Consider the following 56,209-nt stretch of genomic DNA (forward strand, 5'->3'; position numbering starts at 1 on the left):
GCGCCGCCGTCGTGCGTCCCGCTGCGGACGGCGGGTCAGGAGGCGCGGGCGAGCTGGCGAATGGGGATCCAGCGGGAGGCGAGCCGGCGGTAGGCCGCTGCGGCGCCGGTCATGTCGCCCTCGGCGAGGCATTCGATGCCGAGGAGCACGTCGGTCGGGGACTCGTCGGGGTAGACCCGGTCCGCCACGGCGCCGTAGTCGAGCTCGACTGCCGAGTCCGGGTGGAACTCCTCGAGCCATTCCGTGAGGGACGTGAGCTCGTCGAGGAGGTTCATCTCGGGGGCGGCGAGGGCGAGGTTAGCCACCGCGAAGCGTGCCCGGTGCAGCGCCTTGGCCCACGTCGTAGTGATCCGGACGGTCTGGACGTGGTCGTCCTCCTCGACCACCTCGGTGGCGTCCTGTTCGTGGAACAGCACGAACCAGCTGAACGGTATCCCCCACAGCGATTCGCGAGTGTTGATCCGGGGCGTGCCGGGCTCGGAGGCGATCCGGTCGACGCGCTCCTGGTGCTTGGCGCGGGCCGGGGCCGGCAGCAGCACCGTGGCGAGCGGGGTCGGGGCCGTCGTGAGCACCGATTCAGCCGCGAGACCCGCCCGCAGGACAAGCTGCGAGGGGCAGTAGAGGGTCCGCCCGTCGATCGTGACCGTCCGCGTGAACTCCGCGTCGTCGTCCGGGAAGGGATCCCCCGAGGAGGAGATGATGCGTCCCAGCGCCGCCTCTGACTCGGCGGTCTCGAGGCCCCGGCGCCCTGGCTCGCGCCCTGCGAGACTGTGCTCCATGCGGGCGCGCTCCTCAGGGCTGAAGGCCTCGAGTGGCTCGTAGACCCGCAGGTGTGAGGACAGGGGACCGTGGTACGGGCTCATGTCCTGCCGCCCGCCCGGAACCGGGTCCCGGGACGCCGCCAGATCACGGACCCTCCGCCAGCTCCACGACGACGGGCGCGTGGTCGGAGGCGCCCTTGCCCTTCCGCTCCTCGCGGTCGATGTGCGCGTTGACCACTCGGGCGGCGAGCGCGGGGGAGGCCAGCACGAAGTCGATGCGCATGCCTTCCTTCCGCGGGAAGCGGAGCTGGGTGTAGTCCCAGTAGGTGTAGACGCCGGGGCCCGGGGTGTGGCGCCGCACCACGTCCTCGTAGCCGCTGGCCTCGAAGGCGCGGAATGCGTCCCGCTCGGGCTCGCTCACGTGCGTGTAGCCCTCGGTGCGGAAGAGCTCGATGTCCCACACGTCCTCGTCCCGGGGCGCGATGTTCCAGTCGCCCACGAGGGCGATCTGGGCGTCCGGGTCCTGCGCGACCCATTCGGCGGCGTGGCCGTTCAGGACCTTGAGCCACTCGAGCTTGTAGGGCATGTGCTCGTCATCGAGGGCGCGGCCGTTGGGGACGTAGAGGCTCCAGACCCGGACGCCGGCGCAGGTAGCTGCCATGGCGCGCGCCTCCTGCACGCCGTCCTTGCCGCCCTTGCCGAAGACGGGCTGGTCGGGGAAGGTCCGCTCGACGTCGGTCAGGCCCACGCGGGACGCGATCGCGACACCGTTCCACTGGTTGACGCCGAAGTGTGCCACCTCGTAGCCGTTGCGCTCGAAGAGCTCCCAGGGGAAGTTCTCGTCCTTGCACTTCGTCTCCTGGATCGCCAGCACGTCCACGTCGCTGCGCAGGAGCCAGTTCTCGACACGGTCGGCTCGGGCGCGGAGGGAGTTGACGTTCCAGGTAGCGATCTTCACGCCGCCCACGCTATCAATCACCGCAGCGAGTCGGCACCGTGCGGTGCCGACTCGCTGCGATGTGAGGGTGGAGGATCGCTACTTCGTCCAGGCTGTCGCGCCCTCGCGCCACCACGTGTCGAAGCGGGTCACGGGGGTGGCGCGCTTGTGCCGGGTCAGGAGGTAGCGCTTCTCGATGGACTCGGCGGCGGAGTCGGACACCTCGCGCCCCTCGAGGTAGTCGTCGATCTCCTCATACGTGATGCCGAGCTCGTGCTCGTCATGCCGGCCAGGCTGCAGGTCGAGCAGGTCCGCCGTCGGAATCTTCTCCGACACACGCTCAGGGGCTCCGAGGTGCCGGAGGAGGGCTCGGTTCTGGCGCTTGTTGAGGCCGAACAGCGGCAGGATGTCCGCGCCGCCGTCGCCATACTTGGTGAAGAAGCCGGTGACCGACTCCGCGCCGTGGTCCGTGCCGATCACGAGGAGATTCCGCTCGCCGGCGATCATGTACTGGGCGATCATCCGGGCCCGCGCCTTGGTGTTGCCGCGCACGAAGTCGGTCAGCTCGTCGTCCGACGTCCGCTCGAACTCCTGCTCGAACCCTTCCACCGCAGGCTTCACGTTGAACGTCCACTCGGTCTTGGCCTTGATGAAGTCGAGGGCTGCCTGGGCGTCCTCCTCGTCGTGCTGGACGCCGTGGGGCAGCCGGACGGCGACGAAGTCCGCGTCGACGCCCTCGTCCGCGAGCGAGTCGACCGCGAGCTGGGCCAGTCGCCCGGCGAGGGAGGAGTCGAGGCCTCCGCTGATGCCGAGGACGAAGCCCTTGGTGCCCGTGGCCTTGAGGTAGTCCTTGAGGAATCCGACGCGGGCCGCCACTTCCGCGGCCGGGTCGATCTCGGGCTTGACGCCCATCTCCTCGATGATCTTCGCCTGGAGTTCGCGCATGGGCCTAGCGTAGACCAGCCTCGGTGCCGGGACACGCGGGCACGTGGGGTCAGGTGGCCTCCCACATGTGGGCCATCTCCACGAGGGACTGCTCCACGATCTTCTCCATGCCCGCGCGCGCCGCCGGCCCGTCCCCGCGCTGGATCGCCGCCGCGACGTCCATGTGCCACTCGAGCGCGGCGTGGTCCGGCAGCTGTGGCATGAGCCCGTACTGGACGCGTCCTTCAAGGACCTCCTGGGTGAGGAGGTGCAGCTTGCCGATCATCCGGTTCCCGCTCGCGGCGAGCACCATGTGGTGGAACGTGACGTCGAGGTCCAGGAACGCCTGCTGCCGCCCGGTCTTCCCCGCCGCCCACATCGAGGCCGCGAGCCGGACGATCTCCTCGCGCTCGGCGTCGCTGGCGCGCTCGGCGGCCAGCAGCGCGGCGAACGGCTCGACCGCGTTGCGCAGCTCCGTGAGCTCGCGCAGCTGGGTCAGCCGGGCCGGGGAGGCGAGCTTCCATCGGATCACCTGCGGGTTGAAGGCGTCCCACGACTCCTCGGGCAGCACGACCGTGCCGACGCGGCGCCTTGCCTCCACGAGCCCCAGCGACGAGAGCACGCGGAGCACCTCCCGCACGAGGGTCCGCGAGATGCCGAACTGCGCCTCGAGCTCGTCGGAGTTCAGGACGGACGACGGCGGGAGCTCGCCGGAGCAGATTCCCGCGCCGAGCGCGTCGAGGATCTGGGTGTGGCGCCGCGATGCGGTGGCGGCCACAGCGACGAGGGGCCCCGACGGCGGCGGCGAGCTGTCGCCGTCGTCCGTGGAGGCTGTCTGCAGCTCCGTCGCGTGCACCATGGAGAAATCATACTGTGACGTGGGCAACTCTTGAATACGTACTACTTATAACTTAGTGTCGCTGCTGAGATCCGACGTAAAGGGGCGTCGGACGCGGGTCGCCACGGCGATCCGAGAGATTGGAGTTCAACGGTGAAGGTTCAGTCATTCATCAGGGCGGCGGCCGTTGCCGCCATCGCGAGTCTGGGGCTCGCGGCCTGCGGTTCAGGGAGCAGCGGAGGCAACGAGAGCAGCGACGCTGCCGGACCCCTGCGCGTCACGCTGGCCAACCACGTGTGGACCGAGCAGATCAAGGCGGCCATCCCGGAGTTCGAGAAGGAGACCGGGGTCAAGGTCGAGCTCACCCAGCTCGGCGAGGACCAGCTCTCGGACCAGTACAACGTCAAGCTCAACGCGGGCAGCGAGGACATCGACGTGATGATGTACCGCCCCCTGCAGGAGGGCAAGCTCTTCGCGAAGAACAAGTACCTCGCCGACCTCTCGGACAACGTCAAGAAGGACTCGTCCTGGGACTGGAACGACTTCCAGCAGAACACCGTCGCGGCGACGACCTCTGACGGCAAGGTGGTCGGCGTGCCGATCATCACCGAGCGCGAGGTGCTCTACTACCGCAAGGACCTCCTCCAGGCCGCCGGCATCAGCGTGCCCAAGACCATGGACGAGCTCAAGGACGCCGCGGCCAAGATCAAGGCCTCCAACCCGGACACGGCCGGCTTCGTGGCCCGTACGGGCAAGTCGACCGCGGTGACCCAGTTCTCGAGCTTCCTGTACAGCTTCGGCGGCGACTTCATGAAGGACGGCAAGGCTTCGATCAACACGGACGAGGCCAAGAAGGCCTACGCCTTCTACGGTGGCCTCATCAAGGACTCCGGCCCGGCCAACGTCTCCACCGACATGAGCTGGCCCGAGGCGATGGCCATCTTCACCCAGGGCAAGGCCGCGTTCTACACCGAGGCCGACTCGCTCTACAAGAACGCCACCGACCCCGCCAAGTCCAAGGTCGCAGACAAGGTCGGCTTCGCGCCGCTGCCCGCGGGCCCCGCCGGCTCCAAGCCGTACAACATCCCGTCCTGGGCGCTCGGCATCAACGATGCCTCCAAGCACAAGAACAACGCGTGGAAGTTCGTGCAGTGGGCGACCTCGAAGGAGCGCACGCTCGCGACCCAGAAGGCCGGCGTGCCCGGCGCCCGCACGTCCGTCTGGTCGAGCTCGGACGGGATCTCGACCTACCCGAAGGACCTCGCGGACGCGATCACCGTCAGCGCCAAGAACGGCGTCGGCCACGACCGGCCCGAGGTCGTGACGGTGAGCAAGGCCCGCGAGATCGTCGGCGCGCCCATCGTCGCCGCCATCACCGGCGCGGACTCGGCGAAGGCCGCCGACCAGGCCCAGTCCGACTTCTCGAAGTTCCTCGAGTCGGACAAGTAGCCGCACCGATCCGCCGGCAACAGGCCGGGGTGCGCGACCGCCGTCGTGCGTCCCGGCCTGACCGGCCCGATCCCTGGCAAGGTAACCCATGGCTTCCACGACCATCGACCCGGACCTCACCAACGCCCCGCCGCTGCGGCCCCGCCCCACCTCGGCCTTCTCCACGTGGGCCAACCGCCACCGCAAGTGGCTCTTCGCGGCACCCGCCATGGCCTTCGTGGCCATCCTCATCGTCGTCCCTCTCGTCTGGACCGCGTACCTGTCTCTGACGGACGCTCGCGGGTCCGTGCGGGCGGCGGCCGATTTCGTCGGCCTGAAGAACTACCTCACCGTCCTAACTGACACCGCCCGCTTCTGGCCGGCCGTGGGCCGCACAGTGCTGTTCACCGGGGTCGTTCTCGTGTTCGAGGTGGTCCTCGGCATGTGCATCGCACTCCTGCTGTGGCGTCCCTTCCGGGGCGAGCGCTGGGTCCGCGTCGCCGTCCTGCTCCCGCTCGTGGCGACTCCGGTGGCCGTCGGCATGATGTGGCGGCTCATCTTCGACCCGAACATCGGCTTCGCCAACCAGGCGCTCGGCTGGTTCGGCATCCCACCCCAGCCGTGGCTCGCGGGCCAGGAGTCGGCGCTGTGGACCACGATGTTCATCGACGTGTGGCAGTGGACGCCGATGGTCGCGCTCATCCTCCTCGCGGGCCTCACGTCCCTCTCCGACGAGCCGCAGGAGGCCGCGAAGATCGACGGCGCGAGCACGTGGCAGCGGTTCTGGTTCGTCACCCTGCCGCTCATGATGCCCACCGTGGTCGTGGCGATCCTCCTGCGCGGCATCGACGCGCTCAAGACCTTCGACATCCTCTACGCGACCAAGGGCAAGGGCGGCGGCTCGTTCAACGAGGTCGAGACGCTCAACGTCTACGCCTACGGCCTCTCGTTCGACTACAACCAGTACGGCGTCTCCTCCACCGTGCTGATCCTGTTCTTCCTCCTCATCATCGGCGTCATGTGGGCCCTCACCGGCCGCAAGAAGAAGGAGTCCTGAGATGGCACGCACGACGGCGCTCCCCGCCTCGGGCGCGACGCCTGCCCGCCGCCGCAAGCCGGCCTCGACCCGCGTGTACCCGACGTTCAGGGTCGTGGCCCTCATCGCGACGGTGGTCGCGCTCATCCTGCCCCTCGTGTGGATGGTCCTGGCGTCGCTGAAGACCAACGTGGACATCTATGACCCGTCCAAGTCGATCCTGTTCGAGCCCACGTTCGAGAACTACGTCAATGTCCTCACGCGCAACAACTACTTCGTCTTCGTCGCGAACAGCTTCTGGGTCGCGTTCGTCTCCACGGTCCTCTCGCTCGTCCTCGGCGTGCCCGCGGCCTACTCGATGAGCCGCTTCACGATGCACCGCTCCGCACTCGTGGTGCTCATGGCCCGCGTCATCCCGGGCGTGTCGCTCCTCGTGCCCTGGTATTACGTGTTCTCCAACCTGCGCATGGTCGGCGGGTTCGAGGTCCTCATCCTCAGCCACATGTTCGTGGCCCTGCCGCTCATCGTGTACATCATGATGGGCTACTTCGACTCGATGCCCCTCGAATTGGAGGAGTCGGCCCAGGTGGACGGGCTCACGCCCATCGGCGCCTTCCGGAGGATCACCCTGCCGCTCTCCGTGGCGGGCATGGCGACCGCGGGGATCCTCGCCTTCATCTTCTCGTGGAACAACTTCATGTTCGCCCTCGTGCTCTCGGGCGCGAAGACCAAGACCCTGCCCGTGGCGATCTTCGACTTCGTCTCGTACGCGAGCATCGACTGGGGCGGTCTCATGGCGGCCGCCACCGTCGTGACGCTGCCGATCATGGTGATCGCGCTCTTCGCCCAGCGCTACATCGTCTCGGGCCTCACCGCCGGCGCGACGAAGGGCTGAGGAGGAACATGAAGATCACACGCATCGAGACCTTCCTCGTCCCGCCCCGCTGGCTCTTCGTCCGGCTCGAGACGGACACCGGGATCGTGGGGTGGGGCGAGGCGACCTGCGAGGGCCGCTCCGAGACGGTCCGCACCGCCGTCGACCAGCTCTCCGAGCTCCTCCTCGGCGAGGACCCGCTGCGCATCGAGGACCACTGGCAGGTGCTCACCAAGGGCTCCTTCTACCGTGGAGGCCCCATCCTCGCCAGCGCCGTCGCGGGACTTGACCAGGCCCTGTGGGACATCGCGGGCAAGCACTTCGACGCGCCGGTCCACCAGCTCCTCGGGGGTCCCGTCCGGGACCGCATCCGGGTCTACGGCTGGGTGGGCGGCGACGAGCCGGACGAGGTCGCGGACCAGATCGCGGCGCAGCTCGAGGTGGGCCTCACCGCTGTCAAGATGAACGCGTCCGGGAAGATGTCGCCGCACGGGAGCGTCTCCGAGCTCGACGGGGTGGTGCGGCGGGTCGCCGCGGCCCGCGAGGTGCTCGGCCCGGACCGCGATGTCGCGGTCGACTTCCATGGGCGCTTCACCCTCGCGACCGCGCGCCGGGTCGCCTCGCTCCTGGACGAGCTCCACCCGTTCTTCCTCGAAGAACCCGTGGTCCCGGAGAACTCGCACCTCATCGGCAGGCTCACCGAGTCGACCACGATCCCTGTGGCGACGGGGGAGCGGCTGTACTCGCGGCAGGAGTTCCTCCCCGTGCTGCAGGCGGGGATCGCGGTCGCGCAGCCGGACCTGAGCCACGCGGGCGGCATCACCGAGGTGCGCAAGATCGCGGCGCTCGCGGAGACGTTCGACGTCCAGCTCGCCCCGCACTGCCCGCTCGGGCCCCTCGCGCTCGCGGCCTGCCTCCAGGTCGGCTTCTCGACGCCGAACTACCTGATCCAGGAGCAGAGCATCGGCATCCACTACAACCAGGGCGCCGAGGTCCTGGACTATGTGCTGGACAAGACGCCGCTGCGCTTCGTGGACGGATCCATCGAGCGGCTCACGGGCCCTGGCCTGGGCCTCGAGATCGACGAGGCCGCCGTGCGCGACGCGGACCGCCGCGGCCACGCCTGGCGCGGGCCGGTGTGGCGGCACCCGGACGGGGCCTTCGCCGAATGGTGACCTGCCGCCCCCTGGCCTCCCACGAAAGGCGCCCATGACCACCCTGGACGTCCCCACGCTCCTGGATGCTGTCCGCGCGAGCCGGGTCGTCGCCGTCGTGCGCGGGGACTCCGCCGAGCACGCCGCCGACGCCGCCCGCATCCTCTTCCGGGAGGGCATCCGGCTCGTGGAGATCGCCATGACGACGCCGGAGACGCCGTCGGCGATCGCCGCCGTCGCGCCCAGCGTTCCCAAAGGCTCCTATCTCGGCGCCGGGACCGTCATGACCCCGCAGGACGTGGACGTGGTCGCTGCCGCCGGCGCGTCGTTCATCGTCACGCCGAGCGTCTCGGCGTCCGTCGCCCACGCGGTGGACCGGGGCATCCCGGTGCTCGCCGGAGCGTTCACGGCTACGGAGGCCTACGAGGCGTGGCGCCAGGGCGCGGCTGCGGTCAAGCTGTTCCCGGCCTCCGCGGTGGGACCGGGGTACCTCAAGGCACTCGCTGACCCGTTCCCGCAGATCCCCTTCCTGGCGGTCGGCGGCATGGGGCTGGCTGAGCTCCCGCAGTACGTCGCCGCCGGGGCGCTCGGCATCGGCGCGGGCGGACCCCTTGTGGGCGACGGCGCCAAGGGCGGCGACCCGGGGGCGCTCGCCGAGCGGGCCCGGGCCTTCGTGGCTGCCGCAGCGGAACTCGAGGGGGCCTGACACGGCACCGTACGGCAAACGGTTGCCTCCGCGTGCTCCGCGTCACTAGCGTGGTGCCATGCCCACTGACGCGCCTCCCCCGTCCCCGTCCGATTCCCTCCGCTCGGCAGTCGTCGGGTGCGGGGACATCTCAGCCCAGCACATCGCAGCGATCGCCGCGCTGGCCGAGGGCGGCCACGCGAGGCTCGCTGCCGTCGTCGACCGCGACCCGGGGCGCCGCCGGGCGGCGGCCAAGGCCCATGGCGTGCCGGCGTTCGCGGGTCTCGGTGAGCTGCTCGCGGAGGGGGCGGCCGACGTCGTGCACCTCTGCACCCCCCATGGCGACCACGCAGCGCTCGCCGAACAGGCACTCGCCGCCGGCGTGCACGTCCTGACAGAGAAGCCTGTCGCGCACACGCTCGGGGATGCCGAGGCGCTCATCTCGGCGTCAGACCGCGCGTGGGCGGCCGCGGGCACGCAGCTCGGGGTGTGCTTCCAGAACCGCTACAACGCCCCGGTGCTGGCCCTGCGCAGGCTTCTGCATGACGGGAACCTCGGCCGCATCCTCGGGGCCCAGGCGACGGTCATGTGGCACCGCCCGCCGTCCTACTACGAGGCCCGCCCCTGGCGCGGCACCTGGTCCGGCAGCGGCGGCGGCCTCCTCATGAACCAGGCCATCCACACCCTCGACCTCCTCCAGTGGCTCGTGGGGCCGGCGCAGGTGGTGGACGGGCGCGCCTCGACGCGCGCGCTGCAGGGGGTGATCGAGGTCGAGGACACGGCAGACATCCTCCTCGAGCATGCCGCGCACGACGGCGCCGCCGTCCGCAGCGTCTTCTTCGCCACCAACGCGAACGCCGTCAACGCGCCCGTCACCCTGGACATCCAGACCGAGCGGGCGGAGCTGTCCCTCCGAGGCGCCCTCACCGTGCGGCAGGCGGACGGGCGAGTGGAGGTGGTCGAGGAGACCGGCGTGCTCCCTGGGGAGCGGAGCTACTGGGGAGCCTCGCACCAGCTCCTCATCGCCGACTTCTACCGGGCTGTGGCGGCGGGCGAGCGCTTCTGGATCGGCGCCGAGGCGGCGACTGCCTCCCTGCGGCTCATCAAGGACGTGTACGCGCGCTCGTATCCCCCCGGCGAGTGGGTCTGAATCCGGCAACTGTTGGCAAACGTTTACCGTGCGTTGCTGCCCGCGCCTAGAGTGGATGCACGTGTGACCGTCGCCACTGTGGCGGCAGGTGAGAGCGATTGAGGAGAACCATGGCCACGATCGGCGTGCAGGCAATGATGCTCAAGGAGAGCTTCGCGGACATCGGCCCCTTCGAGACCCTCCGCAAGGTCGCGGACATCGGATACCGCGCCGTGGAGGTGTCCCAGATCCCGATGGACCGGGAGAACGTCGCCGAGCTCGAACGCTCGCGCGGGGAGCTCGGCATCGAGTTCGCGGCGCTCTCCGCCCAGCTCGACGGCGAGGCGGGAGCGACGCCGTACCCCCTCGCCTCCGATGTCGAACGCGCGGCGGAGGACTGCAGGCGGCTCGGGACGGACATGCTGCGGATCGGCATGCTCCCCATGTCCGAGCTGCGCAGCGAGGCGCGCGTTGTCGACTACGCCAAGCGCGTGGAGAAGGCCGCTCAGGCGCTCGCGGACCACGGTGTCACCCTGTACTACCACAACCACCATGTCGACTTTGCCAGGATGGGCGGCCGCTACGTCATGGACATCCTGGCCGAGGAGGCCCCCAGCATCGGGCTCGAGGTGGACGTCCACTGGGTCCAGCGCGGCGGCCTCGACCCCGTCCGCACGCTGCAGAAGTACGCTGGCCGCACGGCGATGGTGCACCTGAAGGACTACCGGATCGGCGCCCTGTCCAAGGAGGGCATCGCCGCCTACGAATCCGGCGATTCCGCCGCCTTCCAGAGCCACTTCAAGGATGTCGTCCAGTTCGCCGAGGTGGGCGAGGGGAACCTCGACTTCGCCGCGATCGTGCCCGCCGCCATCGACGCCGGCGCCCGCTACCTCCTGGTCGAGCAGGACCTGCTCTACGGGCGCACGGTCTTCGAGGCCCTGACCACCTCCCACGACAACCTGGTCGCCCTCGGCTTCGGCGACCTCTTCTGATCCGTACCGACAAGGAGACACGCAGCATGAGCAGGAAAGTCCGCCTCGGGATCATCGGGTTCGGCAACCAGGGCAGCCAGTACGCGGGGCTCGTCGCCGACGGGCGCGTGGGCAACATCGAGGTCACGGCCATCGCCGACATCGACCCCGCCCGGCGCGAGCTCGCCGCCCAGCAGCATCAGGGCGTCACGCTGTTCGAGGACCATCTGTCGATGCTCGACTCCGGCGAGGTCGATGCCGTCGTCACGACCGTGCCCCATTACCTCCACCCGTTCATGGGCATCCAGGCGCTCGAGCGGGGCCTCCACGTGCTCGTGGAGAAGCCCGCGGGCGTCTACACGAAGCAGGTCCGCGAGCTCAACGAGTTCGCCGCGTCGAAGCCCGAGCTGACGTTCGCGATCATGTTCAACCAGCGCACCAACCCGCTGTACCGCCGGCTCAAGGAGATCGTGGATTCCGGCGAGATCGGCGCGATCCGCCGCACGAACTGGATCATCACCACCTGGTACCGGCCCCAGGCGTACTACGACCAGAGCGCCTGGCGCGCCACGTGGGGCGGCGAGGGCGGAGGCGTGCTGGTCAACCAGGCCCCGCACCAGCTTGACCTGTGGCAGTGGATCTGCGGCGTGCCGCAGAAGGTCTTCGCGAAGGCAGCCTTCGGCTTCCGCCGGGCGATCGACGTCGAGGACGAGGTCGTCGCCGTCGTCGACTACGGCGGGGGCGCGACCGGGACCTTCACCACCGCGACCCACGAACTCGTCGGCACCGACCGGTTCGAGATCTCCGGGGACAAGGGCAAGATCGTCGTCGACGGCTCCACGACCGCCGTCGTCACCCGTTTCCGCCACTCCGAGCAGGAGGTGAGCGCGGGCATCCCGCCCGAGGAGATCTGGAAGATGACCAGCGACCAGTTCGACCCGGACGAGTACTACACGCAGGAGACGCTCGAGTTCGACACCGCGTGGGGCGGCCAGCACGCGGCCGTCCTGGAGAACTTCGCCGCGAACATCCTTGACGGCACCCCGCTCATCGCGCCGGGAAGCGACGGCATCCTCGGCGTCCGGCTGGCCAACGCGATCCACCTCTCGGCGTGGACCGGCAGGGAGGTCCCCATGGACTTCGACGAGGACGAGTTCCTGGCCGAGCTGAACAAGAAGATCGCCGAAGAAGGCAAGTTCCCCCAGCAGCACTGACCGCCAGGCCGGCCTGACCGCCGGCCAGCCGGGACGGCCCGGCCCGACCGGCCCCGCGAATCCCTCAGGCCTTCGCGGGGCCGGTCGATGCCCGGATCTGCAGGTGCGTGGGCATGACGGCGAGCTTGCGCGGCATGCCGCCGCGGAGCGGGTCGAGCTGGGCGAGGAGCATCGACACCGCAGTGCGGCCCGCCTGTTCGATCGGCGACGCGATCGTCGTCAGGGGAGGGTTGCAGAAGTCCGCGCCGAAGATGTCGTCGCAGCCCACGATGCTCACGTCCTCGGGAACGCGCACGCCGCGCTCACGGAAGCGCTGGAGCATGCCGATCGCGATGAGGTCGTTGAAGGCGATGAGCGCGGTCGCACCCGTGCGCAGCGCGGCGTCGGCAGCAGCCGCGCCGGACGACGTCTTGGGGGAGTAGGGGCCGATCCGCGTCACTTCCATGCCGCGCCGCGAGGCCGCCTCCTCGATGGCCTTCCACCGCCGGTGGGTCGACCAGGAACTGGTAGGGCCGCCCACGTAGGTCACCTTGCTGTGGCCCAGTGAGGCGAGGTGCTCTAGGGCCTGCACCATGGCGCCCGGTGTGTCGATGAGCACGGTGGGCGCGTCCGCCGTCGCCCGGTTGATCGTGACGAGCGGCTGCTGGCGGGCGGCTTCGGCGAGCTGCGCATCCGTGAGGCGCGACGCCGCGAGGATGATCCCGTCCGCCGTTCGGCGGAGCCTGCGCAGCGCCTCGAGCTCGACGTCGGTCGCCTCCTCGGTGTCGACGAGCAGCTGGGTGTACCCCGACGCTTTGAGCTGGTTCTGCGTGCCCCGGATGATGTCGAAGTAGAACGGGTTGGTCACGTCGGGGACCAGCACCGCGATGGCGCCGGTCCTCCCCGAGCTGAGCCCGCGGGCCTGGGAGCTTGGGACGTAGTGGAGCTCGGCCGCGATCTTCTCGATCCGCTCCCGCGTGCGGGCGTTGACCCGCTGGGGGTTCGACAGCGCCCGCGAGACGGTCGACGTCGCGACGCCGGCGCGCTCAGCGATGTCGCGGATCGTGGGCAGGCGCTCCGGGTCGGAGGACGCGGGCGGAGCGGACGAGGCGGTCATGGCATCCATTGTGACCGGTGCTGGCAAATTTTGGCAATCGCTTGCCGTTGCGGATTTTCCGTTCCTAGACTCAAGGGCATGTGGCGATGGGCCGTGAGCAGGATCACAGTCGCCAACGGCTCGCACCGTACTCAAGGAGGAGACACATGCGAATCCGAACCACAGCCAAGGTGGCCTCGCTGGCCACGCTCGCAGCCCTCGCACTGGCTGCGTGCGGGGCGGGGTCGTCGTCGTCGGGGGACAGCGGGAGTCCCGCCGCTGTCGACGGGAAGGGCAAGACCCTCAGCGTCCTCGTCAACACCAACACGCTCTACCCGGATCAGCAGAAGCAGTGGTTCTCGGACATGGCCACGAAGTTCAAGGCCAAGACTGGCGCGGACCTGAAGTACGAGACCTTCACCTCCGCCAACGAGGAACTCCAGCGCATCCAGACGTCGGTCGTGTCCGGCCAAGGCCCGGACGTCTACTCCCTCGGGACCACCTTCACCCCGACCGCCGTCGCCACGGGCGCCTTCGTGCAGCTCGGCGACGACGAATGGAAGAAGATCGGCGGCAAGGACCGCTTCAACAAGGCCACCCTCGGGATCTCGGGGCCGAGCGACAAGAAGCTCTTCGGCGTCCCGTTCGTCTCACGCCCGTTCGTCATGGCCTACAACAAGGACATCCTCGCGGCAGCCGGCATCGACAAGCCTGCGACCACGTGGGACGGGCTCCTCGAGCAGGCCAAGAAGGCCACTGACGCCTCGAAGGGCCAGTACGGTCTCGCCGTCGCCTACAAGGACAACTTCGACCCGTGGAAGTTCGTGTGGGCGATGTCGGTCCAGGCGGGCAACAAGATCGTCGACGGCGACAAGGCCAAGCTCGATGACCCGGCCATGAAGAAGGCCTATGAGACCTACTTCGGCTGGGTGACGAAGGACAAGGTCGTCAACCCCGCGGCCGTGGGCTGGAGCAACAGCCAGGCGCTCGCGGAGTTCGCCGCCGGCAAGGCCGCCTTCTTCCCGATGACCACGTCCAACTCCATCCCGACGCTCGACAAGTCCCCGCTCAAGGACAAGTACGAGTACGCGATCATGCCGGTCGCGGCCCCCGGGGACTCCTCGCCGAAGGACGGCGGCACCCCCGCCGCGTCGATCCTCTCGGGCGACAACATGGTGGTCGCGGACTACTCGAAGAACAAGGACCTCGCCTACGCCTACATGGAGATGGTGACCTCGAAGGACGAGCAGCTGAACTACCAGAAGACGTTCGGCGATCTCCCCGCCAACGCCGAGGGCCTTAAGTCGCTCTCGAGCGCCCCGCACATGGCCGCCATCACCGAAGCCGCTGAGAAGTCATTCGCCACCCCGTTCACCGGCGCGTGGGGCGACATCCAGCTGGCCCTCCTGAACGTCACCGTCCAGAGCGTCCCTGACCTCGCGGCCGGCAACGTGCCCGAGGCCACGCTGAACCAGCGCCTCAAGGACGCCCAGGACAAGGCGCAGTCGTCCCTCGACCGCGCCGGGAAGCAGTGAGCGGGTGACCGCCATGTCCACCGAATCCATCAAGCGCCCCCTGCCCGCCGCGCACGCGACGGGCAGGGGCCCCGCCCCAGATCCCGCAGCCCGCAAGGGCCTGTCGCGCCGCAATCGCCCCCTCTGGATGCTCATCCCGGGCGGGGTGCTCATGGCCATCGTCATCATCGTCCCGATGGTCCTCGGCGTGTGGATGTCCCTCCTGGACCTCGACCAGTATTCGCTGCGCAAGTGGCTCTCGGCGCCGTTCATCGGCATCGAGAACTACATCGAGGCCATCACGCAGTCGGGCCTGCTGCGCTCGGTCTGGCTCAGCCTCTCGTACTCCCTCATCGCGATGGTCATAACGGTCCCGCTCGGCGTCGCGGCCGCCGTCGCCACCCAGAATTCCTTCCGCGGACGCGCCGTCATCCGCTCGATCTTCCTGGTCCCCTACGTCCTGCCGACGTTCGTGGTGGCCACGGTGTGGCGGACGATGTTCCAGCCGGGCAGCGTGGTGGACAACGCGCTCCACGGCGTGGGCATCGAGGCGGGCCTGTGGCTCAATGGGCCCAACACCTACTGGGCCCTCGTCTTCGTCCAGATCTGGGCGTCCTGGCCGTTCATCTACCTCCTGGCCCTCGCCGGACTGCAGTCCGTGGACCACGAGGTGCACGAGGCGGCGGCCCTCGATGGCGCGCTGTGGTGGAAGAAGCTCCGCTACGTGGTCTTCCCCTACCTCAAGGGCCCCCTCTCGCTCGCGTTCCTCATCGGGATGCTGCACCACATCAACAACTTCACCCTCCCGTTCGTGCTCTTCGGCATCCCCGCCCCCCACGACATCGAGGTCCTGCCGATCCTGACCTACGTGACGAGCTTCCAGAGCTTCCGCTTTGGGCTCTCAGCCGCGATGGCGGTCGTCTCGCTGGTCCTCATCGCCATCCCCCTGTTCATCTACCTGCGCGCCGTCCGGCTCGACGACGGCGAGAGCGGAGGCCGCAAGTGAGCGCCACCCTCGACGTCCCCGCCATCGGGGCGCCCCACACAGTTGACCGGCCCGGTTCGCGCCAGCAGAGCGAGGTCACGCGTCTGCTGCCCACGTGGCTGCTCGCGTTCGTGGTCGCCGCCCTGTGCGCGTTCATCCTCGTCCCGATGCTCTACGTGTTCCTCGCCTCGCTCAACAACGACCTCAGCGTGGCGCGCGGGGACTTCTGGCCCGAGACGTTCAGCCTGGAGAACTACGCGAAGATCTGGACGAGCGTCGGCCTCGCGAACGGGCTGATGAACTCGGTGATCGTCGCGGGCCTCACGGCCGTCGTCTCGGCGATGCTCGCCGTCGCCACCGCGTACGTACTGGTCCGGTACGAGTTCCGGGGGCGGCTCACGATGCTCCGCGGCCTCCTGGGCCTCCAGAGCATCCCGGGCACGCTCCTCGTGCTCCCGGTGTTCGTCCTGTACGCCTCCGCGGCGACGGCGCTCGGGATCCAGATCATCGGAACCTACTGGGGCCTCTTCCTCACGTACCTCACGTTCGCGCTGCCGTTCTCCACGTGGGTCATGGTCACCTACCTGCGCGGGCTCCCGCGCGAGCTCGAAGAGGCGGCGAGGATCGACGGCGCGAGCAACATGGGCATCCTGACGAAGATCATCCTTCCGCTGAGCTGGCCCGGCATCATCGTCTCCGCCATCTTCGCGTTCCTGCTCGGGTGGAACGACGTGCTCTTCGCCTCGGTCATGACCCGGCCCGAGACCCAGACCGCGGCAGTGGCGCTGCAGATCTTCGCCACGAGCACCGAGAGCGGTGCCGTCCCGTACTACGGCCAGATGATGGCGAGCGCCCTCGTGTGCGCCGCGCCCGTCGTGCTCCTGTACCTGTTCTTCCAGCGCTATCTAGTCGGCGGGCTGACCGCCGGGGGAGTGAAGTGACCGTGACCGAACCATCCGCCACCGCACCGACCGGCACCGTCCGCTGGGACCTCTCCGGCTTCGGCGACGAGATCGACGCCGACCCCCGCGTCCAGGCGGCCGTCATGCGGGCCCTCGGCGCGAGCCACATCGAGGTCCGCAGCGCGTGGGGCACCAACATCGTGGACCTGTCCGAGGAGCAGCTCGCCGAGCTGAAGTCCGTCCTCGACGAGGCGGGTCTGAAGGTCTCCGCGATCGCCTCCCCGATCGGCAAGGTCGACGTCGCGCTCCCGGTCGACCACGAGGTCGAGCGCCTCGGGCGGGCCCTCCGCGCCGCCGAGGTCCTCGGCGCGCCCTACATCCGCATCTTCTCCTTCTACTACGAGGGCAAAGCCCCCGAGGAGGTCCGTGACGCGGTCATCGAACGCATGACGGCGCTCGCCCGCCGTGCCGAGGGCACGGGCGTCACGCTTGTGCACGAGAACGAGAAGGACATCTTCGGGGACATCCCCGAGCGCGTCCATGACCTCGTCACGGCCGTGGACTCACCCGCGCTCAAGCTCGCGTGGGACCCGGCGAACTTCGTCCAGGTGGGCGTCAAGCCCTTCACGCAGGGCTATGAGCTCCTACGCCCGCATGTGGTCTACCTCCAGGTGAAGGACGCCCTGTTCGCCGACGGCACCGTGGTCCCGGCCGGCGAGGGCGACGGCGAGGTGCTCGCCACCGTCGAGGCCCTGCGCGACAGCGGGTACACCGGCTTCGCCTCGCTCGAGCCGCACCTGGCGGAGGGCTTCGCCCTCGGGGGCTTCAGTGGGCCCTACGCGTTCGGCGTCGCCGCACGGGCCTTCGCCAAGGTCCTCGCGAGCGCGGGCGTCGAGGCCAACTGACCACTGTCGACGACACGAGAAGAAGAGGCACCATGACTGAGTCGATCGCGGCCAACCCGGACCGCCTGCTCCCCGCCGACCCGGGCACCCGCGCGATCGCGCGGGAGCTGCTGGCCGACGTCGAGAACCTCCCGATCATCTCCCCGCACGGACACGTTCCCGCGGAGATGCTCGCCGAGGACACGCCGTTCCCTGACCCGACGGCACTCCTCGTGAGCCCGGACCACTACGTCACCCGCCTCATCCACGCCAACGGCACGCCGCTGGACCAGCTGCGCGTCGGCGGGACAGCGGAGGTCGACTCCCGTACCGCGTGGCGGAAGTTCGCCGAGGCGTGGCCCCTCTTCGACGGCACGGCCTCCGGCTACTGGCTCCGCAGCGAGTTCGAGCACGTCTTCGGCCTGTCCGCGGAGACGGTGGACTCCTTCGGGGTGGACACCGCGGACTCCGTCTACGACGCGATCGCGGGCAAGCTCGCGGAACCGTCGTTCCGGCCGCGCCAACTGTTCAAGGACTTCGGCATCGAGGTCCTCGCCACGACCGACGACCCGCTCGACTCGCTCGAGGCCCACACCCTCCGGGCCAAGGACGAGACGTTCGCCGGGCGCGTCTTGCCGACCTTCCGCCCCGACCCGTACCTCAACATCGCGCATCCCGAGTGGGCCGAGCGCGTGGACCGGATCACCGCGGAGGCGGGCGACGGCGTCGAAGGCTATGCGGGCTACCTGCGCGCCCTCGAGAACCGCCGGCGGTACTTCGTGGAGCGGGGGGCGGTCTCCGCGGACCACGGCGTCCGCACGCCGCTTACCCTCAAGCTCGAACGCCCCGAGGCCGAGGCACTGTTCGCCAAGGCCCGCCGCGGCGAGGCCACCGCTGCCGACCGCGACGCGTTCGAGGGCCACATGATGTACGAAATGGCCCGCATGAGCGTCGAGGACGGACTCGTCATGACGGTCCACCCCGGCTCCTTCCGCAACCACCACACCGCGACCTTCGAGAAGTTCGGGGCGGACACCGGCCACGACATCCCGTTCGCGATCGGCTACACCGAGGGCATTCGGCCGCTCCTGCAGGATTTCGGGACGGCCAAGGGCTTCCACCTCGTCCTGTTCACGCTGGACGAGACGGTGTTCAGCCGGGAGCTCGCCCCGCTCGCCGGGTTCTACCCGTCGGTGTACGTCGGCGCGCCGTGGTGGTTCCTCGACGCCCCCGACTCGATCCAGCGGTTCCGCTCCGCCGTGACCGAGACGACCGGCTTCACCCGCACCTCCGGCTTCATCGACGACACCCGCGCGTTCTGCTCGATTCCCGCACGCCACAACATGAGCCGCCGCGTGGACGCGAGTTTCCTCGCGCGCCTCGTGGCCGAGCACCGCATCACCGAGTCGCGGGCCCACGAGATCATCCGCGACCTCGTCGACGGATCACCGCGCCGCGTCTTCAAGCTGTAGAGGAGTACGACCATGTCCGAGAAGACCTCAGCCGCGCCGCAGGGTGCGGCCCAGACCGGGGAGCCGCTTCCGCTGCTCGGCCGCAAGGGTGTGCCCGCGCCCCCCGTGCGGATCGTGCACCTGGGGCTGGGCGCGTTCCACCGCTCGCACCAAGCCTGGTTCACCGCCCACGCCTCGGACGCCGCGGAGTGGGGCATCGCCTCGTTCACGGGCCGCCGCCCCGACGCGGCCGTCACTCTCGCCGCTCAGGACGGGCTCTACACGCTCGTCGAGCGCGGGGGCGACGGCGACCGGTTCGAGGTGGTCGGCTCGATCGCCGAGGCGGTCGACGGCGGCGACGTCGCCCGGCTCAACGGACTCCTCTCCTCGCCCAGCACCGCGATCGTGACCCTGACTGTCACCGAGGCTGTGTACGAGAAGGACGACGCCGACTCGCCCCTCGGGCGGCTCGTGCGCGGCCTCGCGGCACGGCGGGACGCGGGAGCCGGGCCGATCGCCGTCGTGAGCTGCGACAACGTGGCCGGCAACGGAGAGGTCGCCGAGGCGGCCGTGTGCCGGATCGCGGAGGGGATCGACGTCGGCCTGGCGGGCTGGGTCCGCGAGCATGTGAGCTTCGTGGGGACGTCCGTGGACAGGATCACGCCGCGGACGACCCCGGAGGACGTCGCCGAGGTGGCCGCCCAGTGCGGCTACCGGGACGAGTCCCCGGTGGTCGCCGAGCCGTTCGCGAACTGGATCCTCTCGGGCGAGTTCCCCGCCGGCCGCCCTCGCTGGGAGGACGCGGGAGCCCAGTTCGTCGACGACATCGAGCCGTTCGAGAACCGGAAGCTGTGGCTCCTGAACGGGGCGCACTCGCTCCTGGCCTACGCGGGCCAGCTCCGCGGCCACGCGACGGTGGCGGAGGCGCTCGCGGATCCAGAGTGCCGCCAGGCGATGGAGGCGTTCTGGGACGAGGCCGAGCGGCACCTGACCCTCCCCGAGCTGAGCGTCCCGGCGTACCGGCAGGCGCTCCTGGACCGCTTCGCCAATCCGCGGATCGCGCACCACCTCGCCCAGATCGCGGCCGACGGGACGACCAAGCTGCGCATGCGCGCGGTACCGGTCCTGATCGCGGAGCATGCGGACGGGCGCAGCGGGGTGGCTGCGGCGCGGATGATCGCAGCGTGGATGGACTTCGTCGCTGCCTCGGCGAGCAGCGGAGCGGACTTCCAGGATCCGCTGAAGGAGCAGATCCTCGCTGCCGTCGGCCTCGAGGGACGCGACCGGACGGCGGCGCTTCTTGGGCTGGTCGCCCCGGAGCTCGTCGACGATTCGCCCGTCGTGGACCGCATCGACGCCCTGCGGGGCTCGTTGACCCGCTCCTGACAGGGCGGCACCAAGTTGGCAATTTGCTGCAACCGATTGCCATAACGGTTGCACCCGTTCTAGGCTGGAAGAAGCAGCTGACGCTGACGCAGCCCTGTAGCCCCCCGCAGTGAAAGGAAGCGACGATGAAGATCGTCTCCGCCGAAGTCTTCGTGACGAGCCCGACGCGCAACTTCGTGACCCTGAAGATCACCACCGACGAGGGCATCACGGGCATCGGCGATGCGACGCTCAACGGGCGCGAGCTCGCCGTGGCCGCGTACCTCAAGGAGCACGTCGCCCAGCTGCTCGTGGGCCGGGACCCGCATCGCATCGAGGACACGTGGCAGTTCCTCTACCGCTCCTCGTACTGGCGCCGCGGCCCGGTGACGATGGCCGCGATCGCCGCCGTGGACATGGCTCTGTGGGACATCAAGGGCAAGGTCGCCGGCCTGCCCGTCTACCAGCTCCTCGGGGGAGCGTCGCGCAATGGGCTGCGGGCGTACGGCCACGCCTCGGGCACCGACATCCCCTCGCTCTTCGACTCCATCCGCGAGCACCTCGAGCTCGGCTACAAGTCGATCCGCGTCCAGACCGCCATTCCGGGCATCAAGGCCGTCTACGGCGTCGCCGCCCAGGCGCAGTCCTCGGGCGAGCGCTACGACTACGAGCCGGCCGGCCGCGGTGCCTACCCGCAGGAGGAGGACTGGGACACCCGTGCGTACCTGCGGCACCTCCCCACCGTCTTCGAAGCCGTCCGCAACGAGTTCGGCCCCGACATCCCCCTCCTGCACGACGGCCACCACCGCATGACCCCCATCCAGGCGGCCAAGCTCGGCAAGGCGCTCGAGCCCTACGACCTGTTCTGGCTCGAGGACTGCACCCCTGCGGAGAACCAGGAGGCCCTCCGCCTGGTCCGCCAGCACACGACGACGCCGCTCGCCATCGGCGAGATCTTCAACACCGTGTGGGACTTCCAGACGCTCATCAAGGAGCAGCTGATCGACTACGTCCGCGCGGCCTCGACCCACTTCGGCGGGATCTCGCCGCTGAAGAAGGTCATGGACTTCGCGGCGCAGTACCAGATCAAGTCCGGCTTCCACGGCCCGACCGACATCTCCCCGGTCGGATTCGCCGCGCAGCTGCACGTGGGCCTCGCGATCCACAACTACGGGATCCAGGAGTACATGCAGCACTCCGAGAAGACCAACACCGTCTTCGAGCAGTCCATGACGTTCACCGACGGCTACCTGCATCCGGGCGACAAGCCGGGTCTCGGTGTCGAGTTCAACGAGGAGGCGGCCAACTCGTTCCCGTACCAGCAGGCCTACCTGCCGTACAACCGCCTCATCGACGGCACCGTCCACGACTGGTGACCCGCGACGTGACCGGCACTGCTGAGCCCGTGTTCCGGGTGATCGCCATGGGTGTCTCCGGCTCGGGCAAGAGCACCGTCGGCGAGCTCCTCGCAAAGGAGCTCGGCGGTGAGTTCTTCGACGGCGACGACCTCCACCCGGCGGCCAACGTCGCCAAGATGGCCGCGGGGATCCCGCTGGACGACGCCGACCGCGCACCGTGGCTTCGCGCCGTCGCCGAGCGACTGGCCGCCGGCGAGGGGACCACGGTGGTCGGCTGCAGCGCGCTCAAGCGCTCCTACCGGGACATCATCCGGGCGAGGGTCCCCGAGGTCGCCTTCGTGCACCTGCACGGCAGCCGCGAACTGCTCGCAGAGCGCATGGCTCGGCGGAGCGAGCACTTCATGCCCGTCTCGCTCCTGGAGTCGCAGCTCGCGACGCTCGAGGACCTGGGCCCGGACGAGCGGGGAGCCGTCTACGACATCGCCGAGCAGCCCGCCGAGATCGCCCACGAGGCGGCGGAGTGGCTCCGCGCCTCCGTCTAGGGGTCACCTTCTGGAGGTCACCTTCTGGGAGTCACATCACGTGACCCACAGGAGGTGACCTCCAGACGTCTGTGGGGGCGATGGTGGCTATGGCACGGTTGGCAAATATTGGCAAACGATTGCCGCATGCTTGCCGCCGATCCTACGCTGGATGTGACCCCGATCCCGACGCCCAAGGACGTGCAGCGATGCTCAAGCCCCAGAACGGCCCCACCCGCGAACTCGTGACCCTCGACGGCCTGTTCGCATTCAGGGTGGACTCCGAGAATGTCGGCCTCCGCGACGGCTGGCAGTCCAGCCCGCTGGATACGGCGCTCGAGATGGCGGTTCCGGCCAGCTACAACGACGTCTTCGCCGAGAAGTCCGTGCGCAACCACGTGGGCTGGGTCTGGTACGAGCGCGAGGTGCGTGTCCCGCGCGGCTGGGCCGGCGAGCGCATCTGGCTGCGCTTCGAATCGGCCACCCATGGGGCTAAGGCGTTCGTGGACGGCACGCTCGTCGCCGAGCACCAGGGCGGCTACACCCCCTTCGAGGCCGAGATCACGGAGCATGTCACGGCCGGGACCACGTTCCGGCTCACCGTCGCCGTGGACAATGAGCTGACCCAGGCCACGATCCCCCCGGGCAAGGTCGTTGTCACCGAGGCTGGCCAGCGCGCCCAGACCTACATGCACGACTTCTACAACTACGCGGGCCTGGCCCGCAGCATCCACCTCTACAGCACCCCGCAAGTGCGCGTGGAGGACGTCACGGTCGTGACCGGCTTCGAGGGAACGCCCGGGCCCGGCGCGTCAGGCACCGTGGACTACCGCATCGAGCTCGACGGCGCCGCTGCCGCCGACTCCGCCGTCCGCGTCCGGGTGCTCGACGCCTCTGGCGCCGAGGTGGCCACCGCGGACGGTGCGTCGGGCACTGTGGCGATCCCCGACGTCGTGCTCTGGCAGCCCGGCAGGGGGTACCTGTACAGCCTCGTCGCCGAGGCCGTGGATGCCTCGGGCGAGCTCGTGGACTCCTACACCCAGCCGTTCGGCGTCCGTACGGTCGAGGTCCGCGGGTCGGAATTCCTCATCAACGGCGAGCCGTTCTACTTCACGGGCTTCGGGATGCACGAGGACCACGCCGTGATCGGCAAGGGCTACAGCGCCGCGCACATGGTCAACGACTTCTCGCTGCTGGAGTGGATCGGGGCGAACTCCTTCCGCACCTCGCACTACCCCTACTCCGAAGAGATCATGGACTTCGCGGACCGCCACGGCATCGTCGTCATCGACGAGACGCCCGCCGTCGGCCTCAACGCCGACTTCGCCGGGTTCTTCGGCACCGGCGCGAAGAAGACCTACGATCCGGACTTCGTCAGCGACGAGACCGCAGCCTCCCATCGCCAGGTCATCGAGGAGCTCATCGCCCGCGACAAGAACCACCCCTCCGTGGTCATCTGGTCTATCGCCAACGAACCGCAGTCCTCCGAGGAGGGCGCCCGCGAGTACTTCGCGCCGCTCGCCCAGCTCGCCCGGAACCTCGACCCGACGCGCCCGGTCGGCTTCGTCAACGTCATGTTCGACAACGCCGAGAAGGACATCATCACGGACCTCTTCGACGTGATCATGCTCAACAGGTACTACGGCTGGTACGTCAACACCGGAGACCTCGCCTCCGCAGAGAAGGCCCTCGAAGCCGAGCTGCGCGCGTGGGAGTCGAAGTACGGCAAGCCCATGATCATGACCGAGTACGGCGCGGACACCCTCGCCGGGTTCCACTCGCTCTACGATGCACCGTGGAGTGAGGAGTACCAGGCGGACTTCCTCGACATGTACCACCGCGTGTTCGACCGCATCGGCGCCATGGTGGGCGAGCACGTCTGGAACTTCGCCGACTTCGCCACCTCCAACGGCACCATGCGCGTGGACGGCAACAAGAAGGGCGCCTTCACGCGCGACCGCCGCCCCAAGACGGCCGCCTTCACCCTCCGCAAGCGCTGGAGCGAGATCCCCAACAGGAAGCCGCAGGCCAAGTAAGGCCTGGAGCGCACGACAAGGACCATGACAATGACGTCTTCGACCACGGCACCGGCCAAGGGCCCGGGCAAGCTGCCCCTCACATCGATCATCGGCTATGGGGCCGGCGACGCCGCGAACAACCTCGCCTTCACCACGACGGTGATGTTCCTGCTCGTCTACTACACGGACGTCGCCGGGATCTCGGCCGCCGCGGCGGGCACCCTCTTCCTCGTGGTGCGCGTGTTCGACGCCTTCGCGGACCTCTTCGCGGGCCGGTTGGTAGACCGCACCTACACGAAGCGGTGGGGCAAGTTCCGCCCGTTCATCCTCTTCGGGTCACTGCCGCTCATGGTGCTGACGTTCCTGAACTTCCACATCCCCCAGATCGGGGAGGGCGGCAAGCTCGCCTACGCGTACATCCTGTATGCGGCCATGGGCCTGGCATACTCCCTCGTGAACATCCCCTTCGGCTCGATGGCCGCCTCGATGACGCAGCTGCCCAAGGAGCGGGCCAAGCTCGCCTCGGCACGCACGATCGGCGCGCTGATGGTCTCCTCAGCGCTCGGCATCTTCGTGGCACCGCTGCTCAAGGCCGGCACCGACCTCCAGGCCGTCTTCACGACCCTCACCATCGTGTTCATGGTCGTCGGCGTCGCGCTGTACCTGTTCACCTTCTTCACTGCACGGGAGCGCGTGGTCCGCGAGGTCCCGAAGGTCTCGTTCAAGCAGAGCATGGCCACCCTCAAGGGCAACAAGCCGCTGCTCATGCTGTGCCTGTCGTCGCTGCTGTTCCTCTCGGGGCAGCTCTCCCTCACCACGGTGCAGCTGTACTACTTCCGCGACGCGCTGCGGCACCTCGAGCTCGTCCCGGTGCTCGCGATCGTGCAGCTCATCGAGACGTTCGTGCTCTCGGCCATCGTCCCGCCGCTCGTGCAGCGCGTGGGCAAGCGTCCCCTCTACATCGCGCTGACCGGCGTCACGCTGGTGGGCGGTCTCATCATCATGTTCGCGCCCGTCTCCGTCGTGTGGTTCGGCTTCGTCGGCTTCGCCGTCGCCATGGCGGGCATCGCCGGCGTCAACATCCTGGTGTGGGCCCTCGAGGCGGACACCGTCGAGTACGGCGAGTGGAAGACCGGGGTCCGCTCTGAGGGCATCATCTACTCGCTGTTCTCCTTCACCCGCAAGACCGGCCAGGCCGTGGGCGGCGCGCTCGCCGCCTACGTCATCGGGATCGCGGGCTACGACGGCAAGGCGGCCGAGCAGACCGCCCAGGCTGTGACGGGCATCCAGATCGCGGTGGGCCTCATCCCGGGCGCGCTCGCCGTCGCTGCCGGAGCGATCATGTTCTTCTACCAGCTCACGGACGACCGCTTCGCGAAGATCGTCGCCGAGATCCGCGAGCGGCACGTGCAGGCTGGCGCGGGCATCGGCGCCGACGCGGACACGGTCGCGCGGCACTCCCAGACCGACCACTAGGCGCGGCGACCCGGCCCCAGCGCAAGGGCGGGCGACGGCGGAACCCACCTTCCGCCGTCGCCCGCCCTTCGTTTCGGGAATGTTACGCCGGGTACCGGGTGTTAACTGGACATTTACCGTCCGGATGTTTTGGATGTGTGCACTGGAGAAAACACCGGACTCAGGAAGAGAGTCAGATGCAGTCCATCCAGGCGGAGCACCCGAGGCCGCGCCATTTCCTCCTGCACGTGAGCGACACGCACTTGATCGGCGGAGGACTCCTTCACGGCACCCTCGATCCCGAAGACCGCCTGGAGGCCCTGTTCGGCCAGATGCGCGACGCCGCTGGCTCACCTGAGGCAATTGTCGTCACGGGAGACCTCGCGGACCGGGGCGAACCGGAGGCGTACGCCCGGCTGAAGCGCATTGCGGAGCCGGTGGCCGAGTCGCTCGGGGCGAGCCTCATCTGGGCGATGGGCAACCACGACGACCGCGGCGCGCTCCGCGAACACCTCCTCGGCGAGAGGCCCTCCACCGAGCCGCTCGACAGCGCCTACTGGCTGAATGGCCTCCGGGTCATCACCCTCGACACCACGGTGCCCGGGAAGCACCATGGCGAGCTCGCGCCGGAGCAGCTCGAATGGCTCGCCGCGGAGCTCGAGTTCCCCGCCCCCGACGGCACGATCCTCGCCATGCACCACCCCCCCGTGCCGTGCGTCCAGGAGCTCGCCGTGCTGGTCGAGCTGCGCGGGCAGGCCGCCATCGCGGACGTCCTGCGGGGCTCCGACGTGCGTGCGATCCTCGCCGGCCATCTGCACTATTCGACGTCCGGCACCTTCGCAGGCATCCCTGTCTCGGTCGCCTCAGCCACCTGCTACACCCAAGACCTCGCCGGCGCCGTGGACCCGGAGACCGGCATCCGGCCGACGCGCGGGCGCGACGGCGCGCAGGCGTACAACCTCGTGCACGTGTACCCGGACTCCGTGGTGCATTCGGTGGTGCCGGCGGCAGGCGGCGACACGGTGGGCCGCGAGGTGGACGCGGTCGACGTCGCACGCATCCTCGAGGCCGCAGGCGTGGAGTTCCCCGCGGACGACGGCGCACGGACTCACCCCACGACGGGCATGCTCCCGATCCTGTAGCCCCCGCACTCGCCCCTCGCCCCGCCCCCGCCGGGCTTCGGGTACACATGTTCACGCCCCACGCTCATCTCGGGTACAGAGGAGCCGCCCCGGGGCCTGCTCCGGGTACACCCACGACGGAAGCTCAAGGTGACGGGGGGTCGCACCCTCGGCGACCGGGCGCCGTCGCGCGCTCTTTCGCGTACCCGAGACGGTGCAGAGGCGACGTACCTGTACCCGAGACGGAGGGGGCGGGGCGGTGGCTAGGGCTGCCGCTCCCAGGGCGCGGGGATGGGAAAGTACTTCTCGAGGAAGTCTGTGACGGTCTCCTGCCGCTCCTGCGCCGACACCTCCGGGAACGAGCCGTCGTTGAGGCAGAAGAAGTCCTGGTTGCGCTTCTTCAGCAGCTTCGGCAGGAGGTCGAGACCCGAGCGCACCGTGGTGTCGACGTACAGGACCTTCGCGCCGGTCTGGGTCACGGCGCGACCGGTGAGCAGCGCGTAGTAGTGGTAGAACGAGTTCGTCACCGAGATGCTGTCCCACGTCCGGAAGCGCGCGGCCGCCGTCTTGGCGAACTCCGCGGGGAACTCCTGCTCCATCTCGTGCAGGACGCTCTTCCGCAGCGGCGCAGCCGTGTGCTCGAGGTGGCGGGTCGTGATGCGGCCGAACCGCTCGTGGAGGAGGCGCCGGTTCACGCGGGCCGCGTTCTCGTGGCCCGACCGGTCGAGGTGGTTGTCGCCGAGCCCGATCCGGGTGGACGCCTCGATGAACTTCGTGATCCCGCCGGGGGAGAAGAACATGTCCGGTCCGAGGGGGCGGCCGAAGAACATGTCGTCGTTCGAATAGAGGAAGTACTCGGACAGGCCCTCGATGTGCTGCAGCTGCGACTCGATGGCCTGCGAGTTGAACACCGGCAGGACCGAGGGGTCGCGGTAGTGGTCCTCGGCGCGCACCACGGTGATCTTCTCGTGCGCGTCGTCGAGCCAGTGGGGCACCTTCGAATCCGTGCAGATGAAGATGCGCCGGATCCACGGCGCGAACATGTGCAGGCTGCGGAGCGCGTACTTGAGCTCGTCGATCTGGCGGAAGCGCGCGTCGGCGTCGTCGCCCTCGCCGAGCACGACGCCGGGCAGGAACGAGGCGCGGTACTTGCGGAACTCGGAGTCCGAGCCGTCCACCCACGAGAAGACGATGTCGATCTCGAAGTCGATGTCCGTCGCGTGGTCGGCGAACATGTTCTCGATCGTGGGCCAGGTGACGCCGAACCGCTCCACCGTGCCGCGCACGGCCTCCCCGGCCGGGAGCGTGCGGCGCGTGAGGGAGTTCTCGATCGGCAGCCGCAGGAGGTCGCCATCCCACTTCCAGAGCTCGATCTGCACGCCGGTCTCGTGGCCGTACCGCAGCCCGCCCTTGGGCTCGACGCGCGGCCGGTACAGGCGGAACATGCGCGCGTGTCCCGACTCGGCGAGCTTGCCGTCCGCGACGAGCAGGGCGCGGTCCTTCCGGGCGTCCACGGTCAGGGAGTAGAAGGGCTCGTCCTGGCAGGCCCCCACGAGGGCCCGGCGGAGGGTCTTGCGGTGCGTCCAGTCGACGGCGATGACGGGCCGCGCGTCGTTGCCGCGCACGAGGAGGTAAGGGATCTCGGCCCGCTCGAGCACGTCCCGGACGAACAGGAGGTCCTCGACCATCGCCTCGAGCGGCGTCTGGCTACGGTTGACCAGGGCGTAGCCGCGCTTCCTGTCCCGGATCACGTCGTCCCGGTCCAGGAGGCGTCGGCCCGCCGCAGCGGAGGTGACCTCGAGCGCGAGCGGCGCGGCCTCCTCGGCATCGGTCGTGGCGTTGTAGACCTCGGCTGGGGTCAGGGACGTGTTCACAGGCCTCCTAGAGTGCGGGGTTAAGGCACATGATAGGCGCCCGACGCCGCGCGCTCACCCTGCGCCCCCGCGCGTGCAGGGCGCGCCACTAGAATCGGAGCCATGACTGACGCCGCCACCCCGGACATCGCCGCTGCCCGCGCCCGCCTGCTCGAGCTGATCAAGGAGCTCGCCGTCGTGCGCGGGAAGGTGACCCTTTCCAGCGGCGCGGAGGCGGACTACTACGTGGACCTCCGCCGGATCACGCTCCACCACGAGGCGAGCCAGCTCGTGGGCCAGGTCATGCTGGACCTCATCGACAGGGCAGGTGTGCAGGCCGACGCCGCCGGCGGCCTCACGATGGGCGCTGACCCGGTGGGCACCGCCGTCATGCATGCCGCGCGCGAGGCGGGCCGCGCCGTCGACGCCTTCGTGGTGCGCAAGGCGCAGAAGTCGTACGGGATGGGCCGGCAGGTCGAGGGGCCCGGGGTCGAGGGCCGCAAGGTGGTCGTGCTCGAGGACACCTCGACGACGGGCGGCTCCGCGCTCGCGGCAGTGGAAGGCGTGCGGAACGCGGGCGGCGAGGTGACCGCCGTCGCCGTGATCGTGGACCGCGCCACCGGCGCGAAGGAGCGCATCGAGGCGGAGGCGGGCGTGCCGTACCTGTACGCCTTCGGCAAGGACGAGCTCGGGCTCGACTGATCCGGCCGGAGGCGACCTGAGGCGCGCGCTGGGGAGAGGCGGGACGTGGACCCTGCCATCCTGAGGGCTGCCCAGCGGCTCAAGGCCTTCTCCCGGCGGGCCTTCCTGGGCGGTGTGACGGCGTCGTCCCTGCTCGCGGCGGACATGTTCGTCACGCGCGAGGTGCAGAGGCAGCGCCGGCAGACGGTGGTCCTCGAGGTGGCGGACGACGCCGCGCGGCGGCGCTTCCCCGACGCGTCCTGGATCCTGTTCCCCGGCTACAAGACGAGTTGGGAGGAGGCCCGCATCATCCTCTCCTCGCTGCGCGGCTCGCTCGCGGACCGCGGCCAGCTCGCGACGGTCGGGTACTCGAATCTGGGCCTCGACATCGACGAGATCCTCGACGCCCTGCGCGTCTACGTCCGCCAGAAGCGCCTGCGGACGCTCTACTTCTACGGCCACTCGTTCGGCGGGATGGTCGCGACGGAGGTCGCGGCACGGCTCCTGTCGCAGGACGGCGTGCAGGTCAAGGTGATCGTCCTGGACTCGTCGCCGGCGTCCAAGTTCGACGTCCTGGACCAGGCCTGGTTCGACTCGGTGGTGCACCTGTACGAGATCGGGGTGCGCATCCCATCCATTGTGCGGGGCGGCTACGAGTTCGGGGAACGGGTCATCAACAAGCACGAGCGAACGTGGGGCGAGATCGTGGACCAGACGCTCGAGCAGCTGTCGCCGCTCGCGCCGTCGAGCGTGCTGATCCAGTCCGAGTCCGAGTACATCTACCAGTGGGACGTGACCCGGTTCGGGGATGCGATGGGAACGGCTCGGATCGCGTTCATCGGTAACCCGTCCGACACGACCGTGTCCTACCCCTCCGCCCGCGCCCGCTGGGAGCGGTACTTCGGCCGGAACCTCGTCAGCAGCGACCTGCAGACCATCGGCGCGTTCCCGCCGCATGCGAGCCCGCAGTGGAGCGGGATCGTCTACAACCAGGTGCTCGGCCGCCTGCTGCCGCAGCTGCTCCCGCTGCCCAGGCCCACCGGAGGGGCCGGCGGCGGGGCCGCCTGACCGCATCATTGCTTAGAATGCATCAATCCGAGCCGAATTAGGTATTGGACGTCATTGATCGCGCCGCATAGCGTAAGGGGCGGTCCAAGCCGTGTGAGTGGTATGACTTCTACGCCTACAGCACGGCGTCAGCGCTCGTGCTGGGGAAGCTCTTCTTCCCCTCAGCGGATGCGGCGACCGGTACGCTCGCGGCCTTCGCCACCTTCTGGGTGGGGTTCCTCGCGCGGCCAATCGGGGGCGTGGTCTTCGGGCATCTCGGCGACCGGTTCGGCCGCAAGAAGGCCCTGGTGACGACCATGATCATGATGGGGTTGTGCACGACGGCGATCGGGCTCCTGCCGACGTACAGCCAGATTGGGTTCTGGGCAGCCGCCCTTTTGGTGCTGATGCGCCTCATCCAAGGTGTGGCCATGGGAGGCGAGTGGGGCGGAGCGGTCGTGCTCGCGTCGGAGCATGCACCCAAGGGCAAAGGCATCCTCTACGGCGCATGGGCGCAGCAGGGATCTCCGGCTGGGAACCTCCTGGCCACGGTGATGTGGATGCTGGTCGCGCTGCTTCCCGATTCCGCCTTCTTTGCCTGGGGATGGCGCATCCCCTTCCTGATCTCGGCCGCCCTCGTGGCGATCGGGCTGGTGATCCGGCTCAGCATCGAGGAGTCCCCGGTCATGAAGGAGCTCATGACCGAGAAGAAGGTCGTGAGGACTCCCATCGGGGAGCTCCTGCGATCCCACAAGATGATCACCGTCCTCGCCGTCGGGGCCGGCGTGATCGCTATCGCTGCGACCTATGATCCTGCTCGTCCCTGAGCTCCTCGTGATGCCGTTGATGTTCTCCATGATCGGGACCGGGGACTATTGGGTGGCGGTCATCGGAATGAGCCTCGCGACCGTGCCGCATTCGATGTACTACGCGGCCATGGCAGGAATCATGGCCAAGTCCTTCCCAGCGTCCATCCGGTACACGGGCATCTCGGTGGCGTACCAGGTGAGTTCGACCGTCTTCGCGGGGACCACTCCTATGGTCGGCGAGTATCTGCTCCAGACCACAGGGTCGATCGTCTCCGTGATCGTGCTCTCGATAGCCTATGTGCTGGTCACGATCGTCTCGGCGCTGCTCCTGCTCAGGAAGTCGGCGGCCTACGGCGCCCAGTACGCGAGCACAGACAGCTTCCACGAGGACTCTGCCGAGAAGCAGGAACTGTCCTCGGACGGCTCCGCGGGCACGGGCGCCCTCGCATCGCGGGAACGCGTGTAGCGGCGCCGGCAAACCGCGGCACGGCGGCCGGCCACCCAAGGTGGGCGGCCGCCGTCGTGCGTGGTGGGTCAGACGGTGGTGTAGCCGCCGTCGACGAGGTAGTAGCCGCCCGTGATGAAGGACGCGTCCTCGGAGAGCAGGAACGCCACGAGGTGGGCGACCTCCTCCGGCTCGCCGAGGCGGCCAAGCGGATGCTTGCCCTTGAGGAGCTCCATCACCTCGGGGGAGAGGCTGTTCACGACGAGCGGCGTGTTGATGTAGCCCGGTCCGACGGCGTTGATGCGCAGGCCCTGCGGCCCGTACTCCGCGGCCGCGTTCTTCGTCACGCCGACCACGCCGTGCTTGGCCGCCGTGTACGCGCTGTTGCCGAGCGCCGCGACGGTCCCGTGGATCGAGGCCATGTTCACGATGGCGCTCTGCTTGGCACCCGCCTTGAGCATCTCGGGGATCTGGTAGCGCATGCCGTACAGGACACCGTTGAGGTTGATGTCGATGACCTTGTCCCAGTCGTCGAGGTCGATCTCCCCGGTCGGCGCGTTCTTCCCGCCGATTCCTGCGTTGTTGACCGCGTAGTTGAGCTTGCCGTACGTCTCGACCGCGAAGCGGACCGCCTTCTCGGAGTCCTCCCTCACCGCGGTGTCCTGCCGGAAGGCCGACGCCGTGCCGCCGGCGTCCGCGATCTCCTTCGCCACCCGCTCGGCGGCCTCGAGGTTGATGTCCGTGAGGACAACGCTCGCGCCCTTCGCAGCGAGCTCCTTGCCGATCGCCTCACCCAGACCCGAACCGCCGCCCGTGACGAGCGCGACCTTGCCAGTGAACTGTGCCATGACTATCTCCTTCTCTTGAGAACTGATCCGTGTGCGGTGTCAGTACTTCGCGGACTGACCGCCGTCGATCGGGATGACTGTGCCGTTGACGAAGCTCGCCTCGCCGGAGAGGAGGAAGGCGACGACGGCGGCGACCTCCGCGGGGCGGCCGAAGCGCTTGGTCGGGTTCGCCTGGACGAACTGCTTGCCGACCTCCTCCCAGTTCTCGGCGTCGATCTGCCTGAGGGAGCCCTCGACCATTGCGGTCATGATGGCACCCGGTGCGATCGCGTTGATCGCGACGCCGGACTCGCCGTACTCGACGGCCGAATTGCGGGTCAGGCCCACCACGCCATGCTTCGACGCGGAGTAGCCTGACTGGTTCCCGACGCCGCGGATGCCGCCCACCGATGCGGTGTTGACGATCGAGCCGGAGCCCTGCTCGCGCATGACCTTCAGCACCGACGCCATACCGTAGAAGACGCCGTTGAGGTTCACGGAGAGGACCTTGGCGAACTCCTCGGCGCCGAAGTCCTCGGTCAGGTTCTGGCGGCCCTCGATGCCAGCGTTGTTGAAGAAGCCGTCAATCTGGCCAAACTCCGCCACCGCGCGGTCCACGTAGCCCTGCACCTGGGCCGCGTCGGCGACGTTGGCTGCCACGGTGACGACTCGGCCGCCGCCCTTGGTCTCGAGGACCTTGGCCTTGGCGGCCTCGAGCGCCTGCTCGTTGAGGTCGACCAGGACGAGGTTCGCCCCCTCGGAACCGATCCTCACCGCCGTCTCCAGACCCAGCCCTGAGCCCGCTCCGGTGATGATGACGGCCTTGTCAGTGAATCGAGCCATGGTGCTCTCCTCCGTGTTCGACGCTGCGCACTTGTGCGCCTTCCGGTGCCCCATGGGGGGCATCTGTCACGTACAGCAAAGGTTGACGCGTCAATATTTCACACAGGCTTAGTCCAGTTGCTCACGCCACCCTGTGACGAGGGCGACGCAATCAGAGCTGCTGGAGCAGGTCCGCGACCGAGTTGAGCACCTGGTTGGGCCGGAAGGGGTACGTGGTGATGTCGGCCTGCTGGGTGATGCCGGAGAGCACCAGCACCGTGTGCAGTCCCGCCTCCATGCCGGCGATGATGTCGGTGTCCATGCGGTCCCCGATCATCGCGGTCGTCTCGGAGTGCGCGTCGATCTGGTTCATCGCCGAGCGGAACATCATGGGGTTCGGCTTGCCGATCGTGTAGGGCTCGCGGCCCGTCGCCTTGGTGATGAGGGCCGCGATGGCACCCGTGGCGGGCAGGACGCCGTCGCGCGAGGGACCCGTCGCGTCCGGGTTGGTCGCGATGAAGCGCGCGCCGTCCAGGATCAGGCGGATCGCGGTCGTGATGGCGTTGAACGAGTAGGTGCGCGTCTCGCCGAGCACCACGTAGTCCGGGTCCTGATCGGTGAGGATCATGCCGGACTCGTGGAGCGCCGTCGTGAGCCCTGCCTCGCCGATCACGTAGGCGCGCGCCCCGGGCATCTGGTCCTTGAGGAACCCCGCGGTGGCGAGGGCCGAGGTCCAGATGTTCTCCTCCGGGATGGACAGGCCGGAGGACCTCAGCCGCGCCGCGAGGTCGCGGGGGGTGAAGATCGAGTTGTTCGTCAGCACGAGGAACCGACGGGACGTGTCCACCCAGCGCTGGATGAGCTCAGGCGCACCGGGGATGGGGTGGTTCTCGTGGACGAGCACTCCGTCCATGTCGGTGAGCCAGCACTCGATCTCCTGGCCGCTGCGGTACATGACCGGGCCGGCGGGGGAGGACTCGGGACTCGACTCGACGACCGGGGATTCGTTCATGGACGGCTCCTGGGGGTGAGGGACGGACAAGGGCCAGTCTTCCACCTCGGGCCGCGCTGCGGCATGGTGACGCTCACATCCGGTGACGAAGCGCATTCGCGGAATTAGGGCGTCCGGCGGGCCGCAGCTGCGGATACACTTCCCGCATGGGCCTCATCCGCATCGCCGACGCCGCGCGCCTCACCGGCGTTTCCGACGACACCGTTCGCCGCTGGGTCGACTCGGGCACCCTCGCGGCGCACAAGGATCCGTCGGGGCGGGCCGCCGTCGACGGCGCCGAGCTCGCCGCGCACGCCCGGCGCACCTCGACGGCGCCCGCCGACCCGTCCGGGGTCGGCCGCTCAGCCCGCAACCAGTTCGTGGGGCTGGTGACCGAGGTCCTCACCGACACCGTCATGGCGCAGGTCGAGATGCAGTGCGGACCGCACCGCGTCGTGTCCCTCATGAGCGCGGAGGCCGTGCGCGAGCTCGGGCTCGAGCCGGGCTCGGTGGCCACCGCCGTGGTGAAGGCGACCACCGTGATCGTCGAGACCCCCTCCGGGCGCGCACTGTGAGGCGCCTCATCGCCGCGGCCGCGGCCGCTGTCGGCCTGGTCGCGCTCACGGCGTGCGGCGGGATGACGGGTGGTTCCGGTGCGTCGTCGTCCTCGGTCAAGGGGTCCGTCACCGTCTTCGCGGCGGCTTCGCTCAAGCAGAGCTTCACGGACATCGGGAAGAAGTTCGAGACCGCGAACCCGGGCGTGGAGGTCACCTTCAACTTCGCCGGGTCCTCGGACCTCGCCGCGCAGATCTCCCAGGGCGCGAAGGCCGACGTCTTCGCCTCTGCTGACACCCGGACCATGGACAAGATCACCGGGGGCGGGCTCGCCGACGGCGATCCGCGCGCCTTCGCGACCAACACCCTCGTGATCGCCGTCCGCCCCGGGAACCCGGCCGGAATCACCGGGCTCGCGGACCTTGCCAAGCCGGGCGTGAAGCTTGTCGCGTGCGCGCCGCAGGTGCCATGCGGTTCCGCGGCCCGGACGGCGGAGGCCGCCGCGGACAACGGCGCCGGCATCACGCTGAGGCCGGTCAGCGAGGAGTCCAACGTGACGGATGTCCTCGGCAAGGTCATTGCCGGTGAGGCCGACGCCGGGCTGGTCTACATCACGGACGTGCGGGGCTCCGGCGGGAAGGCTGAGGCCGTCACGTTCCCCGAGGCCGCCTCCGCAGTGAATACCTACCCGATCGTCCCGCTCGCCGAGTCGAAGAACGTGGAGGCGGCGCGTGCGTTCACCGCGTACGTCCTCGGCCCGGACGGCCGTAAGGCGCTTGCGGATGCCGGCTTCGGCGCCCCCTGACGCCCGGCCGGCAACCGGGCCCCGGGGGAGGCCCCGCGAGTTCACGGGTCTCCCGGGGTGGATCTGGGTGCCGGCCGCACTCGGGGCGCTGTTCGTCGCCGTGCCGCTGGCCGGCATCCTGGCCCGGGTCGACTGGGCGCACTTCGTCCCGCTCGTCACCTCGGAATCGTCCCTCGACGCGCTGCGGCTGAGCCTTGAGACCGCGGCGGCGAGCACCGCCGTCGTGCTCGTCCTGGGCATCCCGATGGCGATGGCGCTCGCCCGGGGCAGCCTTCCGGGGCTGCGGTGGCTGCGTGCGCTCGTCCTGCTGCCGCTCGTGCTCCCGCCCGTGGTGGGCGGCCTCGCGCTCCTATACACGTTCGGGCGGCTCGGGCTCGTGGGACGCTGGCTCGATGTCCTCGGCGTGCAGCTCGCGTTCTCGACCGCAGCCGTCGTCATGGCTCAGGCGTTCGTGTCGCTGCCGTTCCTCGTGGTGTCCCTCGAGGGTGCCCTGCGGACCGCGGGCGGCCGGTACGAGGCGGTGGCCGCGACTCTGGGGGCGTCCCCGACGCACACGTTCCGGCGGGTCACCCTGCCGCTCGTGCTGCCGGGGCTTGCCTCCGGGCTCGTGCTCGCATTCGCGCGGTCGCTCGGCGAGTTCGGTGCCACGCTCACGTTCGCGGGGAGCCTCCAGGGCGTCACGCGGACGCTGCCGCTCGAGGTGTACCTGCAGCGGGAGTCGGACCCGGACGCCGCAGTCGCCCTCGCGCTGCTCCTCGTCGCCGTGGCCGCCGCCGTCGTGGGCGTCGCTTACGGCCGCCGCGCCGGGCGCGCCCGATGAGCCAGTCCCCGCAGTCCTTCCTGACGGTCGACGCGGGCCTCGCCTCCCGCGGAGTGCGGGTCGCCCTGGCGGTCGGCGAGGGGGAGACGGTGGCGGTCATGGGCCCGAACGGCGCCGGGAAGTCGACGCTGTTCGGGCTCTGCGCAGGCCTTCTGCGCCCCGACGAGGGCCGTGTGTCGGTGCGAGGGCGCGTCCTGGCTGCTGCCGACGGGACATGGGTCCCGCCGCATAGGCGCGGAGTGGCCCTGCTGGCGCAGGAGCCGCTGCTGTTCCCGCACCTGAGCGTGCTCGAAAATGTCGCGTTCGCGCCGCGGGCGGCCGGGGCACCCCGCCGCAGTGCGCGGGCAGCCGCCGAACGCTGGCTCTCCGAGGTCGACGCCGCCCAGCTCGCCTCCCGACGCCCCGCACAGCTCTCCGGCGGGCAGGCGCAGCGGGTCGCGATCGCCCGGGCACTCGCCGCCGATCCGGACGTCCTCCTGCTCGACGAGCCCTTCGCCGCCCTGGACATCTCCGCCGCGCCAGCCCTGCGGCGCCTCCTGCGCCGCGTCCTCGCGGGACGGACGGCGCTCGTCATCACGCACGAGCCTCTCGACGCGCACCTCCTCGCCGACCGCGTCATGGTCCTCGAAGACGGCCGTGTCGCGGAGTCGGGACCCACCGCGGAGCTGCTCGAACGCCCGCGCAGCCCCTTCGCCGCGGGGCTTGCCGGCCTGAACTTCGTCTCCGGCCAGACGGTGTCCCGCGGGACGGGACCGTCCAGCCTGTACGTGCAGGGACTCGGCGAGGTGGCGGGGACCGTACCCGACGGAGCCGATGCCCCGGCTCCCGGCGAGGAGGCGATCGCGGTGTTCCGCCCGGCGGACGTCGCCCTCTTCCGCCCGGAGAGCGTCCCCCACGGTTCCCCGCGGAACGCGTGGAGCGCGGTTGTCCGCGAGCTCGAACCGCGCGGCGCACAGGTGCGGGTGCACTGCACCCCGGGGAGCGGCACGGGCTCCGCCGGCCCTGCCCTCGTGGCGGACCTGACCCCGGCGGCAGCTGCCGAGCTCGACCTGGCCCCGGGCGTCGCGGTGGTCCTGGTGGCGAAGGCGGCCGCGGTCACCGTCTACGGGGCGTAGCGCGGCGAGCTGCCCAGCACGTCAAGCGCACAAAATTGTCGACAATCTGGTGCGAAAATCGCGTCCCGGGCGTACTCTGATCGCGCAGCAGGCGGGAGGAGAGCGGCGATGGCGGAGGTTGAGGCGGCCCGAGGCCGCGGTCCATCCGTCGCTGAGCTCGTGGAGTCGCTGCAGTCGGCGATCGTGGCGGGCGACCTCGTGCCGAACCAGCGCCTCATCGAGGCGGACATTGCCACCGAGTATGGGGCGAGCCGCGGCACCGTCCGTGCTGCCCTCTCCGAGCTCACGGTGGAGGGGCTGGTCGAGCGGCTCCCGAACCGGGGTGCCCGCGTGCGGGCAGTCTCGGCCGAGGAAGCCGTCGAGATCACCGAGGTGCGCGGCGCCCTCGAGGCCCTGTGCGCGCGCAAAGCGGCGGAGCGCATCACCGACGGCCAAGCGGCCGACCTCCGAGCCCTTGCCGGGCGGATGCGCGAGGCTGTGGCGGAGGGCGATCGGGAGCTGTACTCCGAATGCGCCCGGGCCCTCCACGCCGCCATCCTCGAGATCAGCGGCCAGAAGACCGCAGCCGCGACCATCCGCCGGCTCCGGGGCCAGGCGGCACAGTTCCAGTTCCGACTCGCCCTGCAGCCGGGCCGTCCCCGCGCCCTGCTCCCGCACCACCTGGAGATCATCGAGGCGGTCTGCACGCACGACGGCGCGGCGGCGGCTGAGGCGGTGCTCGTCCACCTCGGAAGCGTGGTCGAGGCGATCCGCGCGACTGAATCCCAGACCGTGCGCGGCTAGTCTGGACCGGTGACTGAACAGCGCGAGGAGGGCGCCGGCGTCGTGCGCGAGGCGGAGGGCCGAGAGCACGGCCACCCAGACCAGACGGTCGGCGTCGGCCCGTGGAAGGGCATGTGGCCGGAAGGCGACCACTGGGACCCGGAGCTGCTCACGCACGGCGACCGCCGCAATGTGCTGGACAAATACCGGTACTGGACGCACGAGGCGATCGTCGCCGAGCTGGACACGCGGCGCCACGAGTTCCACGTGGCGATCGAGAATTGGCAGCACGACCTCAACATCGGCACTGTGGTGCGCACCGCGAACGCGTTCCTCGCCAAGGAGGTCCACATCATCGGACGACGGCGCTGGAACCGTCGCGGGGCGATGGTCACAGACCGATACCAGCATGTGCGGCACCACGCCACGGTCGAGGACTTCGTCGAATGGGCGCGCGGGGAAGACCTCCCCATCCTCGGAGTCGACATCTTCCCCGATTCGGTCCCGCTGGAGACGTACGAGCTGCCGCGCCGCTGCGTGTTCGTGTTCGGCCAGGAGGGGCCTGGGCTCACGCCCGAGGTGCACGCGGCGGCGGACGCGACGCTCTCGATCGAGCAGTTCGGGTCGACGCGCTCGATCAACGCCGCCTCCGCCGCGGCGATCGCCATGCACGCGTGGGTGCGGAGGTGGGTGTTCGGGCAGCGGGTGGGCTGATGCCGATCATGCTGTCGCGCGGCGAGGGCGAATCCCAGCTCCACGAGCAAGTCGATTGCTTTCGGCGCATCCGGGTAGCTCAGGTACGGCACCGCGCTGACGATGGCGACCGCGTAGCCGCGCTTCCGCCGAAGGAGTAGTCCATGGCCGTCCACCCGAGCGTCATTGTGTTCGACGTCAACGAGACCCTGTCCGACATGTCCCCGATGGGGCAGCGCTTCGCCGACGCCGGCGCCCCCGCCCATCTCGCGAAGCAGTGGTTCGCGAGCCTGCTGCGTGACGGGTTCGCGCTCTCCACAACGGGCGACTCGGCCGGCTTCGCCGCCGTCGGCGCGGAGATCCTCGCGCCGATGCTCGACGCCGCGGGCGTGGCCCAGCCCGAGGAGGCTGCCAGGCGGCTCGCCTCGTCGATCGGCGATCTGCCCCTTCACCCCGACGTGGTCGACGGCGTGCGCGCCCTCCGCGCGGCGGGCTACCGCCTCGTGACCCTCACCAACGGCTCCGCCAAGGTCTCCGAGGCGCTCTTCGCCTCGGCCGGGATCCGCGACGAGTTCGAGCGCCTGCTGTCCGTCGAAGAGGCCCCCGCGTGGAAGCCCCATCCCGGGGCCTACGCATATGCCGCGGAGGCGTGCGGCGCCAGCCCGGGCGAGCTGCTCCTCGTCGCTGTCCATCCCTGGGACATCCACGGAGCGCGGCGCGCAGGCCTCCACGCAGCGTGGATCAACCGCGGGGGCGGGACGTACCCGAGCTACTTCGCGGCGCCGGATCTCACGGTGGCGTCCGTGGGAGAGCTTCGGGGCGCGCTCGGGTAGCCACGGGACTCACGGCTGTCGGTGCCTCCGGATAGTCTGCCTCCATGGGTGAGATCAAGGTGCACGAGTTCATCACCATCGACGGGGTGTTCGAGGACCCGTCCTGGACGGTCGAATGGTGGCCGTGGGATCCGAAGATGGAAGAGGCCGTCGGCGCGCTGACGGCCTCGGCAAGCGACATCCTGCTGGGGCGCCGGACCTTCGAGATGTTCGCGCCGGCTTGGTCCACCCGCACCGCAGAGGATGACCCAGGTGCTCCCTTCTTCAACGACACGCCGAAGCACGTCGTCACCTCGGGCGAGCTCGCTGTCGACTGGAACAACTCCACCGCGCTCGGCACCTATGACCCGGAGTCGATCCGCAGCCTGAAGGACCGCACCGAGGGAAGCATCTACATCAGCGGCAGCGGGCAGCTGGTCCGGGCGCTTCTGGCCGACGGACTCGTCGACGAGCTGCACCTCTTCGTCTACCCGATCGCCCTTGGCAAGGGGCAGCGACTCTGGGGCGAGGACGGCGAGGCCGCGCGGCTGGCACTCAAGTCCTCGGAGGCGTACACCAACGGGATTGTCCACCTCTGCTACGGCCCCGCCGCCGCGCCGAGGCAGGCCTGACGGGGCAGTTGTGGCCAGCGTGGTGGTCGTCGGGTCCCTCAACGCGGACCTCACCGTCTACTGCTCCCGCCTTCCGGCGCCCGGGGAGACGATCGCGGGCACGGCCTCGGAGGTCGGGCCCGGAGGGAAGGGCGCAAACCAGGCGGTGGCGGCGAGCCTGTCGGGGGCCGGCGTCGCCCTCATCGGCGCCGTCGGGGATGACTCCAACGGTGCCATGCTGCGCCGTGCGGTCACGGGTGCCGGAGTGGATGTGAGCCGCGTGCGCACCATCGGGAACCAGGCCTCCGGAATGGCCATCATCACGGTTGACGATGCTGCCGAGAACACGATCGTCACCACAGCCGGCGCCAACGGGCGCCTCTCGGCACGAGACGTCGAGGAAGCCGGTGAGGTGTTCCGCGGTGCCAGAGTGGTGTGCCTGTGCCTCGAAGTGCCCCGCGAGGCCGTTCTCGCTGCCGCGCTCGCGGGCGGCTCGGCAGGTGCCACGGTCATCCTGAATGCCTCGCCCTTCGGCCCGCTCGCGCCCGAGCTCCTCGCCGCCGTCGACGTCCTGCTCGTCAACGCGCACGAGGCCTCCCAGCTGCTCGCCGGGGCGCCTCTCCCGCCGGCTTCCGCGGACGACGCCGCGTGGGCGCCGATCGCTCGCGGCCTCGCCGAAGCGGGGGTGGCCAGGGCGGTTGTCACGCTCGGCGGGGGAGGCGCCGTCGTGCTCCAGGGGGAGCGGGGCAGGGCAGACCGGGCCGAGGTGGAAAGGATCCCGGCCCTGCCCGTGGAGCCGGTCGACACCACCGGGGCGGGAGACGCCTTCGCCGGGGCCCTCGCAGCACGCCTCGCCGCCGGAGACGCGCTTGGGGACGCCGCCCGCTACGCCGCTGTCGCTGCGGCACTCTCAACCACGGGCAGAGGCGCCCAGAGGTCGTATCCCACCCGCGAGAAGGTGGTCAGCCAGGAGTTCCCGCAGACGACGGCGGGCGGCCGGCCGCGGATGCCCTAGGCCTCCGGGGCGACCGCCCGCCGTCGTGCGTGGGCAGGGGGTGCTGCTACTTGGCGGTGAACTCCGCGTGCGCGGTGTGGGCCTCGGCCACCTTCGCCCGGATCTCTTCGATGTCCTTCACCTTGTCGCGGTACTTCTTGTCCATGGCGAGGATCGACTGCTCCTCGTCCATGAGCTCCCGGTAGACGCGCTCGCGCTCGGCGAGGTCCGCGGTGTACTCGAGGTCGAGGTAGCTCTCGGCATGGCGGCGGGCGTTGTTGACCGCGGCGTGCGCCTTGCCGGCCTTGCTGAACAGCGACGCAAAGATCGTGATGGCCAGGACGCCGATGATGACGGTGAGCGACAGGCCGGTGGTGATTTCGAAGACCGGGACAGGGTTGCCGCCGTTGATGAAGAACAGCGTGTTCTCGTGCAGCGCGTGGAGGACGAGCTTCACGCCGATGAACGCGAGGATCGCGGCGAGGCCGTACGAGAGGTAGATCAGGCGGTCCAGCAGCCCGTCGAGGAGGAAGAACAGCTGGCGCAGGCCCATGAGCGAGAACGCGGTGGCCGTGAAGACGACATAGGGGTTCTGGGTGAGGCCGAAGATCGCGGGGATGGAGTCGAGGGCGAACAGGAGGTCCGTGCCGCCGATCGCCACCATGACGAGGAGCATCGGGGTCAGGACGCGCTTGCCGTTCTCAACCGTGAAGAGCTTGTCCCCGTCGTAGTGCTGCGACGTGCGGAGGAACTTGCGGGCCAGACGGATGATGAAGTTGTCCGCTTCGTCGTCACCGGAGTCCTCGGGCTTGAGCAGGTTGCCCGCGGTGATGAGCAGGATGATGCCGAAGACGTAGAAGATCCACGAGAAGCTGTTGATCAGCGCGACGCCGAGGAAGATGAAGGCCGTGCGCGCGATGAGGGCGAAGACGATGCCGAACAGCAGCACCTTCTGCTGGTCCTCACGAGGAACCCGGAAGCTCGCCATGATCACCAAGAACACGAAGAGGTTGTCGACCGAGAGGGCCTTCTCCGTGATGAAGCCGGCGAAGTACTCGGACCCCATGGACGGGCCGCCGAAGACCAGGACCGCGATGCCGAAGAGGATGGCCGCTCCGACGTAGATCGACGACCAGACCGCCGCCTCTTTGAGCGTCGGCACGTGGGCCTTGCGAATGTGGAAGAAGTAGTCGAAAGCCAGCAGGGCCAGGATCAGAACGATCGTGACGCCCCAGACAAGTGGGGATACAGACATGGGAAGGTGTCCCTTTCGCAGGTAGGCGCTATCGCCACAAGTCTCTCCACCATCCCGATGGGATGGCCGCTGCACCCGGCCGGGCTCCGGCGCCCGACGTGTTGACGTATGCAGCGCTTGGGATACTCCCCTGCGCACTTCCTAGGCTACAGGGAGGCTGCGGTAGAGGGCAAAAGCCGCCTGGGATCGGAAGGGCACCCGGGATCAGAAGGGCGGAGGGTCAGAGGCGCCGCTGGTGCACGCCGGTGGTGCCGCGGGAACAGCGGTGGGTGCAGGGGACCGGGGCCCGAGGATGTGGGTCCGGTCCGCTGGCTCGGCGGGGTACTCCTCGCCGAGGAGGCTCTTCCACACAAGCTCCCCGCTGACCTTCGGCGGCTCGCCGATCTGCCTCCCGCCGTGATCCGGCACGGACCGTCTCAGGCGGAACACGGCGAGCGACTTCAGGGCGTGGTGCTTGGTGCACAGGAGTGCGAGGTTCTCTGCATCGGTTGCGCCGCCGTCCTGCCATTCGATCGTGTGGTCTATCTCGGAACGCCTCGCCGCGGCCGTGCATCCCGGGACCACGCATGTGCCGTCCCGGTACTGGATGAAGCGAACGAGTCCGGCCGGAGGCCTGTAGGTGGACCGTCCGAGTTTGACCGGGACTCCCTCGTCGTCGGTGAACAGGCGCTGCCAGGTCGGCGCGGCGGCGGCCAGTAGCCGGGCGGTGGTCGCATCGATGACGCCGTAGCCGTCGAGGTGGGCCACGTCGTCGGACGCGCCGAGTGCCACCGCCAGCGGGATGTGGACCACGACTTCCGCGGTGACCCGGGAGAGCAGTTGCTCGAGCGACGGAATGGACTCGCCGGACTGCGGAGCCTCGCCGGACAGCGGAGCCTCGCCGGACAGCGGGCCCTCGCCGCCATGGCCCGTCAAGCAGAGCTGGAGGAGGACGTCGGCCCGCAGCTGCTGGAGGGTCCGATGCTCGCCGTCGCGATCGCGTGCAGCGCGCGCGGCGCCGTCGATGCGCTCGTAGGCTGCCCGGGCTGTCTCCGCCGGCAGGAGCGCAGACAGGACGCACATCCCGTCCTCGTCGGGCTGGAGCCACACGCGGCGGTCTTCACGCGCGGCCTCCCTCCTCCGGGTGATCGACTCGGGATGGAGCCTCTCGCGCAGATCGCGGACGACGGCGCGGAACTCGCCCGGCGTGCGGATTCGCCCCTTCCGGGTCCGGAGGCGGGCGAGCGCTTCGATGCCGAACGCCTCGGCAACCCGTTCGGGCAGCGTCGCGGCCTGATCGACGACCGCTCGCGCGTGCGACTCCGTGATGTCCCCAGCTGCCAGCGCCTCGTGGAGGGCCGGGTGCGTGTTCACGAGTGCCACCGAGAAGTTGAGTGTGCGGGCGGCAGCCGCTTCCGAGGTGTTCTGGAGTGCGGCGATCTCTGAGACGGCGGCTGCATGCGCCACGTCCCCGCCGAGCCGTTCCGGCTGACCCTTGCGTCCTTCCAGCGGCTGGTCGGCGACGTGCTGGTTCTGCCTGTCGACCAGGAGCGCGCGAAGGCTTGCGCTGAACGCCTCGAACTCTGCGAGGGCGCGCAGTCCCTGGGCCACACCTGCGGGGGTGTCCAAGGTGCGGGGATCGAGCTCGATGAAGCCGTGAAGCGCCTCGGGGTGCCGGGAGGTGAAGGTCAGTTCACCGGCCACTCGGTCTGCCGTCACCACTCGCTACACCCCCGTTTGCTCGTATGTGCGTTCCCATCCTAGTGAAAATTGCTGCTCAGATCCATACATAAATATGAACAAATCTTCGAGTGGCGGTTTGCGCGCAGGGGCGTAGGCGGCGGGAGCTGCCCACCGCCGTCGTGCTTGGCTGTCATCTTGAAACCCCGAAACTCGCCCGTGCAGGCCCGCTCGCTAGGATGGGCAGTGGCCCAACCACGCACCCCGCGTGAATCCCATCGAGCCACTGCCGAGGAGCATCAATGCCTATCGCTACCCCCGAGAAGTACGCCGAGATGATCGACTCCGCCAAGGCTGGCGGCTACGCGTTCCCGGCGGTCAATGTCACCTCGTCGCAGACGCTCAATGCCGCGATCCGCGGCTTCGCGGAGGCTGGCTCGGATGGCATCGTCCAGGTCTCCACCGGCGGTGCGGCCTACTGGTCCGGCGCGTCGGTGAAGGACATGGTGGTCGGCTCGCTGGGCTTCGCGGCGTTCGCCCGCGAGATCGCCAAGAGCTACGACGTGAACATCGCCCTGCACACGGACCACTGCCCCAAGGACAAGCTCGACAGCTTCGTCCTGCCGCTGCTGGAGGCCTCCGAGGCCGAGGTCAAGGCCGGCCGCGACCCGCTCTTCAACTCGCACATGTGGGACGGCTCGGCCGAGACCCTCGAGGAGAACCTGCGCATTGCCAAGGAGCTCCTGCCGCGCACGGCCGCGGCGAAGATGATCCTCGAGGTCGAGATCGGCGCGGTCGGCGGCGAGGAAGACGGCGTCGAGAACGCCATCAACGAGAAGCTCTACACGACCGTCGCCGACGGCCTTGCCACGGTCGACGCGCTGGGCGCCGGCGAGAACGGCCGCTACATCACTGCCCTGACGTTCGGCAACGTCCACGGCGTCTACAAGCCGGGCAACGTCAAGCTCCGCCCCGAGATCCTCAAGGACATCCAGGCGCAGGTCGGGGCGAAGATCGGCAAGGACAACCCGTTCGACCTCGTCTTCCACGGCGGCTCCGGCTCCTCCGAGCAGGAGATCGCGGACGCCGTCTCCTACGGCGTGATCAAGATGAACATCGACACGGACACCCAGTACGCCTTCACCCGCCCGGTGGCAGGCCACATGTTCGCCAACTACGACGGCGTGCTCAAGGTTGACGGCGAGGTGGGCAACAAGAAGACCTACGACCCCCGCGTGTGGGGCGCCCTCGCCGAGGCCGGCATGGCCGCTCGCGTGGTCGAGGCCGCCCAGCAGCTCGGCTCCGCCGGCAAGTCCGTCAAGTAGGCCGGGCGCAGGGGCAGCGATGAGCGAGACGTTCCGCACCAACCTCCTCGGCCCCGAGCCCACGAGGCTTCCCGCCGAGGACGAGGTCTACCAAGGACTCGCCCTCGGCCAGCCGGCCCTCGACCTGGTGGCCAGGCATCCCGAGTCGTCCCTCCTGTGGGCGATCCTCGCGGAGGAGGCCTGGGACGAGGGCCGCACGATCGAGTCGTACGCCTTCGCCCGAGTCGGCTACCACCGCGGCCTCGACGCTCTGCGCCGCAGCGGCTGGCGCGGCGCGGGCCCCGTTCCGTGGGAGCACGAGCCGAACCGCGGGTTCCTCCGCGCGCTCTACGCGCTCGGACGGGCCGCCTCCGCGATCGGCGAAGAGGGCGAGCCCGAGCGGATTGCTGCCTTCCTCGAGGGCTCCGACCCCACGGCGAAAGCCGCGATCGAGGGTGCCGGCAGCTAGGGCACACAACGGACGACGGCGCGTGGCCGGCTCCCCGAAGGAAGCCGGCCACGCGCTTTTCATACGCAGGCTGCTAGGCCACCGGAGCCGGAGCAGCCACGGCGGCGGCACGACGCCGGGAGTCGCGGACGGCGACGACGCCCAGGAGCACGGCGGAGATGAGCGCCGCTCCGCCGAAGAGGAGGAAGTTCATCGACGGGGGAACCGTCTTGCTGGCCAGCATGAGCCCGGAGAGCTGCGGTGCGAGCACGGCGCCGATGCGGCCCACGCCGAGGGCCCAGCCGAGAGCGGTGCCGCGCAGCGCGCTCGGGTAGTGCGAAGCGATCGCGCCGATGACGAGTGACTGGGTGCCGTGGGTCCCGACGCCGGCGATGACGAGGGCCGCGTAGACAAAGGCCGTGTTCGATGCCGGCATCACGAGGAGCGCGACGAGCGCTGCGCCTGCGAGGAACGCTGCGACCACCGAGACCTTCACCGTGCCGAACTTGTCACCGGCCCACGCCGTGATGATCGACCCGGCGACGGCGCCGAGGTTGAGCGCGATGGTGAAGGTCAGCGCCGGACCGAGATCGGAGCCGGAATCGCGCATGATCTTGGGCAGCTGCGTCCCCAGGCCGTACCAGGCGAACAGGGTGAAGAGCGTCGACGCCGCGAACAGGACCGAGAGGAACGCGAAGCCGCTGCCGAAGAGACCGCGGAAGCCGCTGCGCGGCGTCGTGCGCTCTGCGGACGGTGCGGACGAAGCGGCGGGGGAGGCGCCGGCCTCGTGCGCGGACGAGCCGAGGGTCTCGGGGAAGTACTTGAGGCCCAGCGGAACGAACACCGCAAGCGGGATGATCGCCACGAGGAACATCGACGACCATCCGAAGGACGGGACCATCCAGAGGCCGAGCAGGGCCGCAGCGGTGCCGCCGATCGGAACGCCCGACATCATGAGGGTGGCCATCGAGCCACGCCACTTCGAGGGGATGAGCTCCGCCGCCATCGCGTTCGCGGAGGGGACGAGGCCGCCGAGCCCGAGGCCGGCGACGAGTCGCAGCGCGGCGAAGACGGCGGCGTTGGGGGCGAACGCGCACAGGACCGTCGCGACGGAGAAGATGACGGTGCACAGGACGATGGCCTTCCGGCGTCCCCATGTGTCCGACAGCCGGCCGGCGAAGACCGCGCCGACCATCATGCCGATGAACGCCATCGAGCCGATCGTGCCGGCGGAGGCGGCGTTGAGGCCCCAGCCGGTGGACTCGATGAGGTTGTTCTGGACGGTGCCGTAGACGATGAGGTCATAGCCGTCGAAGACGACCATGGCCCAGCAGATGATGACGGCGATGACGGCATTGCCTCGCCGGGGCGATGAGCCGGGACGGGTCTGGCCGGCCTCGTTGCCGGACGCGGGAGTGGTAACGCTAGAGGACATGCATCTCAGGATGGGGTGCCGTGTCTCACACAGGCCATAGAATTCTGTTGTGCAGAAGTTCCAGATCGTCAAGAAGCCTGCCTACGCGATCGAGTCCGTGGACAACGCCCTCCAGCTCATCCTCCTGCTGCAGGAGAGCGGGGCCATCCGAGTCAACGAGGCGGCCGAGCGGCTGGGCGTGGCGCCGTCGACCGCGCACAGGCTCCTCGCGACGCTCGTCTACCGCGGCTTCGCGGCGCAGGACGAAGCGCGGCGCTACACCGCCGGCCCCGTGCTCTCGGGCGCGTCGCGGCATGGGCGGCTCCAGGAGGTGGTCGCCCTGGCGGCGCCGCATCTCGAAGAGCTCGCCGCGACGGTGGGGGAGACCGTCAACATCATGGTCAGATTCGGCACGAGCGTGCGGTTCCTGATGAGCGCGGAGTCGCGCCAGCTGCTGCGCGTGGGCGACCGGACAGGCACGGTGCTGCCGGCCAACCTCTCCTCCGGCGGCAAGGCGATGCTCGCGACGCTCGACCTCGGGACCCTGCGCCAGCTGTACATGGGCCGGGGTGCGCGGATGTCCGGCGAACAGCTCGGGGAAGACGCGTTCCGTGCGCTCGAGGCGGAGCTCGCGACCGTGCGCGAGACGGGTGTTGCCGTCAACATCGGCCGCACCGAGGCGGACATCGCGGCGATGGGCGCCGCCGTCCTCCAGTACGACGCCGGAGGGTCGCCGCGCCGTGCGTGGCTCGGGCTCTCGATCAGCACGCCACGCTCCCGCGCCTCGGTGCTCGAGGAGCCCGCGACGCGCGACGCCCTCCGTGCGTGCTGCGCCGCCGTGGCGGCTGCCCTGAACGAGGCCGGCATCACCGAGCCGCGCTAAGTTCTGCTGACTGGAACGAGTGGGCTGCCGCGGAGCTACTTGGCGCAGGCCTCTGGATCGGCGTCGGTGCCGGGGAAGAGGACGACCTGGCCGTCGCGGACCTCGACCCTGTGGGTGCGCGTGTCCTCGGTCGCGGGGAGGCAGGTCACCTTGCCCGTGCGCAGGTTGAAGCTCGACGAATGGAGCGGGCACTCGACCTCCTCGCCCTCGATCCAGCCCTCCGCCAGGGAGGCCTCCTCGTGGGTGCACGTGTCGTTGAGCGCGAAGAAGCAGCCCGTGTCCGCGTGGAAGACGGCGATCGCCTCGCTGAAGCCCGACTCCTCAGGTTCCACGACCTTGGCGGTGCCCTCTTCGATCTCATCGGTGCCGCCGACCACGATTCCTTCGCTCATGCGCCCAACTCTATCGAGCAGGCTCTCCGGGCGACGAGGGCGACGCCCCGGGGGAGTTTTGGCAAAGCTGTTGACTTCAGACATTTGAAGCCGTTCCATTGAGTAAATCAGAAATGTCTCAGATCACAGTGCAGTGTTCTGGACATCACAGATCCTCATCGCAGGTTTCTGGTCATCACCGTCAAGGAGTCCCATGCACCCGCTCGCCGTCGACCCGGGGTCCACCGACATCACACCGGTGTCCTTCCACCCGCTCCTGTGGATCGCCGCAGCGGGCGTCTTCGCCGTGATCATCCTCCAGTCGGTGATCTACCTGCGGGCCATCCGCAAGGCGGCACCCGAGGCCAACCTGACGAACGCCCAGGTGACCGGGTCCGTCCGCCGCGGCGCCATCGCGGCGATCGGACCGTCCCTCGCGGTTGCACTCGTGGCGATCTCTCTCCTGCCGCTCTTCTCGACGCCCGCGGTCCTCACCCGCATCGGCCTCGTGGGATCGGCCGCGTTCGACGTCGCCGCGGCAGGCATCGCCGCCGGCAGCCAGCACGCCCAGCTCGGCGGCCCGACCTACACCCAGAAGGTCTTCGCGATCGGCTTCGCGGCCATGACCCTCGGCGGCCTGGTCTGGATGCTCACCGCCCTCGTCCTCACGCCGGTCCTGTCGAAGGGCGACAAGACGCTGCGCAAGGTCAACCCGGCCGTCATGACGATCGTGCCCGCCGCCGCGCTCCTCGGCGCCTTCTTCTCGCTGGCACTCGCCGAGACGGTCAAGTCCCCGATCCACATCGTCACGCTCCTGTCCTCAGCGGGAGTCATGGGGCTCTGCCTCCTCGGGGCCAAGTACTTCAAGAAGCCGTGGCTGCGCGAATGGGGTCTCGGGATCGCGATCCTCGTCGCCCTCGTCATCGCCTACCTCGTGACCGCCAAGTAAGAGCCAGGAGAGAACCATGTCCACCCAGACCAACACCCGGCTCAGCGGGCTCGCCCAGTTCGACCGCACCACGTCCATCTGGGGTCCGATCACCCTCGGCCTCGGCTTCCTCATCTCCCTCGGCGCTGCGCTCTTCGCCGCGTTCGGCACCGGCCTCGGCATCACGGGCGGCGAACTGTGGACGGCTGTCGGCCTTGTCGTCGCGACGTTCGGCGTGATCGCCGTCATCGAGCCCATCTCGTACTACCCCGTCCTCGGCCGATCGGCCATGTACCAGGCCTTCATGATCGGCAACATCGCCAACAAGCTCCTGCCCTCCGCCCTCGTGGCACAGGCAGACCTCGACGAGAAGCCCGGCACGCGACGGGCCGAGCTCATCGCCGGAGCCGCCATCATCGGGGCAGCGTTCATCCACATCGTCACCCTCGTGATCCTCGTCGGGGTCCTCGGCACGTGGCTCGTGGGCGTCCTCCCGCCGGGCCTGGTTGCGGTCGCCCGTCTCTACATCCTCCCCGCGGTCTTCGGCGCGGTCACTGTGCAGGCCGTGGTCACGATGAAGAACATGCGGATCACCATCGTCGCAGCGGTCGTCGCCGCGCTCATCACCTACGTGCTCATCCCGCTGGTTCCGGCCCTGAGCTTCTACGGGACCCTCCTGGCCGTGGCCGCGACGATCATCCTCGCGTGGTTTGCCCGCTCCCGCGCCGCCGACGGTCGGCCCTCCGCTGCAGCGTCGTCCGTCGGGCACTGACGCCAGCCCCACCGCGCCAGCACCACCGCGCCTGTGCCGCGCACCGACTTCAAGCAGAGAGGAAACACCATGACCGAGGCGACCACTGTTGCCCTGACCTCCACGATCGAGGTCCCGGAAGCGTTCATCGAGGAGCACATCGCGCTGTACAAGGCCTTCCACCGCGCGCCTGAGCTCTCCTCGGCCGAGCACCGGACCGCCGAGTCGATCGAGGACCGGCTCACCGCGCTCGGGATCGAGCACTTCCGCTGCGGGAGCACCGGCGTCGTCGGGATCCTGCGCAACGGCGACGGCCCCGTGGTCGGATTCCGCGCCGACACGGACGGCCTGCCGATCGCCGAGGAGACCGGCCTCGAGTATGCGAGCACCGCCACCGGCACCCTGCCGGACGGGAGCGAAGCGCCGGTCATGCACGGCTGCGGCCATGACACCCACATCACCGCGGCGCTCGCCGCCGCCCAGTACCTCACGGAACGCCCCGACGAGTGGGCCGGAACCCTCGTGCTGATCTTCCAGCCCGGCGAGGAGACCGCATGGGGCGCCAAGGAAATGGTCGACGACGGGCTGTGGGACCGCGCGCCGCGGCCCGAGATCGTGCTCGCCCAGCACGTCATGCCGCAGGAGGCAGGGACGTTCTGGCTCCGGGGAGGCAACATGGCCAGCCTCGCCGACTCGTGGCGGGTCACGGTGCGCGGCCGCCAGGCGCACGGCTCCCAGCCGGAGAAGTCGCTCGATCCGATCGTCGCCGCGTCCTCGATGGTGCTGCGCCTCCAGACCATCGTCTCGCGGGAGCTCCCGCCGACCACGCCCGCCGTCGTCACCGTCGGCACCTTCCATGCCGGGCTGAAGGAGAACATCATCCCGGAGACCGCCGAATTCAGCCTCAATGTGCGCACTCCGGACGAGGACACCCGCGAGCGGGTCCTGTCCGCGATCCGGCGCATCATCTCCGGTGAGGCACTCGCCTCGGGCATCGACGAGCCGGCAATCGTGGAGATCAACAAGTTCCCGCGCCTGTTCAACGACGAGGAGCACGCCGCCCGCGTGGCCGCCGCGCTGCGCGCCGGCTTCGGCAAGGACGCCGTGAAGGAGCAGCCCATCGGCATGGGCTCCGAGGACGCGGGCTGGCTCAGTGACGCCATCGGCGTGCCCGGCGTCTTCTGGTCCTTCGGGGCCTTCCCCGCGGACGAGTTCACCGACGGCCGCACCCCGGCCGGGAACCACTCGCCGCAGTTCGCCCCGGATGCCGAGCTCGCGGTCGTCAACGGCACCGGCGCCGCACTCACCGGTCTGCTCGCCTACCTCGGACGGTAGCCCCACCCCACCGGGGCGCACGACGGCGCCANCCCCCCCCACTCCCGCTTCCTGACAGGATGGGGCCATGCTCGACGACCTCGACCGACAGATAGTGGCGGCACTCATCCGCAACGGCAGGGCGCCATGGCGGCTGGTCGCCGAGGTCCTCGGCCAGCAGGAGCGGACCGTTGCCCGCCGGGGGAACCGCCTGCTGGCATCCGGCGTCGTGCGGGTCCAGTCCTTCCCGAACCCGGCCGCGCTGGCGCCTGTGGACCTCTACATGCTCCGGGTGGCGGCGGCGCCTGGAGCGCTGCGGGGCGTCGGCGCGTGGCTCGCGGACCGCCCCGAGACCCACTGGGTCAGCGCCCTCGCCGGCGCCAGCGAGTGCATCGTGGAGCTCTTCGCGGGGCAGGAGGAGATCGGGCCGCTGCTGTACCGCGACCTCGCCGCGCTGGAAGGTGTGCGGGACGTCTCCCTGGAGCCCATCTTCGAGTACTACCGCACCGTCTCCGGCTGGCGTCCCGACCTGCTCACGCGTGAGCAGTATGACGCGCTCAGCCCTTCCGAGCTCCCCCAGTACGTCACGCTCTACGAGGATCTCGGCATGCCCCGCCTCGACGAGCCGAACCAGGCCCTCGTGAACCTCCTGAGGACCAACGGCCGGGCCACCATCGAGGAACTCGCCGCCGGCCTTTCCGTCTCGAAGGCGACCGCGAGCCGGCGGCTTGAGGCACTCATCGCCTCGGGGGGCGTGTACGTCCGCGCGGTATTGGACCCGTCCTCGATCGGCTACCCCTTCGAGGCTTTCCTGACCGTGCACACCTCCGCGGCGAGCCTTGACCAGACAGGCGCCTACGTCGCAGACCTGCCCAGCACCCGCTGGGCCGCGAACGTCTCGGGGCGCCTGCTCGTCCAGAGCGCGGTCCGCTCCGTCGTCGAGCTCCGCTCCGTCGTCGAGGACATCGAAGCGCAGCCGGGAGTCACCGGCGTGGACGTCTCGCTCTACGCGGAGATCTTCAAGCGCAGCACCGTCGCCTATGTGGACGGCCGGCTCCCGTCGCTGGACGCTGACTGACGGCTGATCCGCGACGGATCGGGTGCGGCAGGGGGCGCAGTGGACTCGCGCACCACGAGCTCCGTCGCGAGCTCGACCCGATGGGAGTCGAGCGGCTCCCCATGGGCCTGGCGCAGGACGGAGCGGAGTGCAGACCGCCCCATCTCCTGGAGCGGCTGCGAAACCGAGGTGAGCGCTGGCACCGAGTCCTCTGCCTGCGCCGTGCCGTCGAAGCCCACGAGGCTCAGGTCCTCGGGCACTCGGATGCCCTGACGGCGGGCCTCCCGCAGCACGCCGACGGCGATGCTGTCGCTTGCAGCGAAGATCGCTGTAGGCGGTTCGGAAAGGGACAGCAGCCGCTTGAGACCCTCGATGCCGTGCTCGCTGCGGAATTTTCCATGCACGATGCGCTCCGGCTTCACAGCGATTCCGTGGGACATGAGAACCGACATGTAGCCGTGCAGGCGGGCCTGGTTGCACTCTGCGCCTTCAGGGCCGCCGAGGTACCCGATCCTCTCGTGCCCCAGCGCCACCAGATGCTCTGCCGCGGCCTTGCCGCCGGCCCAGTTCGTGGCACCGACGCTCACCACGTCCGACGGCGGCGGGTTCTGCGGGTCGATGACGACGACCGGGATGCCGTGCCGGCGGAAGGCCGACAGCTGCGCCTCACTGAAGGCCGAGGTCACGACGATCAGGCCAGCCCGTCCCTGGTCGAGCATCCTCTGGGCGCGGCGCTCAGGGCCGAGCCCCGCGCCGGACGTCCCGCCGGTCACGCTCACCATCACCTCGACGCCTGCGACGGCGGCGTAGTCGAGGATCCCGGTGAGGACGTCCGTGGTGTAGGCCGACGTGAGCGCGTCGAAGGCCACTTCGACCACATCCGGTCCGGGCGCTGCAACCCGGCGCTGGCCCGGTGACGAATACCCCACCTTGGCGAGCGCGGCCAGGACCTTCTCCCTCGTCTCGGGAGCCACGTCACCACGGCCGTTGACCACCTTGGAGACGGTGGGCGCCGAGACCCCGGCGAGACGGGCGACTTCCGCCAGAGTGGACTTGGCCTTGGTCGCCGTCCTCGTCGCGGTTGCCATGGGCCTGCCCCAATCTTTCGAAAGTTTTCGTTGAGTCCAGTCTGGGAGGAGAAGGCCGCCGGGTCAACCGGCCTTTCGTATAGATCCTGAACTTTTTCCCTTCTTCCCGTTGACCGTGACACACGTCACCCCTTAGCGTGGCAATGCACGCCGAAAGTAATTCGAAACTTTTCGAAGCCTTGCGGTCAGTGAGGACCCTCGAGGATGAAACGGAAGACCATGAACATTCGGAAACTGCGCACGGCCGCAACGGCCCTCTCCGCCGGAGCACTTGCCCTGTCCCTCGCCGCATGCGGCTCGGCCGGCCCGGGCGGCGGATCGGCCGGCGCCGACGCCGCGACGATGTGGGGCCTCACGGGTGGCAACCAGGCCTCCCTGCAGAAGTCTGTGGACTCGTGGAACAAGGCGCACAGCAACGAGACCATCAAGCTCGACTTCTTCGCCAACGACGCTTACAAGACCAAGGTGCGCACGGCCGTCGGCGCCGGCCAGGGTCCCACCTTCATCTACGGCTGGGGCGGCGGCGTGCTGAAGTCCTACGTGGATGCCGGCCAGGTCGAGGACCTCACCGGCTTCCTCGACCAGAACCCGCAGGTGAGGGACCGCTACCTGCCTTCCGTGCTCAAGAACGGCCAGGTCAACGGCAAGACCTATGCCGTGCCGAACAACAACACGCAGCCGGTCGTCCTCTACTTCAACAAGGACGTGTTCGCGAAGGTGGGCGCGGAGCCGCCCAGGACGTGGGATGAGCTGATGGCCCTTGTGCCGAAGTTCAAGGACGCCGGGATCGCTCCCTTCTCCCTCGGCGGCCAGTCGAAGTGGCCTGACCTCATGTGGCTCGAGTACCTCGTCGAGCGCATCGGCGGCCCCCAGGTCTTCGCCGACATCGCAGCCAACAAGCCCAACGCCTGGTCGCACCCCGCAGTCACCGAAGCCCTCACCAAGATCCAGCAGCTCGTGGACGCAGGCGGCTTCGTCAACGGCTTCTCCTCCATTGCGGCGGACAGCAGCGCCGACCAGGCCCTGCTGTACACCGGCAAGGCGGCGATGATCCTCCAGGGCGGCTGGATCTACCAGGGCATGAAGAAGGACGCCGCCGACTTCGTCAAGAGCGGCAAGCTCGGCTTCACGGCCTTCCCGACGGTTTCGGGCGGCGCCGGGGACCCCAAGGACATCGTTGGCAACGCCTCCAACTTCTGGTCGGTGTCATCCAAGGCCACGGACGCACAGAAGAAGACTGCGCAAGACTACATCAAGGACGGCATGTTCAACGATGAGAACACCCAGGACCTCATCAACTCGGGCGCCGTCCCGGTGATCAAGGGGATCGAGAGCAAGCTCGAGGCCTCGCCCGACAAGGACTTCCTGACCTTCGTCTACGGCATGGCGAAGGAAGCGCCCAGCTTCACGCTCTCATGGGACCAGGCGCTGAGCCCGGCCCAGGGCGACGCGATGCTCTCCAATCTCGACCAGATCTTCCTGAAGAAGATCACCCCCGAGCAGTTCGTCTCGTCGATGAACGCAACGATCGGCAAATAGGAGCTCCACGTGGCTCTGACAACCACCGCCTCCCGACGGGCCCGTGAGAAGGGCCCGTCGGGGTGGCTGGCCGTTCCGGCCCTCGTGTTCTTCCTGGTCTTCGCCATCCTCCCGCTCATCGGAGTCCTCGCCCTGAGCTTCACCCGCTGGGACGGCCTGAGCGAGATCACGTTCGACGGCGTGTCCAGCTGGACCCGCGTCCTCACCGACGAGCTCACGCTGAACGCGCTCTGGGTGACGGCGAAGATCATGCTCTTCTCCTTCATCGTCCAGGCACCCATCAGCCTCCTGCTCGGCGTCTTCACGGCGGGCGTCCAGAAGTACCGCGCTGCCCTCGCGGTGCTCTACTTCGTGCCGCTCCTGCTCTCCTCGGCGGCAGTCGCCATCGCCTACAAGGCACTGCTCGACCCGAACTTCGGCGTCGGGCCCGGGTTTGGCATCCCCGCCCTCGCGCAGGACTGGCTGGGCAACTCGGACCTGGTCCTCTTCGTCGTCGTCTTCGTCATCGCGTGGCAGTTCGTGCCGTTCCACACGCTGATCTACCAGGGCGGTGTCCGGCAGATCCCCGTCTCGTTCTACGAGGCTGCGCAGATCGACGGCGCTGGGCGGGTGAAGCAGTTCCTCCACATCACCCTGCCGCAGCTGAAGTACACCATCATCACCTCCTCGACGCTGATGGTGCTCGGCTCCCTCGCGTACTTCGACCTCGTGTTCGTCCTCACGGCGGGTGGCCCCGGCTACTCGACCCGTCTCCTGCCCCTGCACATGTACCTGACCGGCTTCAAGGCCAATGACATGGGGGCGGCCAGCGCCCTGGGCGTCATCCTCGTCGTCATCGGACTGGCCCTGGCGCTGCTCCTGCAGCGCCTCGGGGGCAAGAACGCCAATGCGAGCCAATTGGAAGGTGCCTGATGGCTTCTACCACCCAACTCCCTGTCCCCCCGGTGGCGCCCGCG

55 protein-coding genes and 1 pseudogene (1 of these 56 cut by a window edge) are annotated in these 56,209 nt (G+C 69.2%); 42 read left to right on the plus strand and 14 right to left on the minus strand.

All coding sequences use genetic code 11. From position 1 onward, the window contains the following. Positions 1-35: 35 nt before the first annotated feature. From ABD298_RS00355 to ABD298_RS00370, 4 genes are all read right to left on the minus strand, one after another. Positions 36-863 carry a DUF8083 family protein gene (locus ABD298_RS00355; RefSeq protein WP_344297379.1) on the minus strand — a complete coding sequence of 276 codons (828 nt, stop codon included), beginning with the start codon at positions 861-863 and terminating at the stop codon, positions 36-38. 43 nt (positions 864-906) lie between these two features. Next, entirely contained in the window at positions 907-1,719 is an 813-nt protein-coding gene (locus tag ABD298_RS00360) for an exodeoxyribonuclease III (protein ID WP_344297381.1), read from the minus strand. A gap of 78 nt (positions 1,720-1,797) precedes the next feature. Beyond that, a complete protein-coding gene (gene nadE, locus ABD298_RS00365) occupies positions 1,798-2,643 on the minus strand; it encodes an ammonia-dependent NAD(+) synthetase (protein ID WP_344297383.1) in 846 nt (281 codons plus the stop codon). Between the two features lie 49 nt (positions 2,644-2,692). Next, a complete protein-coding gene (locus ABD298_RS00370; RefSeq protein ID WP_344297385.1) occupies positions 2,693-3,481 on the minus strand; it encodes a FadR/GntR family transcriptional regulator in 789 nt (262 codons plus the stop codon). Positions 3,482-3,613: 132 nt separating this feature from the next. On the opposite strand from ABD298_RS00370, the gene ABD298_RS00375 reads away from it, so the two are divergent. The 8 genes from ABD298_RS00375 to ABD298_RS00410 all read left to right on the plus strand — a co-directional run bounded on the left by ABD298_RS00375 (position 3,614) and on the right by ABD298_RS00410 (position 11,951). Next, positions 3,614-4,909 (plus strand): ABC transporter substrate-binding protein, encoded by a 1,296-nt coding sequence (locus tag ABD298_RS00375; RefSeq protein WP_344297386.1) that lies wholly within the window; start codon positions 3,614-3,616, stop codon positions 4,907-4,909. Between the two features lie 88 nt (positions 4,910-4,997). Next, positions 4,998-5,945 carry a carbohydrate ABC transporter permease gene (locus ABD298_RS00380; RefSeq protein WP_255405480.1) on the plus strand — a complete coding sequence of 316 codons (948 nt, stop codon included), beginning with the start codon at positions 4,998-5,000 and terminating at the stop codon, positions 5,943-5,945. Between the two features lies 1 nt (position 5,946). Next, a complete protein-coding gene (locus ABD298_RS00385) occupies positions 5,947-6,819 on the plus strand; it encodes a carbohydrate ABC transporter permease (RefSeq protein WP_344297390.1) in 873 nt (290 codons plus the stop codon). A gap of 8 nt (positions 6,820-6,827) precedes the next feature. Continuing rightward, positions 6,828-7,973, plus strand: coding sequence for a galactonate dehydratase (gene dgoD / locus ABD298_RS00390; protein ID WP_344297392.1), 1,146 nt, complete (start codon positions 6,828-6,830; stop codon positions 7,971-7,973). A 34-nt stretch (positions 7,974-8,007) separates the two neighbouring features. Then, positions 8,008-8,658: a bifunctional 4-hydroxy-2-oxoglutarate aldolase/2-dehydro-3-deoxy-phosphogluconate aldolase gene (locus ABD298_RS00395; RefSeq protein WP_344297394.1), complete on the plus strand. Its 651-nt coding sequence runs from the start codon at positions 8,008-8,010 to the stop codon at positions 8,656-8,658. Between the two features lie 58 nt (positions 8,659-8,716). Continuing rightward, positions 8,717-9,787: a Gfo/Idh/MocA family protein gene (locus tag ABD298_RS00400; protein ID WP_344297396.1), complete on the plus strand. Its 1,071-nt coding sequence runs from the start codon at positions 8,717-8,719 to the stop codon at positions 9,785-9,787. A gap of 110 nt (positions 9,788-9,897) precedes the next feature. Then, complete coding sequence (locus ABD298_RS00405; protein ID WP_344297398.1) at positions 9,898-10,758, plus strand: sugar phosphate isomerase/epimerase family protein; 861 nt, start codon at positions 9,898-9,900, stop codon at positions 10,756-10,758. 26 nt (positions 10,759-10,784) lie between these two features. Continuing rightward, the gene (locus ABD298_RS00410) at positions 10,785-11,951 is read left to right on the plus strand and encodes a Gfo/Idh/MocA family protein (protein WP_344297400.1); all 1,167 of its coding nucleotides are present in this window, start codon (positions 10,785-10,787) and stop codon (positions 11,949-11,951) included. Between the two features lie 64 nt (positions 11,952-12,015). Here the strand turns inward: ABD298_RS00410 and ABD298_RS00415 are convergent, their stop codons facing one another. Next, on the minus strand, positions 12,016-13,047 hold the full coding sequence (locus ABD298_RS00415; protein WP_208711379.1) for a LacI family DNA-binding transcriptional regulator: 1,032 nt from the start codon (positions 13,045-13,047) through the stop codon (positions 12,016-12,018). Positions 13,048-13,193: 146 nt separating this feature from the next. Here ABD298_RS00415 and ABD298_RS00420 point away from each other — a divergent pair, with 146 nt between their 5' ends. From ABD298_RS00420 to ABD298_RS00470, 11 genes are all read left to right on the plus strand, one after another. Further along, on the plus strand, positions 13,194-14,561 hold the full coding sequence (locus ABD298_RS00420; RefSeq protein WP_344297403.1) for an ABC transporter substrate-binding protein: 1,368 nt from the start codon (positions 13,194-13,196) through the stop codon (positions 14,559-14,561). Between the two features lie 4 nt (positions 14,562-14,565). Beyond that, positions 14,566-15,546 carry a carbohydrate ABC transporter permease gene (locus tag ABD298_RS00425; protein ID WP_425564267.1) on the plus strand — a complete coding sequence of 327 codons (981 nt, stop codon included), beginning with the start codon at positions 14,566-14,568 and terminating at the stop codon, positions 15,544-15,546. After that, positions 15,543-16,466, plus strand: coding sequence for a carbohydrate ABC transporter permease (locus ABD298_RS00430; RefSeq protein ID WP_208711382.1), 924 nt, complete (start codon positions 15,543-15,545; stop codon positions 16,464-16,466). The genes ABD298_RS00425 and ABD298_RS00430 overlap by 4 nt, the downstream gene beginning before the upstream one ends. Positions 16,467-16,468: 2 nt before the next feature. After that, positions 16,469-17,332 carry a sugar phosphate isomerase/epimerase family protein gene (locus ABD298_RS00435; protein ID WP_344297408.1) on the plus strand — a complete coding sequence of 288 codons (864 nt, stop codon included), beginning with the start codon at positions 16,469-16,471 and terminating at the stop codon, positions 17,330-17,332. Between the two features lie 32 nt (positions 17,333-17,364). Further along, positions 17,365-18,783 (plus strand): glucuronate isomerase, encoded by a 1,419-nt coding sequence (gene uxaC / locus ABD298_RS00440; RefSeq protein ID WP_344297410.1) that lies wholly within the window; start codon positions 17,365-17,367, stop codon positions 18,781-18,783. Between the two features lie 12 nt (positions 18,784-18,795). After that, positions 18,796-20,148 (plus strand): mannitol dehydrogenase family protein, encoded by a 1,353-nt coding sequence (locus ABD298_RS00445; protein ID WP_344297412.1) that lies wholly within the window; start codon positions 18,796-18,798, stop codon positions 20,146-20,148. A 125-nt stretch (positions 20,149-20,273) separates the two neighbouring features. Then, a complete protein-coding gene (manD, locus tag ABD298_RS00450) occupies positions 20,274-21,503 on the plus strand; it encodes a D-mannonate dehydratase ManD (RefSeq protein WP_344297414.1) in 1,230 nt (409 codons plus the stop codon). Next, positions 21,500-22,027, plus strand: coding sequence for a gluconokinase (locus ABD298_RS00455; protein ID WP_344297416.1), 528 nt, complete (start codon positions 21,500-21,502; stop codon positions 22,025-22,027). The genes manD and ABD298_RS00455 overlap by 4 nt, the downstream gene beginning before the upstream one ends. Positions 22,028-22,215: 188 nt before the next feature. Next, entirely contained in the window at positions 22,216-24,042 is a 1,827-nt protein-coding gene (gene uidA / locus ABD298_RS00460; protein ID WP_344297418.1) for a beta-glucuronidase, read from the plus strand. Positions 24,043-24,072: 30 nt separating this feature from the next. Further along, entirely contained in the window at positions 24,073-25,500 is a 1,428-nt protein-coding gene (gene uidB / locus ABD298_RS00465) for a glucuronide transporter (protein WP_344297420.1), read from the plus strand. A 176-nt stretch (positions 25,501-25,676) separates the two neighbouring features. After that, positions 25,677-26,621, plus strand: coding sequence for a phosphodiesterase (locus ABD298_RS00470; protein WP_344297422.1), 945 nt, complete (start codon positions 25,677-25,679; stop codon positions 26,619-26,621). Positions 26,622-26,863: 242 nt separating this feature from the next. On the opposite strand, the gene ABD298_RS00475 is transcribed toward ABD298_RS00470, so the two are convergent. Further along, positions 26,864-28,474 carry a stealth family protein gene (locus ABD298_RS00475; protein WP_425564268.1) on the minus strand — a complete coding sequence of 537 codons (1,611 nt, stop codon included), beginning with the start codon at positions 28,472-28,474 and terminating at the stop codon, positions 26,864-26,866. Between the two features lie 102 nt (positions 28,475-28,576). On the opposite strand from ABD298_RS00475, the gene pyrE reads away from it, so the two are divergent. The 4 genes and pseudogenes from pyrE to ABD298_RS00495 all read left to right on the plus strand — a co-directional run bounded on the left by pyrE (position 28,577) and on the right by ABD298_RS00495 (position 31,456). Continuing rightward, complete coding sequence (gene pyrE, locus ABD298_RS00480) at positions 28,577-29,155, plus strand: orotate phosphoribosyltransferase (RefSeq protein WP_208711389.1); 579 nt, start codon at positions 28,577-28,579, stop codon at positions 29,153-29,155. Between the two features lie 45 nt (positions 29,156-29,200). Further along, positions 29,201-30,202: a thioesterase domain-containing protein gene (locus ABD298_RS00485; protein ID WP_344297425.1), complete on the plus strand. Its 1,002-nt coding sequence runs from the start codon at positions 29,201-29,203 to the stop codon at positions 30,200-30,202. 107 nt (positions 30,203-30,309) lie between these two features. After that, positions 30,310-31,008 (plus strand): annotated as a pseudogene (locus ABD298_RS00490) (MFS transporter); the annotation flags it as partial. After that, positions 30,989-31,456: an MFS transporter gene (locus ABD298_RS00495; protein WP_344297427.1), complete on the plus strand. Its 468-nt coding sequence runs from the start codon at positions 30,989-30,991 to the stop codon at positions 31,454-31,456. The pseudogene ABD298_RS00490 and the gene ABD298_RS00495, both read left to right, overlap by 20 nt. A 68-nt stretch (positions 31,457-31,524) precedes the next feature. Here ABD298_RS00495 and ABD298_RS00500 read toward each other — a convergent pair whose 3' ends face one another. The 3 genes from ABD298_RS00500 to ABD298_RS00510 form a co-directional block, all read right to left on the minus strand. After that, a complete protein-coding gene (locus tag ABD298_RS00500) occupies positions 31,525-32,283 on the minus strand; it encodes an SDR family NAD(P)-dependent oxidoreductase (RefSeq protein ID WP_344297429.1) in 759 nt (252 codons plus the stop codon). Between the two features lie 39 nt (positions 32,284-32,322). Further along, complete coding sequence (locus ABD298_RS00505) at positions 32,323-33,105, minus strand: glucose 1-dehydrogenase (protein ID WP_344297431.1); 783 nt, start codon at positions 33,103-33,105, stop codon at positions 32,323-32,325. Between the two features lie 151 nt (positions 33,106-33,256). After that, on the minus strand, positions 33,257-34,096 hold the full coding sequence (locus tag ABD298_RS00510) for an HAD-IIA family hydrolase (protein ID WP_208711391.1): 840 nt from the start codon (positions 34,094-34,096) through the stop codon (positions 33,257-33,259). 146 nt (positions 34,097-34,242) lie between these two features. Here ABD298_RS00510 and ABD298_RS00515 point away from each other — a divergent pair, with 146 nt between their 5' ends. From ABD298_RS00515 to ABD298_RS00555, 9 genes are all read left to right on the plus strand, one after another. After that, the gene (locus ABD298_RS00515) at positions 34,243-34,650 is read left to right on the plus strand and encodes a TOBE domain-containing protein (RefSeq protein ID WP_344297433.1); all 408 of its coding nucleotides are present in this window, start codon (positions 34,243-34,245) and stop codon (positions 34,648-34,650) included. Further along, positions 34,647-35,435 carry a molybdate ABC transporter substrate-binding protein gene (gene modA / locus ABD298_RS00520; protein ID WP_425564269.1) on the plus strand — a complete coding sequence of 263 codons (789 nt, stop codon included), beginning with the start codon at positions 34,647-34,649 and terminating at the stop codon, positions 35,433-35,435. The genes ABD298_RS00515 and modA overlap by 4 nt, the downstream gene beginning before the upstream one ends. A 67-nt stretch (positions 35,436-35,502) precedes the next feature. Then, the gene (locus ABD298_RS00525; RefSeq protein WP_425564270.1) at positions 35,503-36,255 is read left to right on the plus strand and encodes an ABC transporter permease; all 753 of its coding nucleotides are present in this window, start codon (positions 35,503-35,505) and stop codon (positions 36,253-36,255) included. Then, on the plus strand, positions 36,252-37,370 hold the full coding sequence (locus ABD298_RS00530) for a sulfate/molybdate ABC transporter ATP-binding protein (RefSeq protein WP_344297437.1): 1,119 nt from the start codon (positions 36,252-36,254) through the stop codon (positions 37,368-37,370). Before ABD298_RS00525 ends, ABD298_RS00530 begins: the two co-directional genes overlap by 4 nt. 108 nt (positions 37,371-37,478) lie before the next feature. Then, positions 37,479-38,153: a GntR family transcriptional regulator gene (locus tag ABD298_RS00535; protein WP_344297439.1), complete on the plus strand. Its 675-nt coding sequence runs from the start codon at positions 37,479-37,481 to the stop codon at positions 38,151-38,153. Positions 38,154-38,264: 111 nt separating this feature from the next. Next, complete coding sequence (locus tag ABD298_RS00540) at positions 38,265-38,846, plus strand: TrmH family RNA methyltransferase (RefSeq protein WP_344297575.1); 582 nt, start codon at positions 38,265-38,267, stop codon at positions 38,844-38,846. A 143-nt stretch (positions 38,847-38,989) separates the two neighbouring features. Then, entirely contained in the window at positions 38,990-39,658 is a 669-nt protein-coding gene (locus tag ABD298_RS00545) for a haloacid dehalogenase type II (protein ID WP_344297441.1), read from the plus strand. A gap of 44 nt (positions 39,659-39,702) precedes the next feature. After that, positions 39,703-40,269 (plus strand): dihydrofolate reductase family protein, encoded by a 567-nt coding sequence (locus ABD298_RS00550; RefSeq protein WP_344297443.1) that lies wholly within the window; start codon positions 39,703-39,705, stop codon positions 40,267-40,269. 10 nt (positions 40,270-40,279) lie between these two features. Beyond that, positions 40,280-41,263 carry a ribokinase gene (locus ABD298_RS00555; protein ID WP_344297445.1) on the plus strand — a complete coding sequence of 328 codons (984 nt, stop codon included), beginning with the start codon at positions 40,280-40,282 and terminating at the stop codon, positions 41,261-41,263. Positions 41,264-41,309: 46 nt separating this feature from the next. Here the strand turns inward: ABD298_RS00555 and ABD298_RS00560 are convergent, their stop codons facing one another. Continuing rightward, positions 41,310-42,497, minus strand: a complete 1,188-nt coding sequence (locus ABD298_RS00560) for a TerC family protein (protein ID WP_344297447.1) — start codon at positions 42,495-42,497, stop codon at positions 41,310-41,312. Positions 42,498-42,701: 204 nt separating this feature from the next. Next, positions 42,702-44,180 (minus strand): HNH endonuclease signature motif containing protein, encoded by a 1,479-nt coding sequence (locus ABD298_RS00565; protein ID WP_344297449.1) that lies wholly within the window; start codon positions 44,178-44,180, stop codon positions 42,702-42,704. Between the two features lie 278 nt (positions 44,181-44,458). On the opposite strand from ABD298_RS00565, the gene fbaA reads away from it, so the two are divergent. Together fbaA and ABD298_RS00575 are read left to right on the plus strand one after the other, a co-directional pair. Beyond that, the gene (fbaA, locus tag ABD298_RS00570) at positions 44,459-45,481 is read left to right on the plus strand and encodes a class II fructose-bisphosphate aldolase (protein ID WP_208711403.1); all 1,023 of its coding nucleotides are present in this window, start codon (positions 44,459-44,461) and stop codon (positions 45,479-45,481) included. Between the two features lie 19 nt (positions 45,482-45,500). Next, complete coding sequence (locus ABD298_RS00575) at positions 45,501-45,929, plus strand: DUF3151 domain-containing protein (RefSeq protein WP_344297452.1); 429 nt, start codon at positions 45,501-45,503, stop codon at positions 45,927-45,929. Between the two features lie 73 nt (positions 45,930-46,002). Here ABD298_RS00575 and ABD298_RS00580 read toward each other — a convergent pair whose 3' ends face one another. Next, on the minus strand, positions 46,003-47,343 hold the full coding sequence (locus tag ABD298_RS00580; RefSeq protein WP_344297454.1) for an MFS transporter: 1,341 nt from the start codon (positions 47,341-47,343) through the stop codon (positions 46,003-46,005). A gap of 49 nt (positions 47,344-47,392) precedes the next feature. Between ABD298_RS00580 and ABD298_RS00585 the strand changes: the two genes are divergently transcribed. Continuing rightward, positions 47,393-48,205 carry an IclR family transcriptional regulator gene (locus tag ABD298_RS00585; protein ID WP_344297456.1) on the plus strand — a complete coding sequence of 271 codons (813 nt, stop codon included), beginning with the start codon at positions 47,393-47,395 and terminating at the stop codon, positions 48,203-48,205. 35 nt (positions 48,206-48,240) lie between these two features. Here the strand turns inward: ABD298_RS00585 and ABD298_RS00590 are convergent, their stop codons facing one another. After that, the gene (locus ABD298_RS00590) at positions 48,241-48,597 is read right to left on the minus strand and encodes a non-heme iron oxygenase ferredoxin subunit (RefSeq protein ID WP_344297458.1); all 357 of its coding nucleotides are present in this window, start codon (positions 48,595-48,597) and stop codon (positions 48,241-48,243) included. Positions 48,598-48,790: 193 nt separating this feature from the next. On the opposite strand from ABD298_RS00590, the gene ABD298_RS00595 reads away from it, so the two are divergent. From ABD298_RS00595 to ABD298_RS00610, 4 genes are all read left to right on the plus strand, one after another. Further along, positions 48,791-49,525 carry a DUF5058 family protein gene (locus tag ABD298_RS00595; protein WP_344297460.1) on the plus strand — a complete coding sequence of 245 codons (735 nt, stop codon included), beginning with the start codon at positions 48,791-48,793 and terminating at the stop codon, positions 49,523-49,525. 16 nt (positions 49,526-49,541) lie between these two features. Beyond that, positions 49,542-50,276 carry a hypothetical protein gene (locus tag ABD298_RS00600; RefSeq protein ID WP_344297462.1) on the plus strand — a complete coding sequence of 245 codons (735 nt, stop codon included), beginning with the start codon at positions 49,542-49,544 and terminating at the stop codon, positions 50,274-50,276. Between the two features lie 69 nt (positions 50,277-50,345). Continuing rightward, positions 50,346-51,590, plus strand: a complete 1,245-nt coding sequence (locus ABD298_RS00605; protein WP_344297464.1) for an amidohydrolase — start codon at positions 50,346-50,348, stop codon at positions 51,588-51,590. Positions 51,591-51,657: 67 nt separating this feature from the next. Then, positions 51,658-52,647, plus strand: a complete 990-nt coding sequence (locus ABD298_RS00610) for an Lrp/AsnC family transcriptional regulator (RefSeq protein WP_344297466.1) — start codon at positions 51,658-51,660, stop codon at positions 52,645-52,647. On the opposite strand, the gene ABD298_RS00615 is transcribed toward ABD298_RS00610, so the two are convergent. Beyond that, positions 52,608-53,714: a LacI family DNA-binding transcriptional regulator gene (locus ABD298_RS00615; protein WP_344297468.1), complete on the minus strand. Its 1,107-nt coding sequence runs from the start codon at positions 53,712-53,714 to the stop codon at positions 52,608-52,610. The genes ABD298_RS00610 and ABD298_RS00615 overlap by 40 nt on opposite strands. Positions 53,715-53,933: 219 nt before the next feature. On the opposite strand from ABD298_RS00615, the gene ABD298_RS00620 reads away from it, so the two are divergent. The 3 genes in view from ABD298_RS00620 to ABD298_RS00630 are tightly spaced (at most 9 nt apart) and all read left to right on the plus strand, a layout consistent with a single transcriptional unit that may run on beyond the window. Next, positions 53,934-55,253, plus strand: coding sequence for an extracellular solute-binding protein (locus tag ABD298_RS00620; RefSeq protein ID WP_344297470.1), 1,320 nt, complete (start codon positions 53,934-53,936; stop codon positions 55,251-55,253). Between the two features lie 9 nt (positions 55,254-55,262). Further along, positions 55,263-56,165, plus strand: coding sequence for a carbohydrate ABC transporter permease (locus ABD298_RS00625; protein ID WP_344297472.1), 903 nt, complete (start codon positions 55,263-55,265; stop codon positions 56,163-56,165). Then, on the plus strand, positions 56,165-56,209 hold the start of the coding sequence (locus ABD298_RS00630) for a carbohydrate ABC transporter permease (RefSeq protein ID WP_344297474.1). Its footprint extends 858 nt past the window's final position; the window shows 45 of its 903 coding nt (coding positions 1-45); the start codon lies at positions 56,165-56,167; its stop codon lies beyond the right edge, outside the window. Before ABD298_RS00625 ends, ABD298_RS00630 begins: the two co-directional genes overlap by 1 nt.

Source organism: Sinomonas flava, assembly GCF_039531875.1.
Classification (GTDB): domain Bacteria; phylum Actinomycetota; class Actinomycetes; order Actinomycetales; family Micrococcaceae; genus Sinomonas; species Sinomonas flava.

What these genes read in the sequence shown, in the direction of transcription:
- uxaC (WP_344297410.1), top strand. Translation starts at nt 17,365, where the DNA reads ATGACTGAGTCGATCGCGGCCAACCCGGACCGCCTGCTCCCCGCCGAC.
- ABD298_RS00590 (WP_344297458.1), bottom strand. Translation starts at nt 48,597, where the DNA reads ATGAGCGAAGGAATCGTGGTCGGCGGCACCGATGAGATCGAAGAGGGC.
- ABD298_RS00515 (WP_344297433.1), top strand. Translation starts at nt 34,243, where the DNA reads ATGGGCCTCATCCGCATCGCCGACGCCGCGCGCCTCACCGGCGTTTCC.
- dgoD (WP_344297392.1), top strand. Translation starts at nt 6,828, where the DNA reads ATGAAGATCACACGCATCGAGACCTTCCTCGTCCCGCCCCGCTGGCTC.
- uidA (WP_344297418.1), top strand. Translation starts at nt 22,216, where the DNA reads ATGCTCAAGCCCCAGAACGGCCCCACCCGCGAACTCGTGACCCTCGAC.
- ABD298_RS00380 (WP_255405480.1), top strand. Translation starts at nt 4,998, where the DNA reads ATGGCTTCCACGACCATCGACCCGGACCTCACCAACGCCCCGCCGCTG.
- ABD298_RS00605 (WP_344297464.1), top strand. Translation starts at nt 50,346, where the DNA reads ATGACCGAGGCGACCACTGTTGCCCTGACCTCCACGATCGAGGTCCCG.
- ABD298_RS00445 (WP_344297412.1), top strand. Translation starts at nt 18,796, where the DNA reads ATGTCCGAGAAGACCTCAGCCGCGCCGCAGGGTGCGGCCCAGACCGGG.
- ABD298_RS00560 (WP_344297447.1), bottom strand. Translation starts at nt 42,497, where the DNA reads ATGTCTGTATCCCCACTTGTCTGGGGCGTCACGATCGTTCTGATCCTG.
- uidB (WP_344297420.1), top strand. Translation starts at nt 24,073, where the DNA reads ATGACGTCTTCGACCACGGCACCGGCCAAGGGCCCGGGCAAGCTGCCC.
- ABD298_RS00615 (WP_344297468.1), bottom strand. Translation starts at nt 53,714, where the DNA reads ATGGCAACCGCGACGAGGACGGCGACCAAGGCCAAGTCCACTCTGGCG.
- ABD298_RS00385 (WP_344297390.1), top strand. Translation starts at nt 5,947, where the DNA reads ATGGCACGCACGACGGCGCTCCCCGCCTCGGGCGCGACGCCTGCCCGC.
- ABD298_RS00550 (WP_344297443.1), top strand. Translation starts at nt 39,703, where the DNA reads ATGGGTGAGATCAAGGTGCACGAGTTCATCACCATCGACGGGGTGTTC.
- fbaA (WP_208711403.1), top strand. Translation starts at nt 44,459, where the DNA reads ATGCCTATCGCTACCCCCGAGAAGTACGCCGAGATGATCGACTCCGCC.
- ABD298_RS00355 (WP_344297379.1), bottom strand. Translation starts at nt 863, where the DNA reads ATGAGCCCGTACCACGGTCCCCTGTCCTCACACCTGCGGGTCTACGAG.
- ABD298_RS00610 (WP_344297466.1), top strand. Translation starts at nt 51,658, where the DNA reads ATGCTCGACGACCTCGACCGACAGATAGTGGCGGCACTCATCCGCAAC.
- ABD298_RS00400 (WP_344297396.1), top strand. Translation starts at nt 8,717, where the DNA reads ATGCCCACTGACGCGCCTCCCCCGTCCCCGTCCGATTCCCTCCGCTCG.
- ABD298_RS00405 (WP_344297398.1), top strand. Translation starts at nt 9,898, where the DNA reads ATGGCCACGATCGGCGTGCAGGCAATGATGCTCAAGGAGAGCTTCGCG.
- ABD298_RS00545 (WP_344297441.1), top strand. Translation starts at nt 38,990, where the DNA reads ATGGCCGTCCACCCGAGCGTCATTGTGTTCGACGTCAACGAGACCCTG.
- ABD298_RS00500 (WP_344297429.1), bottom strand. Translation starts at nt 32,283, where the DNA reads ATGGCACAGTTCACTGGCAAGGTCGCGCTCGTCACGGGCGGCGGTTCG.
- ABD298_RS00420 (WP_344297403.1), top strand. Translation starts at nt 13,194, where the DNA reads ATGCGAATCCGAACCACAGCCAAGGTGGCCTCGCTGGCCACGCTCGCA.
- ABD298_RS00410 (WP_344297400.1), top strand. Translation starts at nt 10,785, where the DNA reads ATGAGCAGGAAAGTCCGCCTCGGGATCATCGGGTTCGGCAACCAGGGC.
- ABD298_RS00370 (WP_344297385.1), bottom strand. Translation starts at nt 3,481, where the DNA reads ATGGTGCACGCGACGGAGCTGCAGACAGCCTCCACGGACGACGGCGAC.
- nadE (WP_344297383.1), bottom strand. Translation starts at nt 2,643, where the DNA reads ATGCGCGAACTCCAGGCGAAGATCATCGAGGAGATGGGCGTCAAGCCC.
- ABD298_RS00580 (WP_344297454.1), bottom strand. Translation starts at nt 47,343, where the DNA reads ATGTCCTCTAGCGTTACCACTCCCGCGTCCGGCAACGAGGCCGGCCAG.
- manD (WP_344297414.1), top strand. Translation starts at nt 20,274, where the DNA reads ATGAAGATCGTCTCCGCCGAAGTCTTCGTGACGAGCCCGACGCGCAAC.
- ABD298_RS00600 (WP_344297462.1), top strand. Translation starts at nt 49,542, where the DNA reads ATGTCCACCCAGACCAACACCCGGCTCAGCGGGCTCGCCCAGTTCGAC.
- ABD298_RS00510 (WP_208711391.1), bottom strand. Translation starts at nt 34,096, where the DNA reads ATGAACGAATCCCCGGTCGTCGAGTCGAGTCCCGAGTCCTCCCCCGCC.
- ABD298_RS00470 (WP_344297422.1), top strand. Translation starts at nt 25,677, where the DNA reads ATGCAGTCCATCCAGGCGGAGCACCCGAGGCCGCGCCATTTCCTCCTG.
- ABD298_RS00540 (WP_344297575.1), top strand. Translation starts at nt 38,265, where the DNA reads ATGTGGCCGGAAGGCGACCACTGGGACCCGGAGCTGCTCACGCACGGC.
- pyrE (WP_208711389.1), top strand. Translation starts at nt 28,577, where the DNA reads ATGACTGACGCCGCCACCCCGGACATCGCCGCTGCCCGCGCCCGCCTG.
- ABD298_RS00535 (WP_344297439.1), top strand. Translation starts at nt 37,479, where the DNA reads ATGGCGGAGGTTGAGGCGGCCCGAGGCCGCGGTCCATCCGTCGCTGAG.
- ABD298_RS00620 (WP_344297470.1), top strand. Translation starts at nt 53,934, where the DNA reads ATGAACATTCGGAAACTGCGCACGGCCGCAACGGCCCTCTCCGCCGGA.
- ABD298_RS00415 (WP_208711379.1), bottom strand. Translation starts at nt 13,047, where the DNA reads ATGACCGCCTCGTCCGCTCCGCCCGCGTCCTCCGACCCGGAGCGCCTG.
- ABD298_RS00575 (WP_344297452.1), top strand. Translation starts at nt 45,501, where the DNA reads ATGAGCGAGACGTTCCGCACCAACCTCCTCGGCCCCGAGCCCACGAGG.
- ABD298_RS00495 (WP_344297427.1), top strand. Translation starts at nt 30,989, where the DNA reads ATGATCCTGCTCGTCCCTGAGCTCCTCGTGATGCCGTTGATGTTCTCC.
- ABD298_RS00530 (WP_344297437.1), top strand. Translation starts at nt 36,252, where the DNA reads ATGAGCCAGTCCCCGCAGTCCTTCCTGACGGTCGACGCGGGCCTCGCC.
- ABD298_RS00505 (WP_344297431.1), bottom strand. Translation starts at nt 33,105, where the DNA reads ATGGCTCGATTCACTGACAAGGCCGTCATCATCACCGGAGCGGGCTCA.
- ABD298_RS00595 (WP_344297460.1), top strand. Translation starts at nt 48,791, where the DNA reads ATGCACCCGCTCGCCGTCGACCCGGGGTCCACCGACATCACACCGGTG.
- ABD298_RS00395 (WP_344297394.1), top strand. Translation starts at nt 8,008, where the DNA reads ATGACCACCCTGGACGTCCCCACGCTCCTGGATGCTGTCCGCGCGAGC.